A 57280-nucleotide genomic window follows, 5' to 3' on the forward strand; every position below is an offset into this window, starting at 1 on the left:
ACGGAGACCCGGACGGCGCGCTGCCTGTGGCGAACGAGACGCACGAGGTGCGGGCAGACCGCGACGGCGTGCTCACCCGCCAGGAGGCGCTGCCCTTCGGCATCGCCGCGTGGCGCCTCGGAGCTGGGCGCGCGCGCAAGCAGGATCCGGTCATCCACGCAGCCGGGATCGACCTGGTTGCGAAGCCGGGCGACACCGTCAAGAAGGGCGACGTGCTCTTCACGCTCTCTGCCGAGGACGACGCTCGTTTCCCGCGTGCGCTCGAGGCGCTCGAGGGCGCGTACGAGGTCGGGGACGCCGGGTCGGAGGTCCTCACCGGCGGCCAGCTCATCGCAGGACGCATCGGGGCCGAATAGTGCAGGCAGGCGGTGTCGAGAAGGGAAACCTTCTCCACACCGCCGCGCCGCCTCGCGCGCCGGTTGTCTCCGCCCGATAGAATCAGGGCTCTGGACGGCCGCACTTGTTGGTTCGCGGCCACATTCGAAGGGGAACACCGTGTCTGTGCAGAGCTCCGCGCCATACGACGAGGGCGATTTCACGCTACGAGACGGCACCAGCATCCGAGCGCTGCCGAAGGTGTCGCTGCATGACCACCTCGACGGTGGGCTGCGGGCGCAGACCATCATCGAGCTCGCCGACGAGATCGGTCTGGAACTCCCCGCGACGAGCGCGCCCGAACTGTCGAACTGGTTCTCCGACCAGTCCGACTCCGGCTCGCTCGTCGAGTACCTCAAGACCTTCGACGTCACCACGGCCGTCATGCAGACCACACACGGTCTGCGGCGCGTCGCTCGCGACTTCGTCAACGACCTCGGTGCCGACGGGGTCGTCTACGGCGAAGTCCGCTGGGCGCCAGAGCAGCACCTCAAGCGTGGCCTGAGCCTCGACGACGCCGTGAACGCGGTCCAGGCCGGCATCAACGAGGGCATCGACGACGTCCGATCCCACGGCAAGCGCATCCGCGTCGGCCAGCTCGTGAGCGCCATGCGCCACGCTGGCAACGGACTCGAGATCGCGAAGCTCGCCGTGCGCCACCGCGAGGCAGGTGTCGTCGGCTTCGACATCGCCGGCCCGGAAGACGGGTTCCCGCCCACGAACCTCCAGGAAGCCTTCGACTACCTCATGTCGGAACGGTTCCCCGCCACGGTCCACGCCGGAGAAGCCGCAGGCCTCGACTCCATCGAGAGCGCCCTCTTCGACGCCCACGCGCTGCGCCTCGGCCACGGCGTGCGCATCGCAGAAGACATCGACCTCGAGGGCGAAGACGACGACGGCACCTACGTGTCGCTCGGCCGGCTGGCCCAGTGGGTGCGCGACCGCCGCATCCCGCTCGAGCTCAGCCCATCCTCGAACCTGCAGACCGGCGCCATCGCCGCCTGGGGAGACAGCATTGAAGACCATCCCTTCGATCTGCTCTACCAGCTCGGCTTCACGGTGACCGTCAACACCGACAACCGCCTCATGAGCGCGACCAGCATCTCCCGAGAGCTGACGCTGCTCGCCGACGCCTTCGACTACGACCTCGCCGACCTGGAGACGTTCCAGCTGAACGCCGCCGAGGGCGCGTTCCTGCCGATCGAAGACCGGGAAGAGCTGGCTGAGATCGTGAGCGAAGGGTTCGACGAGGCAGGAGCATGAACGCGCAGGCCACACCTGAGCTTCAGTTCGACGCAAGCAGCGTGCGCCTCGCCGAGCAGGCGCTCGACTGGCGGCAGGCCGTCGGTCAAATGGGCGAGCTGCTCGCCGAGCGCGGCTACGCGAAGCGCGGCTACACCAGCAACATGGTCCGCGTCATCGAACGCTTCGGGCCGTATGTCGTCGTCGGTCCGGGCGTCGCGCTCGTGCACGCGCGTCCCGGTGAGGAGACCATCGAGAACGGTCTGGCCGTCATCACCTACCCGGAAGGCGTCGGCTTCGGCCATGCTCGCTACGACCCCGTGCGCATCGTCGTCGGCATGACGGCGACCAGCGCGTCGGAGCACCTCAAGCTCATCGCCGCGCTGGCGAAGACGTTCGACAACGACGCGGTGCTCGGCGAGCTCGTCGCCGCAGCCACGCCGGAGAAGTTCGTCGAGCTCCTCAAGCCGAGGCTCGTCGCAGCGGGGCTGCTCATCGCCTGACCGGGCTTCTCGTCTCATCGGCACGACACTGCGCAGGAGCGCGCCGCCGCTCGGTGCGCAGAAAGTGCCGCAGGGCGGGGGAACACCCCACCGTCGTGTCCGATTTCCGCGAGCTCTGGCGGGGGCAACCTGCCAGACTCGTCGCATGGCAAGCATCACCCTCACCGGCGACGAGCGGTACCGCGCGATCCTCGCCAAGGATCGACGCTTCGACGGGCAGTTCATCACCGCCGTCGGGTCGACCGGCATCTACTGCAGACCGAGCTGCCCCGCCCGCACACCCAAGCGGGAGAACGTCACGTTCTACCCGACGAGCGCCGCCGCCCACGAGGCCGGGTACCGGGCCTGCAAGCGCTGCCTGCCGGATGCGGCACCCGGTGACCCAGCCTGGAACCTCCGCGGCGACGTCGCCGGCAGGGCCATGCGGCTTATCGGCGACGGGGTCGTGGAGCGTGAAGGGGTCCCTGGCCTCGCTGCCCGACTCGGCTACTCGTCCAGGCACCTCGCGAGGGTACTCACCGCAGAACTGGGCGCGGGCCCGCTTGCGCTTGCACGCGCGCAGCGGGCACGCACGGCGGCGACGCTGCTCGGCGCCACCGACCTGCCCTTCGGCGAGGTGGCCTTCGCGGCCGGCTTCGCGAGTGTCAGAGCGTTCAACGAGACCATCCAGGAGGTCTTCCAACTGACGCCGACCCTCGTGCGCGAGCGATCGCGAAGACGAGCCGTGGCGGCCGCGTCGCGAGTCACGGACGGGGGCCTCGGGAGCTTCGGCGCTGGCCTGGCGCTGAGCACCGGAGCCGCCCCGCTGACGCTGTCGCTCGCGTACCGGGAGCCGTACGACGCCGTGGGCGTCTTCGCCTGGCTCCGGGAGCGCGCCATCGACGGGGTCGAGGTCGCGACCGACGATCGGTACGAGCGCAGTCTCCTCCTCCCGGGAGGCCCCGCATGGTTCGGCGTGGACGCTGGCGGCCCGCAGCCCGCGTCGCTGCGACTCCGCGCGCGCCTCACCGACCTCAGCGACCTGCAGGCCCTCGTCACGCGTGTGCGCCGGCTCTTCGACCTGGATGCGGACCCGGCGGCCGTCGACGGAGCGCTCTCCGTGCATCCGGCGATCGCGGAGCGGGTGCGCCTTCGCCCGGGTCGCCGCCTGCCCGGCGCCGTGGACCCCGACGAGATGCTGTTTCGCGCGATCATCGGTCAGCAGATCACCGTCTCGGCGGCACGGACGGCTCTCGGTCGCCTCGCCGCGCGGGCGGGGGCCTCGCTCGGGCAGAACGGCGACAACGAGGAACACGCGGGCGAGCTCGGCGTGAACCGCCTCTTCCCGAGCGCAGCCGCCATCGCGGAGCTCGGCGAGGCATCCTTCGCCGGCCCCAGGGCACGGTCAGCGACCATCACACGCGTCGCCGAGGCGATCGCGGACGGCCGACTGCGGCTCTCGCCGGGTGACGACATCGCCGAGCAGCACGAGGCGCTGACGGCGTTCAAGGGCATCGGCGACTGGACGGCCGGCTACGTGAGCATGCGGGTGCTTGGCAACCCAGACGTGCTGCTCACGGGAGACGTCGCCCTGCGAAGCGGAGCCAGAGCGCTCGGCCTTCCACCTGAGCCCAGAGCCCTCACGGACGTCGCGGAGCAGTTCAGGCCGTGGCGAAGCTACCTGTCCCTCCACCTCTGGGGAGCTGTCCCACCCAGGGCGCGACCCGGCACCAAGATCCGCGCCACCGCGCAGACACCGCCCACCACCACCACGGAGACACCAGCATGAGCACGCAGGCCAGCAGTGAAGCTCGGGCCGTCATCGAGACGCTCGACACCCCGGACGGGCCGTTCACGATCATCGCCCGCGACCGTGACGGGGCGGTGCTCTCCTCAGGCTGGAGCGACGACGAGCAGCGTGTCCTGGAGCGCATCACGGCGCAGTCCAGGCCGAACGCCGTCGCGCGGGGTCGCACTGCCGCCTCCGATGCCGTGCGTGCGTACTACGACGGTGATCTCCGCGCCATCGACGACGTGCTGGTCGCCCAGTTCGGCGCGACGTTCCGGATGCAGGGGTGGCTCGGTCTGCGGGCCATCGAGGCAGGGCATCCGCTCACCTACACGGAGTTCGCGACGGCTCTCGGACGGCCGACGGCCGTGCGCGCGGCAGCGAGCATCTGCGCCAGCAACGCGCCTGCGCTCTTCGTGCCCTGCCACCGGGTACTGCGCTCGGACGGCACGCTCGGCGGATTCGCGTGGGGTATCGACGTCAAGCGCTCCCTCCTGCAGCGCGAGCTCGCCCACGCCAGCTGACGAGCCGGGCGACCTCGTCTGCCATCTCGCGATGAGTTTGGCGCTTGCGGATGGCTTGCAAGCCAGCGCGAGGCGTGAAAGCCATCCCGAAGTCGGGGGTGGATCCTGAAGCGGGCGTGGATCGCGAGGCCGGGGTGGATCGCGAAGCGGGCGAGGATCGCGAGGCCGGGGTGATCGCGAAGCGGGCGAGGAAGCCATCCCGAGACAGGAACGTCTGCCGCTCGTCTGTTTCGGGGTGGGTTTGGCGCTTGCGGATGGGTTGCAAGCCATCGCGAGGCGTGCAAGCCATCCCGAAGTCGGGGGTGGATCCTGAAGCGGGCGTGGATCGCGAGGTCGGGGTGGATCGCGAAGCGGGCGAGGAAGCGATCCCGAGACAGGAACGTCTGCCGCTCGTCTGTTTCGGGGTGGGTTTGGCGCTTGCGGATGGCTTGCAAGCCAGCGCGAGGCGTGCAAGCCATCCCGAAGTCGGGGTGGATCCTGAAGCGGGCGTGGATCGCGCGGCGGGGGTGGATCCTGAAGCGGGCGTGGATCGCGAGGCCGGGGTGATCGCGAAGCGGGCGAGGAAGCCATCCCGAGACAGGAACGTCTGCCGCTCGTCTGTTTCGGGGTGGGTTTGGCGCTTGCGGATGGCTTGCAAGCCATCGCGAGGCGTGAAAGCCATCCCGAAACCTTGGCAGATCGCGAAGCCGGGGTGCAGCGCGAAGCCAGCGCGGAACGTGGTGCTGCGACGAGAGCCTCCCCTGAGCGGACGCTGGTCCGTCAGGGGAGGCTCTCGTGTGGAGTCCTTCGCCTACGCGGTGGTGAGGGTGACCCGCAGGGCCTCGCCGGCCCTGGCTGCCTTCGCCTCGGCGTCTGCCGCGCGCTCGGCTGGTGTGCCGTCCTCGCTGGATGCGTCGACGTACACCTTGATCTTCGGCTCCGTGCCCGAGGGCCGAACCATGACGCGTGTGCCGTCGGCGAGCTGGTAGCGCAGCAGGTCGATGGGCACCTCGTCGCCGGACAGGTCGCCGGTCTCGAGCACTGCGACGCCGCCGACCTCGGTGGGCGTGTGGCCGCGCAGGACCGCCATTACGCGGGGGATCTGGGCGATGTCGTCGAAGCGCACCGAGACCTGCGTCGACACGAACGTGCCGAAGCGCTCGGCGAAGGCGTCGTCGTGGTCGATGAGCGTGCGCCCCTCGGCCTGGAGCCCCATGATGAGCTCGAGGATCGCGACCGACGCGGAGATACCGTCCTTGTCGTGCACCGTCTCCGGGTTGACGAGGTAGCCGAGAGCCTCCTCGTAGCCGTAGAGGATGTTCGGCGCGCGGGAGATCCACTTGAATCCCGTGGGCGTCTCGGCGTAGTCGAGCCCGTACTCGTGGGCGATGCGCCCGAGGGCTGGGGCGGAGACGACGGAGGTCGCGAGCGTGCCGTGCACGCCGTCGGCCTTCGCCTGCTCTGCGGCGCGCCAGCCGAGGATCTTCCCGATGTCGTTGCCACCGAAGCGCCGCCAGCCGGACGCGCCCTTGACGGCGACGGCGAGTCGGTCGGCGTCGGGATCGTGCGCGATGACGAGGTCGATTCCCGCAGCATCCGCCGTCTCGTAGGCGAGGTCGAGTGCGCCCGGCTCCTCGGGGTTCGGGAAGTCGAGCGTCGGGAACGCGCCGTCCGGCTCGACCTGTTGCGCGACGACGACCGGCTCGGCGATGCCGAGCTCTGCGACGACAGCGCGGAACGTCTCCCAGCCGACACCGTGCAGGGGCGTGTAGACGAAGCGCACGTCGCCCGGCGTTCCGCGCAGGAGGGCCGCGGTCGCGGACACGTAGTCGGTGACGATGGACTCGTCGGCCGTCGCGTACTCCGCGGATCGTGGGAGCTCCGGCACCTTCCGGCCGGCCGCGACCTTGCCGATCGCCTCGGCGATCTCGGCATCGACGGGCGCGACGATCTGCGAGCCGTCGTCGGCCCCGCCGAGGTACACCTTGTAGCCGTTGTCCCACTTCGGGTTGTGCGAGGCGGTGACCATGACGCCAGCGGATGCGCCGAGTCGGCGGACGGCGAATGCGAGCACGGGCGTCGGGAGCTGCCTCGGCAGGATCGTGGCGGCGACGCCCGCGGCCTGCATGATCTCCGCAGTGTCCTGCGCGAAGCGCTGCGAGTTGTTGCGGGCGTCGTAGCCGATGACGATCGACGGGGACTCCTCGCGCGCGAGCAGGAAGTCGGCGAAGCCTCGAGCGGCTTGGGCGACGAGGACCCGGTTCATGCGGTTCGGGCCAGCGCCGAGGCGGCCGCGGAGGCCGGCGGTTCCGAACGCGAGGCGGGCGCAGAAGCGGTCCTGCAGCTCGCGCCAGGCCGCGGCGCGCTCGCTGGTGTCAGCGTCTTCGATGATGGCGAGCTCGGGCGACACGTCGCCGGCGGCGTCGAGCAGCTGCTGCAGCTCGGCGCGCGTCACCTCGTCGGGGTCCTGCTCGAGCCAGGACACCGCGTTGTGCCGGAGCGCGACCTGCAGTGACCGTGCGATGCCGCTCATCAGAGCTTGACCACGATCTGGGAGAGCAGCTCGGCGAGATCGGCTTCCGCCGCCTTGCCTGCCTCGAGGACCTCCGCGTGGCTCAGCGGGTTGGGCGAGACGCCGGCCGCCGGGTTCGTGATGAGTGACATGCCGAGCACCTCCATGCCGGCCTCGCGAGCCGCGATGGCTTCGAGCGCCGTCGACATGCCGACGATGTCGCCGCCGATCGTGCGCGCCATCCTGACCTCGGCGGGGGTCTCGTAGTGCGGGCCGCGGAACTGCACGTACACGCCTTCGTCGAGGTCGCGCACCGTCAGCGCGAGCTCGCGCAGGCGTGCCGAGTACAGGTCGGTGAGGTCGATGAAGGTCGCTCCCTCGAGGGGCGAGTCGGCCGTGAGGTTGATGTGATCCGAGATCAGCACGGGCGTGCCAGGGCCCCACTCGGGGCGCACGCCGCCGGCGCCGTTGGTGAGGATCATGACCGAGGCGCCGGCCGCCGCGGCGGTGCGCACGGAGTGCACGACGCGGCGCACACCCTTGCCCTCGTAGTAGTGCGTGCGCGCTGCGATGACCAGCGCGTGCTTGCCGTTCGCGAGGCGAATCGAGCGCAGCGTCCCGGAGTGGCCTGGGATGTCGGACTTCGCGAATCCGGGCACCTCGTCGGCTGGGATGGTCGCGATCGTCTCGCCGAGCAGCTCGGCCGTCTGCCCCCATCCGCTGCCGAGCGTGAGCGCGATGTCGTGGCGTTCGACACCCGTCTTCTCGGCGATGACCGCGGCAGCTGCCTGCGCGAACTCGAAGGGTGAGGTGGCTGGATCGTCGATCGACTCTGACTCGTGCGTTGACATGCACCCCAGCGTAGCGACCGGGGCGGGACCTGCGTGGAGCACAAGCGGATGATGTCCCGCCCCGTCTCGGAACGGCGCGGAAACCTCTCCGGTTTGGCGGGTTCATGCGGGAGGAGGACAATAGCGGGTATGGCCACGCCCTTTGATCGCAAGCACCGCATCGTCGTCGTCGGCGGGGGGCCAGGCGGGTACGAAGCCGCGCTCTCGGCCGCCCGCCTCGGCGCAGAAGTCACCCTCATCGAACGCGTCGGCGTCGGCGGCTCCGCCGTCCTCACCGACGTGGTTCCCTCCAAGACCCTCATCGCCAGCGCAGAGGCGGCGACGGCGATCCGCGAGTCCGGCGAACTCGGCGTGCAGTTCTTCGCGAAGGGCGACACGGGGAAGCCGCTGAAGCCCGAGGTCGCGGTGAATCTCTCGAAGCTGAACAAGCGGCTGCTGCGCCTCGCGCAGAACCAGTCGGACGACATGCAGCGCACGCTCGAGGCTGCCGGGGTCAACGTCATCCAGGGCGAGGGCAAGCTCGACGGCAACTCGGCCGTCACGGTCGGCACCGGCTCGGGTGGGCAGGACTTCGACCGCATCGAGTTCGACTCGGCGGTGATCTCGGTCGGTGCTCGTCCTCGCACGCTCGACTCGTGCAAGCCCGACGGGGAGCGCATCCTCACCTGGACCCAGCTCTACAACCTCAAGGAGATGCCGAGCCACCTCATCGTCGTCGGCTCTGGTGTGACCGGGGCCGAGTTCGCGTCGGCCTACTCGGCGCTCGGCTCGAAGGTCACGCTCGTCTCGAGCCGCGACCGCGTGCTCCCGAACGAGGACGCTGATGCCGCGGATGTCATCGAGGACGTCTTCAAGCGCGGCGGCATGACCGTGCTGTCGAAGTCCCGTGCGGCGACCGTGGTCCGCGACGGCAACGAGGTCGTGGCGACCCTCGACGACGGGCGCGAGGTGCGTGGCTCGCACTGCCTCATCGCGGTCGGCTCGATCCCGAACACCTCCGGCATCGGGCTCGAGGAGGCCGGTGTCGAGGTCTCGCCGTCCGGGCACATCCGCGTCAACCGCGTCGCGCGCACCTCGGTGCCGAACATCTACGCGGCCGGCGACTGCACGGAGTTCTTCCCGCTCGCATCCGTCGCCTCCACGCAGGGGCGCACGGCGGTGTTCCACGCGCTCGGCGACGAGGTGCGGCCCATCAACCTGCGCAATGTCGCTTCGAACATCTTCACGTACCCGGAGATCGCGACGGTCGGCTGGCAGCAGCGTTCCATCGAGGACGGCACCCGCGAGGGTCGCGTCTACAAGCTGCCGCTCGGCGAGAACCCGCGTGCCAAGATGCAGGGCGTGCGCGACGGCTTCGTGAAGCTCATCGCCGGCAACGACCTGGGCACCGTCATCGGCGGCGTGATCGTCGCACCTCGTGCCTCGGAGCTCGTGCTGCCGCTGTCGATCGCCATCGAGCAGCGCCTCACGGTCGACCAGGTTGCGCGTGCCTGGGCGGTCTACCCGTCGCTCGCGAGCAGCATCTCGGATGCCGCCCGTGCTATGCACATGCCGTACGAGGAGCAGACGAAGGCCTAGCTCGTGTCTGACAATGCCTCGCCGACTCCGCTCGTCCTGGTCGCGCGATCTGCTGCGTTGGAGAACTCGCGCAATGCTCCGCATTGGGCTTCGTTCTCCGCCTTGCAGCTCACACGACCAGGCCGTGCTCGCTGTGGCGATCCACTGTCAGACACTCCCTAGCTCGGCTGTCTCGGTGCTGGAACGGCGCCTGGCGGCGTTCCGCACCGTGAGGCCGATCAGGTCGCGACGTACTCGTTCCAGATGTCGATGGCGAGCTTGATGAAGAGCACGCTGACGACGATGAGGAAGACCCAGCGGATGAGCTTGCTCCCGCCGCGGATGGCGGTGCGGGCGCCGAGGTAGCCGCCGGCGACGTTGGAGACGGCGAGAACGGCGCCGAGCCCCCAGAGCACGTAGCCCTGTGGGGCGAAGAAGAGGAGCGCTCCGAGGTTGGTGCCGAGGTTCACGATCTTGGCTTTCGCGCTGGCTTGCAGGAACGAGTAGCCGAGCAGGGACACGAGGGCGATGACGAGGAAGGACCCGGTCCCCGGGCCGAGCAGGCCGTCGTAGACGCCGATCGCGAAGCCGATGAGGCCCGCGACGACGTGGTGCTTGCGTCCCTCGTACTTGAGTTTGTCGAGCTGCCCGACGCTCGGTTTGAAGGCGGTGAAGATGCCGATGCCGAGGATCGCGATGGCGATGATGGGCTTGAAGGCTGCGGCGGGGATGCTGGAGGCGAGGATCGCGCCGCCGTAGGCGCCGAAGAGCGCGATGGCGGCCATGGGCAGCGCGGTTCGCAGGTCGGGTTTGACGCGTCGGAAGTAGGTGATGGAGCTGGTCGCGGTGCCGGCGATGCTGCCGAACTTGTTGGTCGCGAGTGCTTGCACGGGCGAGACGCCCGGCAGCGTGAGCAGCATCGTGAGCTGGATCAGCCCGCCGCCGCCGACGACCGCATCCACCCAGCCGGCTGCGAAGCCGCCCACGATGACGAGCGCGAGCAGCCACCCGTTGAACCCCTCGAGCCCCGTGAACGACTCGAGCCAGCTCGCGTCGTTCGTCGTGAGCGCGGCGTCGAGGGGCGACGAGAGCAGCGTGGAGGTCAGGAGGGAGGCGTCGATCACCTACCGAGGCTACTCGGCGTCGGCGAGCTCGAGCAGCTTCGTGCCGCTCGAGACGGTCTCGCCGGCGGCACCGGAGATGGATGCGACGATGCCGTCGCGGGGAGCCTGGATGGGCTGCTCCATCTTCATGGCCTCGAGGACGACGAGGAGGTCGCCCTTGACGACCTTCTGCCCCTCCTCGACGGCGAACTTCACGATCGTCGCCTGCATGGGGGCGACGACGTCACCGCTCGAGTGGGTCTCGACGTTGGTGTGCGAGCGGCGCTTCGGGGCGTGCCCCGCCATGGTCCGACCCGCACCGCCGTGGCCGACACCGGTGGCGGCGAGCAGGCGCTCGGGGAGCGACACCTCGAGGCGCTTGTCGTTGACCTCGACGACCACGTTGCGGCGCGCGATCGGCTCGTTGACGTCGCCGGCTTCGCCACCCCACGGCTCGATCGTGTTGCTGTATTCGGTCTCGATCCAGCTCGTGTAGACCCCGAACTCGCCGTTCTCGGCGGTGAAGGCGGGGTCGCGGACGACGGAGCGATGGAAGGGCAGGACGGTCGGCATGCCGTTCAGCTCGAAGTCCTCGAGGGCGCGGCGGGAGCGCTCGAGTGCCTCCTCGCGCGTGGCGCCCGTGACGATGAGCTTCGCGAGCAGGGAGTCGAAGGCGCCGGAGACGACGTCGCCCTCGCGGACGCCGGAGTCGACGCGCACGCCGGGGCCTCCAGGAACGCGGAAGGTCGTGACGGTGCCAGGGGCTGGGAAGAATCCGCGGCCCGGGTCCTCGCCGTTGATGCGGAACTCGAACGAGTGGCCGGTGACCGTCGGGTCGTCGTAGCCGAGCGCTTCACCCTGGGCGATGCGGAACTGCTCGCGGACGAGGTCGATGCCGGTGACCTCCTCGGAGACCGGGTGCTCGACCTGGAGGCGCGTGTTGACCTCGAGGAACGCGACCGTGCCGTCGGCGGCGAGCAGGAACTCGCAGGTTCCAGCGCCGACGTAGCCGACCTCCTTGAGGATCGCCTTGGATGCGCGACGCATCTCGGCTTCCTGCTCGGCGGTGATGAAGGGCGCTGGCGCCTCCTCGACGAGCTTCTGGTGGCGTCGCTGCAGCGAGCAGTCGCGCGTGGAGACGACGACGACGTTGCCGTGGGAGTCGGCGAGGCACTGCGTCTCGACGTGGCGGGGCTTGTCGAGGTACTTCTCGACGAAGCACTCGCCGCGTCCGAACGCGGTGATGGCCTCGCGGGTCGCGGACTCGAACAGCTCGGCGACCTCTTCGCGCTCGCGTGCGACCTTGAGCCCGCGCCCGCCGCCGCCGAACGCGGCCTTGATGGCGACCGGCAGTCCGTGGATGTCGATGAAGTCGAGGACCTCGCTCGGGCCTTCGACGGGGTTGAGCGTGCCCGGGGCAAGCGGTGCGCCGACCTTCTCGGCGACGTGGCGCGCCGTGACCTTGTCGCCGAGCGCCTCGATGGCCTCGGGGGACGGGCCGATCCAGGTGAGTCCCTGGCGGATGACGGCGCGTGCGAACTCGGCGTTCTCGGCGAGGAAGCCGTATCCCGGGTGCACGGCGTCGGCGCCGGAGCGGCGGGCGATGGAGAGCAGCTTGTCGATCACGAGGTACGTCTCGGCGCTCGTGGCGCCTCGCAGCGCGTACGCCTCATCGGCGAGGCGGACGTGGGGTGCGTCACGGTCCTGGTCTGCGTACACGGCGACGGAGGTGATACCCGCGTCTCGAGCCGCTCGTGCGATGCGTACGGCGATTTCGCCACGGTTGGCGATGAGGAGCTTCGAGATTCGCGACATGGTTCCTAAGCCTATTGAGGTCGGTGCGGCCGGATTTGGCTCGATTCGACAAACTTATCGGGAGAAGGTTGTCAGATGCGCTCGGTTGGAGGTTCTCACCACGCCGAGCGTGTGGCAGTTGGGCGACATTGGCCGCGTTGCACATTCCCACGGAGTGGGAAGGGTGTTGCGTCATGTATTACGTCGTGTTTAGCTACAGGGCTGAGCTTTCGCTCAGTTCGTCCTGCCAGTCGGTCAGCAATGACTGCACGACCAGCAATGGTCCGGTGTGCCAGGTCCAGTCCGGGCCCGCCGAATTGCCGTCCACTCCGCGTCCCCAGCGACGCGCATCCACCACGCTAGCGGATGCGCAATGCGAGACGCCTCGTCGTTCCGGAGAATCGATGCTCGGTAAGCTCCTCGCCCGCTATCTCAGGAAGTACTGGCCGCTCCTCGCGGGCGTGCTGGTCTTCCAATTCCTTCAAGCGCTCGCGTCGCTGTACCTGCCGCGACTCAACGCCGACATCATCGACAAGGGCGTCGCCAACGCCGACACCGACTACATCTGGTCGACGGGCGCCGTCATGCTCGCGATCTCGCTCGGGCAGATCACGTGCTCGATCATCGCGACCGTCTTCGCCGCGCGCGCCGCCATGGCGCTCGGCCGTGACATCCGCGCCGACGTCTTCGCGCGAGTGAGCGGCTTCTCCGAGCGCGAGGTCTCGCGCTTCGGGGCGGGCTCGCTCATCACGCGCAACACGAACGACGTGCAGCAGGTGCAGATGCTCGCCATGATGGGCTCCACCATGCTCGTCTCGGCTCCCATGCTCGCGATCGGCGGCATCATCATGGCCCTGCAGCAGGATGTGGGCCTCTCCTGGATCATCGGCGTCGCGGCCCCCGTGCTGCTCCTGCTGGTCGGCATCATCATCAGCCGGATGGTGCCGCTGTTCCGCCAGTTCCAGGTGAAGCTCGACAACATCAACCGGATCCTGCGCGAGCAGCTCACCGGTGTGCGCGTCGTGCGCGCGTTCGTGCGCGAGCCGATCGAGGAGCAGCGGTTCGAGGTCGCGAACAACGACCTCTTCCTCCTCGGCAAGCGAGTCGGCGATCTCTTCGTCACGCTCTTCCCGCTCGCGATGCTCGTGCTGAACATCACCGTCGTCGGCGTCATCTGGTTCGGCGGAATCCAGGTCGACCAGGGCACGGTCGAGATCGGGACGCTCTTCGCGTTCATGGCCTACGTCATGCAGATCCTGATGGGCGTGCTCATGGCGAGCTTCATGACGATCATGATCCCGCGCGCGGCCGTCAGCGCCGACCGCATCTCCGAGGTGCTCGACACCGAGTCGACGCTCATCATGCCGGCCGACCCCGTCTCCGACTTCCCGGAGCCGGGCGTCATCGAGTTCGACGACGTCGAGTTCACGTACCCGGGTGCAGAGGAGCCGGTGCTCACGGGCATCTCCTTCCGCGCCGCCCCCGGTGAGACGGTCGCCGTCGTCGGCTCCACGGGAGCGGGCAAGACGACGCTCGTCTCGCTCATCCCTCGTCTCTTCGACGCGACGGGCGGTTCCGTGCGCGTCAACGGCGTCGACGTCCGCGAGGCCGACGCCGAGCTGCTGTGGGACGGCATCGGCCTGGTCCCGCAGCGTCCGTTCCTCTTCACCGGCACGATCGCCTCGAACCTGCGCTACGGCCGTGAGGCCGCGACCGACGACGACCTCTGGAAGGCGCTCGAGATCGCGCAGGCCACGGCCTTCGTGCAGGAGAAGGACAAGCAGCTCGAAGCGCGCATCGCGCAGGGCGGCACGAACGTCTCAGGCGGGCAGCGCCAGCGGCTCGCGATCGCGCGCGCGATCGTGCACGAACCGCAGGTGTTCGTCTTCGACGACTCCTTCTCCGCGCTCGACCTCACGACCGACGCCAGGTTGCGGCGCGCGCTGTGGGAGCAGCTGCCCGGCGTGACCAAGATCGTGGTCGCGCAGCGCATCTCGACGATCGTCGACGCCGACCGCATCGTCGTCCTCGACGACGGCCGCATGGTCGGTCTCGGAACGCACGACGAGCTGCTCGAGAGCTGCACGACGTACAAGGAGATCGTGGATTCCCAGCTCGCAGTGGAGGCGCAGTCATGAGCCGTGACGCAGACAACCAGAACCAGGACGCCAAGGGCGCCCGTCGGGGCAAGCGCAGGCCGAAGGAGGTCGTCGAGAAGGTCCTGACCGAGGAGGAGCAGCTCGAGCTGGAGCTCGCCGAGCAGGCGAGGCAGTCGTCCGGCGACTGGGACAGCGTCGCTCCCGGCAAGGCGAAGAACTTCGGGCAGAGCTTCGGCAGGCTGCTCGGCAGGCTCCGGCCCTACCGCGCCGCGCTCATCATCGTGTCGTTCCTCGGCGCCGTCGGCGTCGTGCTCTCCGTCATCGCGCCACGAGTGCTCGGGCAGGCGACCAACCTCATCTTCGAGGGCGTCGTCTCCAGCCAGCTGCCGGCGGGCGCCTCCAAGGACCAGGTCGTCGCGGGGCTCCGCGACTCCGGCCAGACGCAGTTCGCCGACATGGTCGCCGCCATGGACATCACGCCGGGCGAGGGGGTCGACTTCGAGCGCCTCGGCATGGTGCTCCTGTCGGTGCTCGCGCTCTACGTGTTCTCGGCGCTGCTCATGTGGCTGCAGGGGTACGTCATCAACATCATCATGATGAAGGCGATGTACAAGCTGCGCGAGGACGTCGAGCGCAAGATCAACGCGCTGCCGTTGAGCTACTTCGACCGCGTGCAGCGCGGCGAGCTGCTGAGCCGCGTCACGAACGACATCGACAACATCACGCAGACGATGCAGCAGTCGCTGTCGCAGGTCGTCACGAGCGTTCTGACGGTCGTCGGAGTGCTCGTCATGATGTTCTCCATCTCCTGGCAGCTCGCGCTCGTCGCGCTCGTCACTCTGCCGCTCATGGGCGTCATCTTCGGCGTCATCGGACCGAAGTCGCAGCGGAACTTCGCCGAGCAGTGGAAGAAGACGGGACGCCTCAACGCGCGCGTCGAGGAGTCGTTCTCCGGTCACGCCCTCGTTCGCGTGTTCGGCCGCGAGAAGGATGCACGCGAGCAGTTCCAGGTCGACAACGAGCAGCTCTTCCAGGCGGCCTTCAAGGCCCAGTTCTGGGCGGGCGTCATGATGCCGGCGATGATGTTCATCGGAAACCTGTCCTACGTGGGCATCGCGGTGCTCGGCGGCCTCATGGTCGCGGGCGGCAACCTGCGCCTCGGCGACGTGCAGGCGTTCATCCAGTACTCGCAGCAGTTCACGCAGCCGCTCGCCGAGCTCGGCGGGATGGCTGCCGTGCTGCAGTCGGGTACGGCCTCGGCCGAGCGCGTGTTCGAGCTGCTCGACGAGGACGAGCAGGAGCCCGACGCGAGCGACGCGCCCAAGCCGGCGAACGGTGCGGGCGAGATCGTCTTCGACGACGTCACCTTCTCGTACACGCCGGAGCAGAAGCTCATCGAGAACCTCAATTTCTCGGTCGAGCCTGGCCAGACGGTCGCGATCGTCGGGCCGACCGGTGCCGGCAAGTCGACCCTCGTGAACCTCATCATGCGCTTCTACGAGCTCGACGGCGGGCGCATCCTGCTCGACGGGCAGGACATCGCCGAGCTCAGGCGCGAGGACGTCCGCAGTCGAACCGGCATGGTGCTGCAGGATCCGTGGCTGTTCGCGGGGTCCATCCGCGAGAACATCCGCTACGGGCGTCAGGACGCGACCGACGAGGAGGTGCTCGCCGCTGCGACCGCCTGCTACGTCGACCGCTTCGTGCACTCACTGCCTGAGGGGTACGACACGGTGCTCGACGAGGACGCGTCGAACGTCTCCGCCGGCGAGCGTCAGCTCATTACGATCGCGCGCGCCTTCGTCTCCGACCCGCAGGTCCTCATCCTCGATGAGGCCACGAGCTCGGTCGACACGCGCACGGAGCTGCTCCTGCAGCAGGCGATGGCGGCACTTCGCCAGGGCCGCACGAGCTTCGTCATCGCGCACCGTCTCTCGACGATCCGCGACGCCGACCTGATCCTCGTCATGGAGCACGGCTCCATCGTCGAGCAGGGGACGCACGATGAGCTCGTGAAGCAGGGCGGCGCGTACGCGAGGCTGTACAACTCGCAGTTCGAGCAGGCCGTCAGCGACCTGGATGCCGAGCAGAGTCAGCTCACGTCCTAGGTCCGGGCCCCTGATCGGGCGCATCTCGTGATCCGGCTCGGCCGGGTGCATCCGCTGCTGTGCGGAGGCACCCGGCCGTTTCCGTTGTGTCCCGAGCAATCGCGCGCCGGCCGCGTGCGGTCTCGAGGTGGCTTCCTCGCTTCCGGATGGGTTCTTTCCCATCCCGAAGCGAGGAAGCCATCCGGAGAACACAGAGGGGTCGGCAGGGTGGTGGGGCCGACGAGGGTGGCCAAGACCCGGGTGAGGGCCGGAACCGGCGCGGACCCTACGCGAGCATCTCGTAGACGCCGGAGCCGATGAAGATCAACGCGATCACGACGAGGCCGATCCAGAAGAACTTGCGTGTGCGCGTGACGGGTTTGCTCATGGGGGAAGCCTACGCGGCGGACCAGCCTCCGTCGGAGGGGAGGATGACGCCGTTGATGTTGACGCCGTCGTCGCTGAGCAGGAACGTGATGGAGGCGGCGAGCGCGGTTCCCGTGGTCGGCGTCGGCAGCAGCGCCATCGCCTGACGGACGCGCTGCCCGCCGAGCTCGGAGTCGAAGCGGGCCTCGATGTTGGTGGCGACGGGTCCCGGGGCGACGGCGTTGATGCGGAGTCCACTCGGGCCGTACATGAACGCACTCGACTTGGTGAGCCCGGCGACGGCGTGCTTCGACGCGGTGTAGGCGGCGCCTGCGGCCGACCCGCGGAGTGCGGCCTCGGAGGCGACGTTGACGATCGCGCCCGTGCCGACGGCGAGCATCGCGGGCACGACGGCGCGCATGAGCTTCATCGTGCCGGTCACGTTGACGGCGAAGACGCGGTTCCAGACCTCATCGCTGACCTCGCCGACCGGTGTCATGTTGTCCATGATGCCGGCGATGTTCGCGAGGCCGTCGATGCGGGAGCCGGCCGCCTCGAGGATCCGAGCGACACCGGCGTCGTCGGTGATGTCGGCGGTGAGGGTGACGATGTCGGCGCCGTCGTGCTCGCTGACGAGCGCGGCGAGGCGCTCTGCGGAGACGTCGACGGCAATGACGCGCCCGCCTTCGCGCGCGATGCGCGACGCGGTCGCCTTGCCGATGCCGGAGCCGGCGCCCGTGACGATGACGGTCTTGCCGTCGAAGCGGCCGCCCGTGGTGGCTTCGACCCAGGCCGCCGCCCGCGGCGCGCGAGGGGCGTCGTGGTCGACGGCGGGGCCGAACTCACCGGGCTGTGCTGGGGTGACCTCGCCGCTGTTCGCTCGCGCGATCATCGCATCCACCATCTCCTGGGGGAACTTTCCCTGGCTCAGCTCGACGAGCTGCGCCAGGGGGAGGCCCGCGACGGGGGTGAGGGAGGAGGCGTCCTGGCCGCCCTGGGCGAGGATCTCGCGGATGACGACGCCTCCCGTCGGGTCGGTGAGCCATTCGCCGATCGTGGTGTCGCCGGTGAGGGGGTGTGCGCTCGAGGTCATGGTGGTGCCAGCTTTCTGCTCGGTCCGCCGAGCCCGCGCTCGCGGCGAGCGTGGGCTGGGGTGGCGACAGTGTCGGATCGAACGAACCGGACAACACTGTCCGGATTATGCTATCCCGGTGTCGACTCCAGCGAAAGCCAACCGAGGGCCAAGTGCTGGCCCCGAGAACCGACGTGCCCTCATCGCGGCCGCGCGGGAGGTCTTCGGCGAGGGGGGAGTGGATGCCCCGCTCAGCGCCGTCGCCAAGCGCGCTGGCGTCGGCCAGGGCAGTCTCTACCGGCATTTCCCGGATCGGGCGTCGCTTGCGCTCGCAGTGTTCGGCGACGCCATCGTCGAGCTCGAAGACCTCGCAGCCTCGCCCGAGGCTGATCTGGCAGGGCTGCTCGAGCTCATCGCCCGGCAGATGCTCGTGTCGGTCGGACTCATCCAGCTCACCCTGACCGACACCGCCGACGCGCAGGGGGCGAGTGTTCGAGACCGGATGCTCGCGGTGCTCGGCGACGTTCTCGAGCGCGAATGGGCGAGCGGTCGGGTCGACCGGGAGATCAGCGCGGGCGACCTGCTCCTGCTGCTGTCGATGCTCGCCGGCGTTCTGCCGCGCACGCCCTTCGTCGAGCGCGAGGCCGTCGTGCGGCGCGCGCTCGAGCTGTTCTGGCGGTCGTTCGCCTCCTGAGGGCTCAGCTGCCCTCGGTGAGCTGACGCAGCACTCGGCGGATGCCCTGGAACCCGATGACGAGCCCCTGCAGCTCCTCGTCGCTCAGGTGTGCGGCGAACTCGTCGGTGTCGGTCCGGAGTCCGAGGAAGCGCTCGTGGAGCCGGATGGCCTTGCGGGTCGCCGTGAGGTGGCGGATGCGGCGGTCGGGCTTCCCCTCCGTGCGGGTCACGAGCCCGTGCTCGACGAGCTTGTCGATGCTGGCGGATGCGGTCGGCACCGCGACGCCGAGGTGTTCGGCGGCCTGTGAGACGGTCGTGACCGTGCCGGTGGTCACGAGGAAGACGGTCTTCAGCTGCTGGGCGGTGATGTCGAGCTCGAGGAACGGGGCCATGTGCCTCGCGGCGAGGCCCCTGGTGAGTTCGTTCCTGACGTCATTCAGCTGGGTGAGGAGTGCTTCGCGCGATTCGCCCTGCTCCATGTGAACCCCCTGAGATCGTCGAGCTTCTCACTAATAGTGAGGATGTGTCTAAGTATAGTTCGAGGTGGGCACCAGAGCGGATGCCGGGAAAGGGACGGAGTCGACCATGACCGATCAGATCTGGTGCATCGCAGGTGGCGAGGATGGAGCAGACCGGCGGCTCGCCGACGCCCTGCTCCGTGGCGGCAGCACGGTCGCGATCGTGGGCCGCGACGTCGCGCCGTTCGCGCTGCTCGTCGACGACTACGCCGACGCGGTCATGCCCGTCGAGCTCACGGCGACGACCTCCGAGGCGCTGGCCGAGGTGCGCGAGAGCATCGAGCTGAACCTCGGCGAGGTCACGCACTTCGGGGTGCTGCTCGGCGAGATCGGCGAGGGGAGTGCCGAGCAGGTCGCGGGTCGCCTCCTCCACAAGCTCGACGGCGCGGCCGCGCGCAACCGGGCCGGTCGCGGCGACGGCGAGCCTGCAGACCGCTGGCCAGTCGGGGCGCAGCTGGTGCTCGTCCGCGGCGTGGTCGGCAGCTCGAATCAGGTCTCGATCGAGGATCGGGGCGCTCAGAACTCCGACATCGAGGCGCGCATCCGGCTCGCTGGAGCGCAGTCGGCGCGGCCCATGCCCACGGTGCGGGTTCGCGAGCTTGACGATCTCCTCCACGACGCATCCGCTGACGCGGTCCGCTGACGCGACGCGGGGACGCCTGGTCGCGCTCAGCCGCCGAAACCGGCCGCCCCGCAGAAGCCAGCTACACCTCGCTGGGCGCGGGCGCCTTCGTCACCGCCTCGAGGATCGGCGTGCCGACCTTGCCGCTGCCGAGCCCGACCGCCTCGACCGACGCGAACGACCCCGCGTTCAGCACGATGACGGGCGTGATGAGCGAGAAGCCCGCGGCCTCCACGATGTCGCGGTCGAACTCGACGAGCACCGTGTCCGGCGTGACCTTGTCGCCTGCCTTCACCTTGACGTCGAAGCCCTTGCCATCGAGCTCGACCGTGTCGATGCCGACGTGGATGAGCACCTCGAGCCCGTTGTCGAGCTGCAGGCCGAACGCGTGCCCGGTCGCCTGGGCGACGGCGACCGTGCCCGTTCCCGGAGCGTAGACGACGGTGCCGCTCGGTCTGATAGCGGCGCCCGGGCCCATGATGCCCTGGCTGAAGACGGCGTCGGGGACCTCCGACAGCGGGACGATCTCGCCCTCGAGCGGTGACAGGACCTCGACGGTGCGCGGGGCCGACTCGCGCTCTCGAGCGGCGGAGGCGGCGATCACGTCCTCCGTGCTCTCTCCCTTCTTCGCCGTCTCCAGGTCGGCGACCGGAACCCGGGCCGCCTCGAACGCCGCCTGCTGCTCGGGGCTGCGGTAGCCGGAGAAGATGACGAGGAACATCGAGACGAGGAACGCCGCACCGACCGCGCCTGCGTAGAGCGGGATGTTGTCGAACGCCGGGATGGTGAGCAGTGACGTGAAGACGAACGCGCTCGTCTTCACGCCGCCGCCGATGCCGATGATGACCCCGCCGACGAGACAGCCCACGAGCATCCGCCCGTAGATGCGCTTGAAGCGCAGGTGGATGCCGTACAGCGACGGCTCTGAGATGCCGCCGAGCAGGCCGGCCGCGAGGGCGCCCGTCGAGGTCTGGCGCATCTGCGCGTCCTTCTCGCGGATGGAGAGGTACAGCACGCCGGCGGTCGCACCGAAGCACGCGAAGTTCCATGCGCCCATCGGCCCCTGGATGTAGTCGTAACCGAGCGTCTGGATGTTGAGCAGCATGATCGCGTTGATCGGCCAGTGCAGGCCGAGCGGCACCATGAAGGGGTAGGCGAGCGGGATCACGATGGCGAAGATGAGCGGCGAGAAGTCGTTGATGCCGCGGAGCAGGTTGGCGAGGCCGGCGCCCGTGTAGACGCCGATGGGGCCGATGAGGAACGCCGTGAGCGGGATCATGATCAGCATGCTCAGGAAGGGCACGAAGATGAGGTGCAGGTCTTCGGGGATGAGCTTCTTGAGGCCCTTGTACAGGGGGCCGAGCAGCGCGGCCATCAGCAGCGGAGGGAACACCTGGGAGCTGTAGTCGAAGACCGTGAGCGGGAGGCCGAAGATCGGCACGACGGAGACCTCGGAGCCGAAGACCTCGATGGGGTCGATGCCGTCGGCGAGCTTCGTGAAGCCGGGCAGCATGACGACGCCCATGATGGCGAAGCCGATCCACGGGTCGGCCCCCACGCGCTTCGACGCGTTGTACGCGATGTACAGGGGCAGGAAGACGAAGACCGCCTGCCAGCAGAGGTTGAGGAAGCGCCACGACGGCGGGAGGTCGGTGCGCGGGTCGGCCCAGTTGGGGATGACGCCGAGCGTGCTCATGAGCGCCATGAACGTGATGAAGAGGGACGCACCCAGCAAGGCGCCGAGGATCGGCCGGAACGAGTCGGACAGGAACTCGAAGACGCTGTCGAGCCATGCGAACTTGCCGCGCGGCCCCTTCGCGCGGGCCGCGGCCTTGATCGAGGCCGCGTCTTCCGGGTCGGCGGGGGCGCCACCGCCCGACATCGAGGGGAGCGCCTGGATGTCGTTGTAGACGTTCTGCACTCCGCCGCCGATGACGACCTGGTAGCGGTCACCCGATTGCGGCACGACCCCCATGACGCCTGGGATCGCCTCGACCGCCGCCTGGTCGATACCGGATGCGTCGTGCAGCTGGAAGCGCAGCCGTGTCGCGCAGTGGGTGAGGTTCTCGATGTTCCCCGCGCCGCCGAGCTGGCTGACGATCTGGGCTGCTGGCCCCGAGTCTCCTGACGAATGTGCGGGCATGGTCGGACCTCCCTCGCGAGGCGTCCTCGTTGACGCCTGGATCGCGACGTTACGCCCGACCGTCGGCATTCACCAGATGCGAGCTGGCACCGTGTTCAATTCGTAGCCGGGGGCCGCTTCTGGCCTGCTGCTGAGGCCGCCGAGGGGCGCATCAGGCGCGGTTCCACAGCTCGGGCCACCCCACTCCGAAGCCGCGCACGAGTCGGCGCAGGGCGGGAAGCGAGAGTCCCACGACCGTCGACGGGTCGCCTTCGATGCGGTCGATGAAGGGAGCCCCGAGCGAGTCGATCGTGAACGCGCCGGCGACGTGCAGGGGCTCACCCGAGGCGACGTAGGCGTCGATCTCGGCGTCGTCGAGATCGTCGGCGAAGGTCACGCTGGCGCTCGCGGTGCTGCCGACGCCGTCCCCGGAAGCATCCGAGCCACCACGGCGGTCGACGAGCCAGTGCCCAGACCACAGCGTGCCCGTCTGGCCCCGCTGCGCGAGCCAGCGCTCGCGCGCGACGTGCGGCTCGTGGGGCTTGCCGAGCATCCGGCCGCCGATCTCGAACATCGAGTCGCCCCCGAGGACGAGGCCGTCGAGCGGCTCCCCGGTTCGCGGGTCAGGCGCATCCGCGACCGCGAGTGCCTTGGCCCGAGCGAGCAGCTGCACGTACTCGCTCGGTTCGAGAGGACCCTCGGCGAGACGCGCCTCGATCACGGCGTCCTCGTCGACGCTCGACGGGATGACGACGGGCTCGATGCCCGCCTGGCGCAGCAGCATGAGGCGGGCGGGCGACGTCGAGGCGAGGTACAGGCGCATGAGGCGAGGGTACCGGGACGGTGCCCTCGCTGCGCGGAGCAGGCCTTCCGGAGCGGTGGGGCCGCTACGGTCAGGGCGCGGTCAGCCAACGCGCGACCTCCTGCCAGAGTGCGCCAAGGCCGTTTGCATACGATCTCTCGCATGCTCATCAGGCTCCACAGTTCGGCCCAGCGCCCAGATTCCGAAGGGGAGGGCGTCGGGTGACCCGCATCGAGTCGAGGTACCGCGCGCCGAAGCAGACCAGGTTCTCCCGCTCGTCTGTGGTGTGGGATGCGCCGGGCGTCGAAGCCGTCTCGGCCCCCTCCGCACTCGCGTGGGTCGCCGAGGCGAGCGGTGACGTCGAGGCGGCGAGCGTCGTCGAGGACGCGGTCGGCGCGATCACCGCGAACTCGCGCATCTCCGCGCCGGTCTCGGCCGAGCAGGGCGAGGGCGGGGGCCCACACCTCGAGTACCTGCTCGAGACCGACCCGGTCCTGCGGACGCGGCTCGTCTCGCTGCGCCGCCCGAAGACCGGTGAGCACCTCACCGTCACCTCCAACGGCCGCGGCGACTGGCGCGTCGGCGACCGCCCAGCCCCCGAGCTCAGCGGTGCGCTCGACGTGGACATCCGGGCGACTCCCCTCACCAACACGCTTCCCATGCGCAGGCTGGGACTCGAGGTCGGCGAAGAACGCGAGATCGAGGTCGCCTACATCGACACGGAGACGTTCGCCGTGTTCCTCGACCGTCAGCGGTACCGCCGCCTGAGCCGCACCCGCTACCTCTTCCAGGCGGCCGACGGCTCGTTCGAACGCGAGATCGCGACCGACGAGCAGAGCTTCGTGCTCAGCTACCCCGGCCTCTTCACGCGGCTCTGAGCCGAGGCCGCCAGGCTCGGTGGGCGCGCACGGCTAGGCTCGAGCGCATGACCCACGACGGCACGACCCCAGACCTTTCAGCGGAGATCACTCCAGGAGACGTGATCGAGCTCGAGGTCGGCGACATCGCGCACGGCGGCATCTTCGTCGCCCGTCACCAGGGCAGAGTCGTGTTCGTCGCGGATGCCGTGCCCGGCGAGCTCGTACAGGCTCGGGTGACCGAGGTGCGGAAGTCCTTCGCGCGTGCCGTCGCCACCGACGTGCTCCGCGCATCCGACGACCGCCAGGCGCACGTGTGGCAGGAAGCCGGAATCGAGCGGACGCCGGAGGAACGCGCCGGGGGAGCCGAGCTCGGACACATCCGCCTGGCCCGACAGCGTGAGCTGAAGGCCCAGGTCCTGCGAGAATCCATGGCGCGCTTCGCTGGCCACGACTGGCAGGGTGTCGTCGAGCCCCTTCTCGGCGACGACGAGAACGGCGGAACGCGCTGGCGCACCCGCGTCACGCTCCACGTCGACAAGGAAGGGCGCGTCGGCCCGTACGCGGCACGCTCGCACCGCGTCATCGAGACCGAGACCCTGCCGCTCGCGCACGGCGACATCGAGGAGCTCGCTCCGCTCGGTCAACGCCTCGCCGGTTCCGGGCGCATCGAGCTCGTGGCACCCGCGGAGCTCGACACCCGCATGCGGACCATCCTCGACGGCGCCCACGGACGCAAGCCGGCCGTGGTCACCGAGGTCGTCAACGGGCGCGAGTACCGGGTCGACGAGGACGGGTTCTGGCAGGTGCACAGGCTCGCCGCCGAGACGCTCTCGAACGCCGTCGCCGACGCCCTCGATCCCACCCTCGTCGACGCCGAGGCCGTCAACCTCGACCTGTACGGCGGAGTCGGCCTGCTCGCGGCGGCGTTCGCGCAGGAAGCCGGACCAGGGGCCTTCATCGAGACCGTCGAGTCGAACGCGGCTGCAACCGGCCACGCCACCGCGAACCTCGCGGAGTGGCGCGGCGCGAGCGCCGTCACGGCACGCGTCGACCAGTACCTCGCGAACCTCGAGCGCGACGCGACGCACCTCGACCGCGACGGGATCCGCCGCGGAAGCGTCATCCTCGACCCGCCGCGCTCCGGCGCCGGCAAGGACGTCATCGACCGTCTCGCGGGCTTCGGGCCGGCTCAGCTCGTCTACGTCGCCTGCGACCCGGTCGCGCTCGCCCGCGACACCGGTCTCCTCCTCGGCCACGGCTACACGCTCGACTGGATGCGCGCCTACGACCTCTTCCCGAACACGCACCACTTCGAGACGGTCGCCCGCTTCGTGCGCGCCTGACCGGAACGACCGCCTCGGACGCGACGAACGCCGGGCACTCGCAGGAGCGAGGGGCCCGGCGTTCGTCGCACGGTCTCCGTCGAGCAGAGAGACCAGGGCGTCCTAGCGAGCGGCGCCGGCGAGGCTGCCCGTCGTCTGCGCAGCATCGTCGATGATGATGCACTGGATGAGACGGTCATCGGCGCCATCCCAGCTCTGCTGGGTGGGAGTGAGGTAGCTGAAATTCAGCGAGCTCTCCTCGTAGGAAAGCCCGACGAAGGTCGCGAACTGCGCCGTGCAGTCGGTGTCCGCCTGCGCGCTGATGGCTTCGTCTCCGGGGTACTCGCCCGCGGCCATCTCGACCTCGAAGTACACCTCGTAGTCGTGTGGGTCGGAGCACGGCACGACCGGGATCTCGCTGACCGTGGTGCTGCCGGCGTCGTTGAAGCAGTCACCCACGGCGAGCTTGAAGACGTCGAGGTCACCCGACTCGGTGACCTCCTGTGTCTCGCCGTCGCGGACCTCGCTCTCGCCGCCGGACATCTCGCCCTCGACCGATTCCGCGATCTCCTGGGCCGCGGAGCAGCCGGTGAGGCCGAACCCGAGGAGCACGAGGGCTCCGATCGCGAACGCTGATGTGACGGTGGTCTTCGCCATGATCTCTCCTGGAAGTTCGGTGGTTTTCGCTCACTGTAGCGACAAAGTGGGCGATTCAGGACCGCTTCTCGAGCAGCAGCGCGACGGCGCGCTCCTTGCGATCGACCGGGCAGTCTGCGAAATACGCTGAGCTGGCGATGAGCGCCTGCGTGTAGCACTCAGCATGCCCCTCGACCGCGGGGACCGCGTTGCCGTCCCAGCCGGAGAACTGCCCGTAGCCCTCCTCTTCCAGCACGCGGACCATCTCGTCCGGGTTCGGGAAGACGTAGGCCTGCTGCGCGTGGCCCAGCTCGTGGATCAGGACCGACGCGCCCGCATCGGTGATCGTCGGGAACAGCGTCGCATCATCCGCCCGCAGATGGATGCTGGCGGTCGGCGGCTCGACCGGGCAACCGCCGCCCTCGCACCAGGACTGCTTCGTGCAGGCCTGCGCGTCCTCCGGGCAGGCCGTCTGGCCGTCGGCAGCCCAGGTCGCAGGAACACCGGATGCCGCGATGAAGGCGTCGATGCCAGCCTCTCCCTCTGGCCACGGGCCGATGGGGGCCGTGACGAGTGGCGGGTAGCTCAGCGAGGCGCTCTGCGCATCCTCCGGCGGGACGACGACCGGCTCGAAACGGCTCTGCGTGCCGAAGACGTTGACCTCGAACCACTCGCGGACGCCGTCAGCGCTCCACGGCTCTGCCGCAGGCGCGCCACCCTCGTCGTTCGAGGGCACACCAGCGGGGGTCGCGAACACCAGCGCCACTGCAAGCAGGGCGACGAGGGCGAACATGAACCCGCCAGAGGATCGCTCGGTTCGCATGCGGCTGCGATCAGCTCCGGTAGGAGCCGCCGAACGGATCGCTCGCGGAGCCGCCGCCGCGCATGCTGCGCTGCGAGAGCTGCCACGCCGTGCGGCGCTTGACGATGTCGCGGGGCCGGTCGAGGTCCTGTGCTGACTCGATCATCGAGGCGAGCACAAGCGTGGCCGCCGCGAGCTCGTCCTCGGTGGGGTTGCCGCTGACGGTGCGCACGATGTGCTCGAGGCCGACGTGCGAGGGGATCTGGTCCTGGCTCACAGTGGGATGTTCCCGTGCTTCTTGGGGGGCAGCGATGCGCGCTTCGTGCGCAGCGTGCGCAGCGCCTTCGCGACGATGACTCGGGTCGACGCGGGCTCGATGACCGAGTCGAGCTCGCCGCGCTCGGCAGCCAGGAAGGGAGACGCGACGTTGTACGTGTACTCGTTCGCGAGGCGCGTGCGCACGGCGGCGACGTCCTCGCCCGCCTCCTCGGCGCGCTTGATCTCACCCCGGTACAGGATGTTCACGGCACCCTGGCCGCCCATGACGGCGATCTCGGCGGTCGGCCACGCGAAGTTCAGGTCGGCGCCGAGCTGCTTCGAGCCCATGACGATGTACGCGCCGCCGTACGCCTTGCGCAGGATGACGGTCACGAGCGGCACTGTCGCCTCCGCGTACGCGTACAGCAGCTTCGCGCCGCGGCGGATGACCCCGGACCACTCCTGGTCGGTGCCGGGCAGGTAGCCAGGCACGTCCACGAGCGTGAGGATCGGGATCGAGAACGCGTCGCAGAAGCGCACGAAGCGGGACGCCTTCTCGCCGGCCTCGATGTTCAACGTGCCCGCCATCGCGCTCGGCTGGTTCGCGACGATGCCGACGGAGGTGCCGTCGACGCGCGCGAAGCCGATGATGATGTTGGGGGCGAAGAGCGGCTGGACCTCGAGGAAGTCGCCGTCGTCGACGATGAGCTCGATGACCTGCTTCACGTCGTACGGCTGGTTCGGGGAGTCGGGGATGACCGTGTTGAGCTTCTTGTCGAGATCCGTGATCTCGAGCTCCGTCTCGATGTCGTAGCTCGGCAGCTCGGCCTGGTTGTTGTCCGGCAGGAACGAGAGGAGCTGGCGCGCGTAGTCGAGGGCATCGTCCTCATCCGCGGCCAGGTAGTGGGAGACGCCAGAGGTGCGGTTGTGCGCGAGCGCGCCGCCGAGCTCCTCGAAGCCCACCTCCTCGCCGGTGACCGTCTTGATGACGTCAGGTCCCGTCACGAACATGTGGCTCGTCTTGTCGACCATGATGACGAAGTCGGTGAGCGCAGGGGAGTACACGGCGCCGCCGGCTGCGGGGCCCATGACGATGGAGATCTGCGGGATCACACCGGAGGCCTGCGTGTTGCGCCGGAAGATCTCGCCGTACTTCCCGAGCGCGACGACACCCTCCTGGATGCGCGCGCCGCCCGAGTCGAGCATGCCGATGATCGGCACCCCAACCTTCATGGCGTGGTCCATGATCTTGATGATCTTCTCGCCCGCGACCTCGCCGAGCGAGCCGCCGAACGTCGTGAAGTCCTGCGAGTAGACGGCGACACCGCGGCCGTGGATCGTGCCCGTTCCCGTGATGACCGCGTCGCCGTACGGGCGGCGGGCATCCATGCCGAACGCCGTCGTCCGGTGCCGGACGTACTCGTCGAGCTCCACGAAGGAGCCCGGGTCGAGCAGCTCGAGGATGCGCTCCCGTGCGGTCTTCTTGCCCTTCGCGTGCTGCTTCTTCGCAGAGACCTCCTCCGCCTGCGTCACTGCTTCCGCATGGCGGGCCCTGAGGTCGGCGATCTTGTCAGCCGTGCTCGTAGGGGTCGGACCGGACGCTGAGGAGTCAAGTGGTGCGGAGTTCACCCGCGTCACTTTACCGGGCGGCGGCTCATATTCGGCCGCACGGGTTAGCCTGATTCCCCGGTGAAGTGCAAGAGAGACGCACGACGCACGACATTTGAGAGGTTGGCGGCATGACTCAGGGGACTGGCGCACCGAACGGGGCCGCGCCCAGGGCAGGCGCCGAGGTCGTACCGCTGGCACCGGATGCCCAGGCGCAGCAGTGCCTGCTGCCGTCGAGCGCGCCCATGGCGCCGTACGACGCGAGCATCCGAGGCGAGGCGGGCACCCCGCCCGAGCTCTCGCGACGGAGCCTCTGGGGCAGGTGGGCGCTCGGCGTCGCCGCGCTCGTCCTCGTCCTCGCGTTCATCCCGGTTCCCGTGCTCAACATCGCGCTCGCGCTCTCCATCGCGGCCGTCGCCTTCGTGCTCGCGATCGTCGCGCTCTGGCAGAAGCGTCGCTCGAAGGTGCTCGCGATCATCGCCCTCGTCACCCTCTTCGTCGCCGTCCTCGCCTCGGTCGTGATGACCTTCGTGTACCTGTCGTTCATCGGCTCGGCGATCGCGGGCGCCCAGTGAGCACCCCTGCCATCACCCAGCTCCTCCTCGGAGGGCGAGCCGCTGGCACCGAGCTGCGCCTCATCTCCGTCCCGGAGGCGACCTCGACCAACGACGTGCTCGCCGACATCTGGGAGCGCACCGGGGGAGAGGCCAGCCAGAACCCGGCCCTCAGCACCCTCGTCACCTACGCCCAGACCGCCGGCGTCGGCCGCCACGGCCGTGAATGGATCTCCCCGCGCGGAAAATGCCTCGCAGCCTCGACCCTCGTGCGCCTCGCCGACGACGAGGCAGCCCCCCGCATCCTGGGCTGGCTGCCCCTCATCGCGGGACTCGCACTCCGCAGTGCCATCCTCGAGCTGTCACCACCGGCCCCCGGCTTCCGACCGGACGAGCACTCCGGTCGCGTCGAGATCAAGTGGCCGAACGATGTCCAGATCGACGGACGCAAGGTCGCCGGCATCCTGGGGCGTGTCCTCGGAACGCGCGACGGTGAGCTGTCCTGCGTCGTCGGCACCGGCGTCAACATCACCCTGCAGGCAGAAGAGCTGCCCACACCTCACGCCACCTCGCTCGCGCTGGCGGGAATGCTCCCGCCGCACCCGGCGGAGCTCCTCCCCGCGTACCTCTCCGAGTTCGTGGCGAGGCTCGAAGCGCTGCGCGAGACTCGCGGCGATGCCATCGCGAGCGGAGCCCACGGCGAGCTGAGCGACGTCTGCTCGACCCTCCGCGCCCGCGTCGCAGCCACGCTGCCGTCCGGCGAGATCCTGCACGGCTTCGCGACCGAGCTCACGCCGGAAGGGCACCTCGTGATCAGAGGCGATGACGGCGAGACCAGGTCCGTCGCGGCCGGGGACGTCGAGCGGGTCCGCCCAGAGAACGGGGCCTGATGCGCGGCCGCCCACCGCATCCGAGCGAGCAGTCCTGGGACCAGATCTTCGGCGCTCCCGACGCGCAGCAGTCCGGTGCGCAGCAGTACGGCGCACCGCCCCAGGGTGCGCAGCATGCCGTCAACCACGCGCCACGACAGCAGGCGGCACCGCCGCACCACGAGTACGCGCAGGTCCAGCAGCGAGCCGCGCCAGACCGGCACCGCTACCACTCCGGACGGCAGTACGGTCAGCAGTTCCCCGCTCAGCCGGAAAGCCCCCAGCAGCGGCACTACGAGCCGCTCGGCATGCGGCTGCCCGAGCGGACGATCATGCGAGTGCGCAGGCACGGACGCCGTCTGCTGCTGCCGTCGATCGTCCTCATCATCGGCTTCGCGGCCGCCGGCTACAACCTCGGTGCCCTGCAGGAGACGACGATCGGGGCCCGCCACGCGTGGCTGCTCATCTCGCTCGCCGCGATCGTCCTCCTCGGCATCGTGCCCATCGTGGTCTGGCTCCAGGCACGCAACAGGATCACCACGCACCGCATCGTGCTCTCGCAGGGCACCCTGACGAGCGAGACCCGCGAGATCTACATGAACGCGATCGTCGACGTCACGGTCCGGCGCAACCTCTGGCAGGCGATGTTCCGCTCGGGGACGATCGTCATCACCTCGGTCTCCGGCCACCGCCTCAGACTCATCGACGTGCCGAGCGCCAACACCGTTGCCGCGTGCATCCGGGAGCTCAGCGGGCCGTAGCCGCCCGAGCGCCGGGACCCGTCGCTCCTCCCCGACACGGGCTCGCAGAGGGCCGCAGACGCGAAGAGCCGCGGGCAGGAGTGCCCGCGGCTCTTGGCAGCCCGCCGATCGCTCGGCAGACGAGGTCAGCTGGCCTCTACTGCGGTGCCGTCCTTCTGCTGCATCTCCGCGACGCGCTTGGGGGAGAACACCCAGAAGCGGTACAGGATGAAGCGGAAGATCGCGCCGAGGCCGATTCCGACGAGGTTCGCGATGTTGTAGGCGATCCACGAGTGGTTGTCGAGCACGGCATTCGTGAACCAGATCGGGAGCAGGCCGATGCCGAGCCCCACGAGGCTCACGCCGAAGAACTCGATCGCCTCCCGGAAGTTGTCCTGGCGCTTGTGCTGGCGGAACGTCCAGATGCGGTTGCCGATCCAGTTCGTCACGATCGCCGCGCACGTCGAGATGACCTTCGCCCACAGCGCGCCATGCGCGACCTCGGTGGGGTTGAGCACCGTCAGCATGAGGATGTTGAACAGGCCGGTGTCGACGACGAAGCCGACCCCGCCGACGAGGCCGAAGTTGATGAGCTGCGCCATCATGCCCTTCGACGCCGCGATGCGTCGGAACACGTTGACGATGCGGCCCCAGAGGCTCCGCGAGGTCCGCTGCGCAGGCAGATCGAACTCGGCAGTCTCCGCGGCGACGAAGCCGACGAAATCCTCAGGCTCAGAGTGATGCGGCTCTGCGTGCTTGCGGGAGCGATTGGTCAAGCGCTCGACCTCCATCGTGGGGCACTTGCGTGGATGATGCCGCCGCAAGCAGGATAAACTGTTGGGGAGTTGTGACCCTCGTCGGAGTATAGACACGTCAGAGCAAAAGGCACGTCACTGCCACTGCAACGCAGGCGGGGAGAACTCCCCGGCCGTCGAATTCGATGCGAGCGCACAGACTCCCTCACGGCAGGACTGCCAGCAGCACTCTCGAACGGAGCGAACCATGGGTCAGGTCGTCGGCGTCATCGGAGCCGGGCAGCTCGCACGAATGATGCTCCCACCCGCCATCGAGCTCGACGTCGACCTGCGGGTCTTCGCGGCAGGCCGCGGCGAGAGCGCAGACCGCGCCGTCACCGCCGTCGGCGACATGCACGTCCTCGCTGAGGTGCTCGACTTCGCGCGCGGAGTGGATGTGGTCACCTTCGACCACGAGCACGTTCCGCAGGACGTGCTCAGGGGCCTCGTCGACGCCGGCGTCGCCGTGCGCCCAGGGCCGCACGCGCTGCAGTACGCCCAGGACAAGCTCCTCATGCGCCGCCGCCTCGCGGAGCTCGGCATCCCGATTCCCAACTGGGCCGAAGTGCGCGACGAGGCGGAGCTGCAGGCGTTCATCGACGCCAACGGCGGCGTCGCCGTGCTCAAGACGCCACGAGGCGGCTACGACGGCAAGGGCGTCCGCATCGTCCGCGACGGCGCCGACGGCGCCGACTGGTTCGCTGCGGGGGAGCCCCTGCTCGTCGAGGAACGCGTCGACTTCCGCCGCGAGCTCGCGCAGCTCGTCGCTCGTCGCCCCTCCGGTGAGATCGCCCTCTGGCCGATCGTCGAGACCGTGCAGCGCGACGGCGTCTGCGCCGAGGTGCTCGCCCCCGCCCCCGGTGCCGAAGGAGCGGACGACCGCCTCGGCTACGTCGCCGCCACCATCGCCCAGTCGGTCGCCCTCGGGCTCGACGTCACCGGCGTGCTGGCCGTCGAGCTCTTCGAGACGACCGATCAGCGCATCCTCGTCAACGAGCTCGCGATGCGCCCGCACAACTCCGGGCACTGGACCATCGACGGCTCCACCACGAGCCAGTTCGAGCAGCACCTCCGCGCCGTCCTCGACCTCCCCCTCGGCGACACCGGCATGACGGCACCCCACGCCGTCATGGTCAATGTGCTCGGCGGCCCGCAGGAGGGCAGCTACGGCGACCGGTACGAGAAGGCCATGCACGCGCATCCCGACGCGAAGATCCACAGCTACGGCAAGTCCGCGCGCCCCGGGCGGAAGGTGGGGCACGTGACCGTCGCCGGTCCAGAGCTCGACGAGGTCGCCTACCGGGCCAGGGCTGCGGCAGCCGCGTTCGACGACGACGCCGCATCCTGACGCGAGGCCGTAAGGCTGCGCTGGGCCTGAGGCGAGCCGTCACCGGCCAGCCTCAGCGGAGCCGCGCGCACCCGCGTCTACGCTTGCACGCATGAGCGACCACCCCACCGCATCGTCCGCGCCCGCAGACGACACCCCGCAGCAGGCTCCCCTCGTCGGCATCATCATGGGAAGCGACAGCGACTGGCGTGTCATGCACGAAGCTCGCGACGTGCTCGCCGAGTTCGGCATCCCCACCGAGGTCGAGGTCGTCTCCGCCCACCGCACCCCCGAGAAGCTCGTCAGCTACAGCCGCGGAGCGAGCGAACGCGGCATCCGCGTCATCATCGCCGGAGCGGGAGGCGCGGCCCACCTCCCCGGCATGGTCGCCTCGCTCACGACGCTCCCCGTCGTCGGCGTGCCGGTCCCGCTCAAGTACCTCGACGGCATGGACTCCCTGCTCTCGATCGTGCAGATGCCTGCAGGCATCCCCGTCGCGACGGTCTCCATCGGCGGAGCCAAGAACGCCGGAATCCTCGCCGCCCGCATCCTCGGCACAGCTGACGAAGCGCTGGCAGCCAGACTCGCCGACTACAGTGACGGACTGCGCGACGCCGTAGAAGCCAAGAACGACGCCCTCAAGCAGTCGCTCTAGCCCACCCCTTCGGCCGCCGTCGCTGCCCCTTGCTCCTCGACCGCAGGACCACATGACACTCACCCTCCCGCTCCGGTACCCGGACGCCAGCTCGCCGCAGCTCATGACCAGGCGCGCCTGGTGGCTGCTCCTCGCGAACTTCTTCCTCCCGGGAACCGCGCAGATCCTTGCCGGGAATCGGAAGTTCGGGCGCTTCATGCTCTCGATCTGGCTCGGCGGCATCGCGGCCGTGCTCGTGGTCCTGCTCATGGCGCTCGTGCTGCGCGGGCCACTGCTGTTCGTGTTCTCCACCACGCTCGGCATCACCGCGGTGCACCTCGTGCTCATGCTCTACGTGGCCATGTGGGTCGTGAGCGGACTGGATGCGCTCCGCCTCGTGCGCATCATCAAGCTCGAGCAGGTCGCTCGGCCGCTCATCGCCATCGTCGGCGTCGTCCTCGTCACCGTGCCGCTCGTCTTCGCCGCCGTCACGTCGCAGGTCGCGAACCAGGGGAAGTCCGCCATCGAGGGGCTCTTCGGCGGCGCGTCGAACGGCCTGCAGCTGCCGGCCGACGGCCAGATCAACATCATGATGCTCGGCGGCGACCGCGGCGCCGACCGCGAAGGCCTCCGCCCCGACTCGATCAGCGTCATGAGCTTCAACGCCTTCACCGGCAAGCTCACCACGATCGGTCTCCCGCGGGCGATGGAGAGCTTCCCCTTCTCCGAGGGGCACATGCACGACCTGTACCCGGACCTCTACGAGGGCTGCGCGGTCGACGTCTGCTACCTCAACTCCGTCTACACCGAGGCGACGATCGCCGAGGACGGCGGCTACGCCGACGCCGCCGAGCATGGCTCGGAGCCCGGCATCGAGGCGATGCGGGACGCGGTCGAGGGCATCACGGGGCTGAGCATCCAGTACTACGTGCTCGTCGACATGGCCGGCTTCACGGAGCTCATCGACGCCCTCGGCGGCGTCGACATCAACGTCACCGAGCGCGTGGGCATCGGCATCAACGACGACGGGTCACCAGGCTGGGCGCCCGCTACCGAGTTCATCGAGGTCGGGCAGCAGCACATGGACGGCTCGACGGCCCTCTGGTACGCCCGCTCCCGCTACGAGACGACCGACTTCGCCCGCATGGAGCGCCAGCGGCAGCTCCAGGAGGCGATGGTGGCGACGATGACACCCACCAACCTGCTCGGCAAGATCGGGCCGGTGACGGATGCGCTCGAGAAGGTCGTGCAGACCGACATCCCGGAGGGCATGATCGGCTACGTGGGCGATCTTCTCCTGAAGTCGCGCAGCGGCAACAGCGTGCGACTCGACATCGTGCCGCCCAACTTCGACCAGGGCAACCCCGACATCCCCGCGATCCACGCCGCCGTCCAGGACGCGATCGCCTCGGATCCGCCCGAGGCGACGCCTCCACCCGAGGAGAACGCACCCACCGAGTAGCGCCGGCCTGCTCGGCCTCGTGCTCGCGCTTGCCTTCGCCGCGCTCTCGGGATGGCTTTCGCGCTTGCGGATGGTGTGCATTCCATCCCGAAGTGCGCGTCCCATCTGGAGTCCGTGGGTGTTCTGCGGGCGCCGTGTGGTTGCTTCGGGATGGCTTTCGCGCTTGCGGATGGTGTGCATTCCATCCCGAAGTGCGCGTCCCATCTGGAGTCCGTGGGTGTTCTGCGGGCGCCGTGTGGTTGCTTCGGGATGGCTTTCGCGCTTGCGGATGGCGTGCATTCCATCCCGAAGTGCGCGTCCCATCTGGAGTCCGTGGGTGTTCTGCGGGCGCCGTGTGGTTGTTTCGGGATGGCTTTCGCGCTTGCGGATGGCGTGCATCCCATCCGGAAGCGCGAAGGCCATCTGGAGTCGACGCTGGGAACGACTCAACGGGATGCAGCGAGATCGATCGTGGTGCCCCTCGAGCGTGTGCCGCGACGGAGCGCCGCGCGCAGCTGCGACAAGAAAGCCGTCGGAGTCGCGAGATCCCGATTCGTGACCCGGATCACGACCCACCCGGCTTCCTGGAGGCGGTTGATCCTGCGCAGGTCGTTCATCGCCTGCTTCTTCTCCCAGTGGTACTCGCCGTCGTACTCGACGGCGACCTTCGCGTCTGGATAGGCAAGATCGACGCGCCCCACGAAGGTTCCCCTGCTGAGCACTCGGTGCCCCACGAGCGGTTCGTCGAACCCTGCATCGAGCAGCAAGAGCCGGGTGACGGACTCCATAGGGGATTCGACGCCGGGGCGGATCACGGCGAGGGCGGCGCGCATCCGCGTTGCGCCTACTGTGCGCCCCCAGGAATCCGTGAGGGCTTGGAGCTCTGACAGCTCCGCGAGTGCGGGAACAGGAGCACGGGGATCCTCGGAGACCGATGGATCGGATGGGCGGTTGATCCCACGGTAGCTCCGGGAGGTCGTGACGAGAGCATCGCCAAGAGTGATCAGCTCTCTGGACGTCAGGACGCGTGCGGCGAGTGCCCAGGTGAGGGTGGGTGTCGCGAGGGAGACGCCGAACTCCAGCGTTCGCGTCCAGTTCGACAGCTGGATGCTCCTCGCCCGGATACCCGATCCCCGTGGCTTGTTTCTGCCAGACGGGACGACGATGTGCACGGTCTTCTCGGAATCGAATCGCCGGGGAACCGGAAGGCCCCAGAAGCGGGCCGCGGTGAGGTCTCCCAGGGCGTGCCAGTCGCGCATCCTCGGCGCGAAGGCACGAGCGTAGTCGACTGGGGTTTCGACCGGATGCGTCGTGAACACGCCTCGGTGTGGCCGACCATAATCGCCGCCGTACAGTTCGCGAGCACTGATGCCCTCGAGCTGAGCTTGACGTGTGGAGAAGGCACGGGCGGGGCTTTCGAAGAACTGCGATTCCATGTTCGCGAGAGTAGGGTCCCGTCGCGTTTCGCTTTCCGTCTCTCCACAGGCCGGGACCTCGGGGCGATGTCGCCCGACCGCTCCCTGCCGGCGGCGATCGCATCGCGCGCGCGATCGCCGGTCGTCGCCGCTGCAGACTCGGGATGGGTTTGACGCCTCCCGATGGCTTGCAAGCCATCCGCGGGCGTGAAACCCATCCCGAGACGTTGCTGTGCCGAGATGTTGGCGCGCGCGATCGCCGGTGGTCGCCGCTGCAGACTCGGGATGGGTTTCACGCCTCCCGATGGCTTGCAAGCCATCCGCGGGCGTGAAACCCATCCCGAGACGTTGTCATCCGGAGACGTTGCTGTGCCGAGGGGTGCTGGCGCGAGAGACTACCCTGCCGACGTGGCGGCGTCGCGCCTAGAGGTCGGCGTGGAAGTTCCAGACCTGGTCGGCGGCGATCTCCCACGAGAACATCCCGCCGCGGTCCTTGCCGGCGAGGCGGAGTCGTCGTTCGAGGTCGCTGTCGCCGAGCACTCCCGCGATGGCACCGGCGAGGCGCTCGGGGTAGCCGCTGTCGGCGAGTCCGTCGCCGCGTTCCACGACGAGGGTGGCGTCGAGGCCGACCTCGACGAGTGCTGGGTCGTCGGAGGTGATGACGGGGGTGCCAAACTTGAAGGCCTCGATGATGGGCAGTCCGAACCCTGCGCTGAGACTGGGCACGACCAGGGCGCTGGCGCGCTGGAGGGCGACGGCGAGCTGCTCGTCGCTGATGACGCCGACGGAGACGACGCGCTCGCGGGCGACGCCGGAGGCGCTGACGAGGCCGTCGAGCGTGACCTCTCCGCGCTCTGTCGGACCGACGACGACAAGCGTGACGCCGGCGAGTTCCTTGTCGTCCAGGGCCTTGATGAGCTGGGCGAGGCCGTGGCGCTTGTGCAGCGATGCCAGGGTCAGCACGTACTCGTCCGGCAATCCGAGCGTGTCGGCGATCGCGTCCCCAGCTCCCTCGGACTCGGGGAGGCGGATGCTCGCAGCTGCGGCCGGGCTCATGACGCGCACGCGGTCACCGAAATCGAAGTGCTCGATGACCTGGTCGGCGACGGCGTTCGTCGGCACGACGATGCCGCTGGCGTAGCGGAACGCACGACGCAGGAGCGCCTTGTGGTGCTTCACGGTGTGCGAGCTGATGAGCTCCGGATGGGTGAACGCGGTCATGTCGTGCCAGGTGACGACCGTCTGGTCGATGCCCTGGCTGAGCGAGATGTCGCGCATGGGCGCGAGGGGAGTGAAGCTGTGGATGAAGCCGCCGCCGACGGTGTTCGTCAGGAGCCCGCGTGACCAGGAGGACTCGAGGCGTTCCGGGCGCAGAGGGGCCTGGACGACGCTCGTCAGGCCGGGGACCCGCTCCTCGAGGAGCGCGACCTCGTCGCGGGTGCGCCGGGGAATGATCGCCTCGACGTCGCAGCCGCGGGGCGCACGCGTGATGAGCTGGCGTCCGAGCTCTTCGCTGTAGCGGCGGGTGCCGCCTGGACGCTCATCGGCGGCGCGGTCGAGGAGAACACGAAGGGTAACCATCAGGCTCTGAGGACTCCTTGCGCGGCAGCGTCCTCGAGCGCGTCGAGCCAGGGCCGCATGGGTGGAACTCCCGCGTTCGCCCAGGCGTCATGGCCGAGGACGGAGTACGCGGGGCGAGGGGCGGGACGGACGAACGCACTGCTGTCCGTCTCCTTGACGTTCTCGGGGTCGAAGCCCGCGAGGCGGAAGATCTCCTTCGCGAAGTCGTACCAGGAGGCGATGCCGGCGTTTGTCCCGTGGTAGGTGCCGGCAGGAGCGCCCGAGTCGACGAGCGCGACAATCTGCGCCGCGAGGTCCGCCGAGTACGTGGGCTGTCCGAGCTGGTCGGAGACGACGGAGACCTCGGGCTTGGTCGCCGCGAGGCGGGCCATCGTCTTCGCGAAGTTCGGGCCGTCGGCCCCGTAGAGCCAGGCCGTGCGCACGATGTAGGAGGCGTCCGGCAGTGCGTCGCGGACGGCCTTCTCGCCGGCGGCCTTGGTGCGACCGTAGGCGGAGATCGGGTCGTGTTCGGCGCCTTCCGCATACGGGGACGCGGCGTCGCCGCGGAAGACGTAGTCGGTGGAGACGTGCACGAGTCGCGCGCCGTGCTTCGCGGCGGCAGCCGCGAGCACACCGGGGCCCGTCGCGTTGACCGCGAAGGCGGTCGCCTCGTCGGTCTCCGCTCCGTCCACGTTCGTGTAGGCGGCGGCGTTGATGACGACGTCATGCCCCGCCACAGCGGCCTCGACCGCTGCGGGGTCGGTGATGTCGAGCGCGGCGCGATCCAGAGCCGTGACCTCGCGGCCCGCGAGGGCGCGCTGGAGGTCACGGCCGAGCATCCCGGATGCACCCGTGATCAGGAACCGTGCGGCAACCGCAGGTGCGGATGCCGTGGCGGGGACAGACGTCGAATCGGTCACAGGGCAGCGCGCTCCTTCAGCGGCTCCCACCAGGTGCGGTTGTCGCGGTACCACTGCACCACGTCAGCCAGGCCCTGCTCGAACGGAACCTTGGGCTCGTAACCCAGCTCGCGCTGGATCTTGGAGATGTCGACCGAGTAGCGCAGGTCGTGGCCGAGGCGGTCCTGCACGCGGTCCACGTAGGACCAGTCCTTGCCGGTCGCGTCGAGGAGGAGCTGCGTGAGCTCCTTGTTGGTGAGCTCGGTGCCGCCGCCGATGTTGTAGATCTCGCCGGCCTTTCCGCCGACGAGCACCATCGCGATACCGCGGCAGTGGTCGTCCACGTGCAGCCAGTCGCGGATGTTGTTGCCCTCGCCGTAGAGCGGAACGTGCTTGTCGTCGATGAGGTTCGTGACGAAGAGCGGGATGACCTTCTCGGGGAAGTGGTACGGGCCGTAGTTGTTCGAGCACCGCGTGATCGACACGTTCAGGCCGTGCGTGCGGTGGTACGAGCGCGCGATGAGGTCGGAGGACGCCTTGGATGCCGAGTAGGGCGAGTTGGGTTCGAGCGGGAACGTCTCGCTCCAGCTTCCTTCTTCGATGGAGCCGTAGACCTCGTCGGTGGAGACGTGCACGAAGCGGGGCAGCTCGTGGCGCAGGGCCGCGTCGAGCAGCTTCTGCGTGCCGACGACGTTGGTCTCGATGAACACGGAGGCGTCGCGCACGGAGCGGTCGACGTGCGACTCTGCGGCGAAGTGGACAACCGCATCCACCTTCGGGATCCACTCGTCGAGCACGACGTCGTCGGTGATGTCGCCCTCGACGAACGTGAACCGCTCGGAGTCGGAGACGGGTGCGAGATTCTCGAGGTTGCCGGAGTAGGTCAGCTTGTCCAGCACGACGACCTCGACACCCTCCAGACCCTCGTACTGGTCCTGCAGCGCGCGGCGCACGAAGTTCGAGCCGATGAAGCCGGCCCCGCCGGTCACGAGAAGTTTCATACCTGTCCTGTTCAATCGTCGGCCGGGCTGTGCCGATGGAAATTTGCCGATGGTTGTGCGGTTCGACTGGCGCAGTGCGACCCGCGCGCAATCGGAGCTACTCTAGCGCGGCCCTTCGTCGAGCTACCACAGTCCCGTCGTGATGAGGGTGGCGAGTGCCGCGCGGTCCCGTGGCCGGCGTCGCAGCTGCCGCCAGCGTCGCACGAGCCGCAGCGCGTCCCGATACGTGAACTCGGCGAGGATCTCGTGCAGCCACTGCAGTCTCGGCAGCTCCTCGGGGGAGGCGACGTGGATGCACGCCTCGACCGTCAGCTGCACCTGCCCGCGGTGCCAGCGGTTCGAGGTGAGCCTCAGGCGCTTCCACGCCTGCGAGAGGCCGGTGTTGGCGCCGACCGCGTTGGCGACGTGCTGGCGGTAGTCGACGGTCGACTCGCCGTCGATGATCCAGCGGAGCCCGGCCGATCGGGCGAGCGCGTAGATGAGCCAGTCGTGGGCGAAGGCCGTGCGCGCTGGGGAGTCCGCGTTGTCGAGCTGGTCTGCGACGAGCCGCGCGAATCGCTCGGTGAGGAGGAACGTCGATCCGGGGCCGGGCGTCTCGAAGAGGTGGTCCGCGAGACGCTGCGGGTAGTCCTTCTTGATGAGGATGCGCGTGCCGTCCTCGGTGAACGCGGTGACGTTGGAGGAGATGCCGTCCGCGCGGCCCTCGCCGAGGAGCCGGATGTGCCGCTCGAGCTTGGCGGGCATCCACACGTCGTCCTGGTCCGCGAAGCCGACGTAGTCGTACTCCTCGATGGGGATCGTGGTGAGCAGGCGGAAGAAGTTGGGTGCGGGGGCGCCGAAGGTCTCGGGGGAGAGGATCGTGATGCGGGGGTCGGCGGCGGCGCGCTCGGCGAGGAGCTCGAGGGTGCCGTCCGTCGATCCGTCGTCGGACACGTACACGTGGAGGTCGGCGCCGGCCTGGTCGAGGATCGAGTCGAGCTGCTCGTCGAGGTAGGGCTTCCCCATGTGCGTCGCGAGGAGGACGGCGACGCGCGGCGGCGTGCGCGGCTCGGCGTTGGTGTGCATCCCGTATTCCTCTTCTCTATACGCGTTCTACCGCGGCGGTTCTCCAGCGTTCAAGTATGGCCGAGTGGGTCGGCGAGCATTCGCATTCCGTGCCGCACTAGACTCCTCGGCATGGAGATTCGCGAACTCAGCATCCCAGACAGCTACGAGATCACGCCGAAGCAGTTCGGCGACGACCGCGGCGTGTTCCTGGAGTGGTACCGCTTCGACAAGCTCGCAGAGGCTGTCGGGCACTCGATCGACCTCAAGCAGGCGAACACCTCGGTGTCGACGCGGGGTGTGGTCCGTGGCATCCACTTCGCGGACATTCCGCCGAGCCAGTCCAAGTACGTGACGTGCACGCGCGGAGCGGTGCTCGACTTCGTCATCGACATCCGCACGGGCTCGCCGAAGTTCGGCGAGTGGGACTCGGTGCGTCTCGACGACGTTGACCGCAAGGCCATCTACCTGTCCGAGGGTCTCGGCCACGCGTTCGTGGCACTCACGGATGACGCGACGGTCAGCTACCTCGTCACCGACACCTACCACGCGGAGCGCGAGCACGGCATCAACCCGCTCGACAAGGACGTCGACCTCCGCTTCCCGGAGGAGGCCGGCGAACTGCTGCTCTCCCCGAAGGACACGGATGCCCCCTCGCTTGCCGAGGCGGCCGCGTCCGGTCTCCTCCCCAGCTGGGAAGAGGCCCGCGCCTACTACGCGGAGCTCAGCGCGAAGGCGGGTGCGTAGCCATGAAGGGAATCATCCTGGCCGGCGGCTCCGGCACGCGTCTGTGGCCGATCACCAAGGGCATCTCGAAGCAGCTCATGCCCATCTACGACAAGCCGATGATCTACTACCCGCTGTCGACGCTCATGATGGCGGACATCCGCGAGGTGCTGATCATCACGACGCCCGAGTACAACGAGCAGTTCCGCGCCCTGCTGGGTGACGGCTCGCAGCTCGGGATGCGCATCGAGTACGCCGTGCAGCCGTCGCCGGATGGGCTCGCGCAGGCGTTCATCATCGGCGAGGAGTTCATCGGCGACGACTCGGTCGCGCTGGTGCTCGGCGACAACATCTTCCACGGCTCTGGGCTCGGCTCGTCGCTGCGCGGCAACAACGTGCTCGACGGCGGCTTGATCTTCGCCTATCACGTGTCGAACCCGGTCGCGTATGGCGTCGTCGAGTTCGATGAGCACAACAAGGCCGTGTCGATCGAGGAGAAGCCGGAGGTGCCGAAGTCGAACTACGCGGTGCCCGGCCTCTACTTCTACGACAACGACGTGGTCGAGATCGCGAAGAACGTGGAGCCTTCCGCGCGGGGCGAGCTCGAGATCTCGAGCGTCAACTCGGCGTACCTGGATGCGGGCAAGCTGCAGGTGCAGGTGCTCGACCGTGGCACGGCGTGGCTGGACACCGGCACGTTCGAGTCGATGATGCAGGCGAGCGAGTACGTTCGCGTGATCGAGGACCGTCAGGGCTTCAAGATCGGCTGCATCGAGGAGATCGCGTGGCGCGCCGGGTGGATCGACGACGCGGAGTTCGCGGAGCTCGCGAAGCCGCTGCAGAAGAGCGGATACGGACGCTACATGCAGGGGCTCCTCGCGTAGCGAGCCCCGCTTGCCGGTGAAGGCCGTGGCCCCTCGGGGTCACGGCCTTCGTCGTTGGCGCCACGCTCGGCATTCGCGCGACGCTCGCGGTCAGCGCTCGTCGCGCTCCCGCAACGACTGGAAGAGGTCGCGGGCGATGTCGTAGCTCCCGCGCGAGTAGTTCGCGTAGCGACCCCGCAGGGTCCACCTGAGGACGCGGGGGAGCCGACGGATGCGCAAGGCCGGCAGCTCGAGCCGCTGTCGTTCGTGCGCGACCTTGCGCCGCACGTGCGCCTCCTGCTCCGGGGTGCCGCCGAGCTCGCTGACGCGACGCAGGAGCGCCACGGCGCGGCGGTAGCGGCGCAGCTGGTCGGCGGAGCCGTCCTTGGTGGCCTGCGCGATCTTCACCCGCAGGGTGGGTGCGGTCTGCCCGATCTGGTTGCCGGTGTGCTGCCGGTAGTCGATGAGGGGCTCTCGCACGACGCGGAGTCCGTTCACGAGGGCCGCCGTCGTCGCGAGCCACTCGTCATGGATCCACGGCTCTGGCGCGTTGCCGGCTCGGAAGACGAGGGAAGCGCGCAGCATCATGGTGGCGCCGGTCACGAAGTTGCGGGCGGTGAGCGCCTCGAGCTGCCGCCCGTTCTCGTAGTCGCGCCATTCGGCGTCGGAGATCTCCAGCGATTCGAGGAGAGTGCCGCCGATGGGCTCGCCGTCCTCGTCGACGAGGAGTGCGTCGGAGTGCGCGAGCAGGGCCTGGTCGTCGCCGACGAGGGCGGCGAGGAGGTGCTCGACCTTCTTGGGGTGCCACACGTCGTCCTGGTCGCTGGTGGCGAGGTACTCGGTGCGGGCCTCGCCGAGCGCGAATGCGAAGTTCGCACTCACCCGTAGCGGCTCGTCGCGGGTGTAGATGCGGAATGCGCGGTCGGAGGCTTCCAGCACGCGGCGCGCGAGCTCGAGCGTTCCGTCGCTCGAGGCGTCGTCGGAGACGATGACCTCGGCGACGGGGTGGCTCTGCGAGAGGATGCTCTGCAGCTGCTGCTCGAGGAACTGCTCGCCGTTGTGGGTGCACACGACCGCGGTGACGGGGGCGTCTCCGAGTCGCTGCTCGCGGGCATCCTCCTGGCGGCGTTCGGCGACGAGTCGCGAAGCTGGCATCTGCTCTCCTCTGTCTCGGTGCGCTGTGGTGCTAGCTTGGCACGAGTCTGCACGCGCTCAGGGGAGGAGTCGGCCGCAGCGGCCGCCCGAGACTATGAATCGACTTGTCATCTACCTGCTCTTCGACCGGGCTGGTCTCGCCGACGCCGGTGTGCTCCGGGCGCTGCAGGGCCTGCGCGGGCACGCCAGCGAGCTCTTCGTCGTCGTGAACGGCTCGGTGACCGACGCTTCGCGCGAGTCGCTGGCCTCCGTCGCCGACAGGGTCTTCGAGCGGCCGAACGAGGGCTTCGATGTCGGCGGCTATCGCGCTGCGCTCGAGGAGATCGGTCCGGAGCGGCTCGCGGCGTTCGACGAGGTCGTGCTCGCGAACTACACCTTCTTCGGGCCCGTCGTCGACTTCGCCGAGACGTTCGCGTGGGCGGATGCCGCGGGGCACGACGTGTGGGGTGTGACGGAGCATGGGGAGCTCACCCCGGACCCGTACACGCGACGCGGCACCCTGCCATCGCACCTGCAGTCCCATTGGCTCGCCGTGCGGAGGGATGTCGTGGTGAGCGACGCGTGGGCCGAGTACTGGGCGTCGATGCCCGAGATCCGGTCGTACGACGACTCGGTGCGGCACCACGAGGCGCGCTTCTCCCCGTTCTTCGCGGAGCGCGGCTTCTCGGTCGGCGCGCAGTTCCCGGCAGGCAACTTCCGGGTGGACGGGACACCCGTCGCCAACGCCAGCCTCGAGACCCCGCTGCTGCTGCTCGAGGCGGGGGCGCCCCTCGTGAAGCGCCGCGTGTTCTTCCACGACCCCGTCGAGCTCGACCACCGCGGGGTCTCGGCTCGGGACGTCGCCCTCGATCTCGAGCGACGGGGCTTCCCCGTCGACGTGCTCGTCGAGGGGACGGCGCGGTTCGCGCCGAGTCGGGTGCTCGCCGGCGGCGTCGGGGCTGGCCCTCGGGTGCTGCGGCGCGCATCCACTGCGCTCACGCACGAGTGGCTTCGAGACGCGGCGAGCGGCGACGAGTCGGCGACGATCTCGGGTCTGCACGTGCGCATCGTCCGCGGCGACTTCTGGCGCAGGCTCGCCGGCGGCGACGAGCGGCTGCTGGACGCCGACCTGCTGCTGGTGGAGTCGGCGGCCGCGGACTCGGTGCGCTCGGCTCCGGCGAGCGCCTCGATGCTGGCCCGCCAGCGGGGCAGGAGGGTCGTCTTCGAGCGAGCGGAACCGCTCGCGTGGGAGTTCGCCGACCATGCCAGCCTGGGGATGGTGGTGCCGGTGGCGCCGCCCATCGGGACCGGACTGCTCGGTGACGGCTGGCGCGGCACCCGCACGAGGGCCGCTCTGCTCGCCGCGACGCTCGGTGCGGATGCACCGCTCGATCCGAACGCTCCGATCGCTCCGTACGCGGGGTTCGCGGCGTATCGGGTGGATGCGCTCCGACCGCTCGCGGGAGCCCTCGGCTCGCTCGGCTACGCGCCGCTCGAGGCGCGCTTCCCGGAGGGGGAGCTCGCGACGCTCCTCGACCTGGTCGCGAGCCGGCTCGTGTTCGACGCCGGGTTCGCGGTCTCCGAGGCGGAGACCGCCGATGGCCTCGCGAGCGACTACGCGCTGCTCGCCGCGAAGTACGAGGATCTCGTGGCCGAGTTCGGCTCGGACGTGCGAGCACCGCACCGTCTTGCGCGCGCTCGCCGGCCCGGCGGCAGCGGCCTCACGCGGGTCGCCGCAGCCGTGTTCCGTCGTCTGCCCGCGCTCGAGGAGCCGCTCCGACGCCTCGCCGCTGACGCCAAGGGTCTGCTGGCGCGCCTGCGCTGACCGCGCCCCGCGGCGCGGCATCAGGAGGCCCCGGCCTCCGGCGGGGTACCGTGTCTGCGACTGGAGGTGGCAGATGAGCAACGGCGAGACGCCGCTCGGCGGGCAGTACGACCCTGACGAGCTCGAAGAGCTGGAGAGCCAGGCCGAGCGCCGTGGCACCGGGCGAGGGCTGATCATCGGCCTCCTCATCGCGGCGGCCGTGGCGATCGCCGCGATCGTGTTCGTGCTCATGAACCCGCTCGGGCAGCAGGCCCCACCAGACAACACTGCCCCCGTCACGACGTTGCCCCAGGCGACCGAGGTGGCGGTCCCGGAGACGCTCATCGTCACGGCCACCCCTGGCCCGACGGTCACGGTGACCGAGACCGCGGCCCCAGACCCGGACGCCGAGGCGTCCGCGGTTCAGGTGTCGCTGAGTCGTGCCTACTGGGTCCCGGACCAGCGCGTGATCTCAGCTGCAGCGCTCGTGTCCGCCACGGAACCGGGCGGGACCTGCACGCTCGTCTTGAAGAACGGGCCGGTGACGTTCGTCGCGACGGCGTCGGCGGCCGCTCCGACCTCGGCCGGCACCGATGCCTCGAGCTGCATCGTGAACCTCCGCGACGAGTCGATCACCCCCGGTGATTGGGAAGCGGTCATGCAGTACGAGGGTCCAGCTGGGAGTGGCGTGAGCGCTCCGATGACGGTCACCGTCACCTGACCCCGAGCTCGTGGTGCGGCGGGCTCCCGGTCGGCCATCGGATCGGCGAGCTGCAGCTAATCTGATCGGTGGCCGCTACCAAAGGGGAATGCTCATGACAGCTCGCGTCACCGTCGCCACCCGCACGAGGAACCGTCCGCTCCTGCTGCGTCGGGCCCTCGACAGCGTGCTCTCGCAGACGTTCGCTGACTTCGAGCTCGTCGTCGTCAACGATGCCGGCGATGCCGAGGCGCTCGATGCGCTGCTCGAGCCGTTCCTGGAGCGCGCGGCGGGACGTCTTCGCGTGGTCACCAACGTCGTCTCGAACGGTCGCGAGGCGGCCATGAACGACGGATTCCGGGACTCGGATGCCGACTACCTGGTGCTGCACGACGACGACGACAGCTGGGCTCCCGACTTCCTGCAGAAGACGGTGGACTACCTCGACGCGCACGCCGAGGACGCCGGAGTCGCGACGCGCACTGAGGTCGTCTTCGAGCGTGTCGAGGGCGACACGGTCATCGAGGAGTCGCGCGAGGTGCTCGCCGACGACGCTCACGCAGTCACGCTCATCGGCACCATGCGACGCAGCACGGTGCCGCCGATCTCGTTCCTGTTCCGGAGGAGCGCCTACCTCGAGGTCGGCGAGTTCGACGGTTCGCTGCCCGTGCTCGCGGACTGGGATTTCCTGCTCAGGCTCCTGACCAGGCACACCGTCGGCTTCATCAGCGGCGAGCCGCTCGCGTTCTGGCATCAGCGGCTCGCGTCGCTCGGCCCTGACGGGAACAGCGTCGTCATCGCTGCCGACGAGCACTCCGACTACGGCACGATCATCCGAGACCGCTACCTGCGCAAGGCGCTCGACGGGGGCGGGGGGATCGGCCCTTCGCTGCTCGTGACGAGCCTCTTCGAGGACATGGAGCGCTCGTCTGCAGAGTCGAGGCGACAGGCGAGCGAGTTCTCGCAGGTCTCTCAGCTCAAGCAGGCCGAGGCACTGGAGGTGACGAAGGTCGCTCTCCTCCTCGAGATCGCGAAGCTCGAGCAGCAGCAGCGGGACGTGCTCCAGTCGCTCGACGTGCTGCACACGGTCGCCGAGGTCGCGCTGCCCGTCGTCAATGGTGCGCGGCGAGCAGCGCGCCCAGTCGCCAAGACCGTCCGCGCCGGGAAGAAGGTCGCCTCGGGCATCGGCTCCCTCGTGAGGGCCGGCGCAAGGGTCGCGCTCAAGAGCCGTCGGGGCGCAGGCGCAGGCGCCGGGGACGGGGCAGCCGTGCACGAGGCTGGGGTTGTCAGCATTCGTCCGGAGATCGTGAACACGCCCATGCCGCTCGTCGCCGCCGGTCGGCCTCGCGAAGATGCGCGGCTGCAGGGCAAGACGCCGAGGCGCGTGGCGTTCTACCTCTTCTTCGACCCGGAGGGGCAGGTCGATGACTACGTCCTCCACAAGCTGACGGCGCTTCGTGAGCACGTCGAGCACATCTTCGTCGTCTCGAACTCGCCCATCTCGGATGAGGGCAAGGCGCGGCTCGCCACGGTCGCGGACACGGTTCTCGAGCGTGAGAACAAGGGCTTCGACGTGTGGGGGTACAAGGAGGCGCAGGAGCACTTCGGATGGGATCGACTCGCGGAGTACGACGAGCTCATCCTCCTCAACTACACGTTCTTCGGGCCCATCTTCCCGTTCGGTGAGATGTTCGACCGAATGGATGCCCAGGACGTCGACTTCTGGGGTATCACGAGCCACGAGGCCGTGACCCCCCACCCGCACCACGGCGTCGGCAGCATGGCCGGGCACATCCAGTCGCACTGGATCGCCGTGCGACGAGACATGTTCCTGTCGGACGAGTACCGCGAGTACTGGGCGGACATGCCGATGATCACGTCGTACTTCGACTCCATCGACCGTCACGAGGGCCGGTTCACGAGCTATTTCGCGAGCCTGGGCTTCGTCTACGAGCTGGCCTTCCCCTCGGAGGACTACCCGTCGCAGCACCCGATCTTCGACAACATCTCGCTCATGCTCGACGACCGTCTGCCGATCCTGAAGCGACGCATCTTCTTCCACGACCCGGACTACCTGGACAGGCAGGCGATCATCGGTCGCGACGTCACGGATCGTCTGGAGCGCGCGGGCTTCCCGATGGACCTCATCTGGTCGAACGTGGTGCGCAGCGCGAAGCCGCGCGTGCTGCACACGAACTTCTCCCTGCTTGAGATCCTCCCCGATCTGGAGGAGCGCGACGCCACGGGGCGGGAGCTCCTCGAGCGCACGCAGCTCGGGCGGACCGCCGTGGTCGCGCACCTCTACTACGACGAGCTCATCGACGAGATCGTCGATCACGCCGCTCGTGTGCCCGGGGAGGTCGATCTGTACGTGACGACCACGGACGAGACGAAGCGGGCCGCCATCCGCGAGGCCGTCGCGCGTCGCGGCTGGGGGGACCGGAGCGACGTCCGCCTCGTCGAGTCGAACCGGGGCCGCGACATCTCGGCGTTCTTCGTCGGCTGCGCGGATGTGCTGCGCGACGAGCGGTACGAGTTCATCGTCAAGATCCACGGCAAGAAGAGCGTCCAGGACGGATGGAATGCCGGGCAGTGGTTCAAGCGCCACCTGCTGGAGAACCTCCTTCCGAGCGAGGGCTACGCTGCGAACCTCTTCGCGCTGTTCCAGAAGCACGGCACGCTCGGAATGGTCTTCCCTCCGGTCATCCACATGGGCTATCCGACGCTCGGACACGCCTGGTTCCTCAACAAGGGCCCCGCCGGGAAGCTGCTCAGGCAGTTGGGCGTCTCGACGCCGCTCGACGACTCCACCCCCGTCTCGCCGTACGGCTCGATGTTCATCGCGCGCCGAGAAGCACTGCGGCCCATCGTGGACGCGGGCTTCACCTGGGATGACTTCCCCGGTGAGAGCGGGTACCAGGACGGCACCCTCGCGCATGTGCTCGAGCGCATCGTGAGCTACGCCGCGCACGGTGAGGGCTTCCACACGCGGACCGTCATGAACACCAGGATGGCGGCCATCAGCCACACGTTCCTCGAGTACAAGCTGCAGGAGCTCGCGTCGTTCGTGCCGTACGGTCACGCGATCGAGCAGGTCCCGTATCTTTCCGACGTGCTCGGTGGCGGTCCAGGTGTCGCGCCCTCTCCGCTCGGCGCGTTGAAGCGATACGTGGCTGAGCAGAACCCGGCTTCGGCGCGAGCGCTGCGCCCTGCGTACGCTGTGGCCCGGAAGGTGTACGCGCAGGTGCGCTCGGCGGGCGGTGGACGCCCCTCCTGATGCGGTGCTGGTTGGTGCCGTCCAGAATGCGGGCCAGCTACTATCAATGTCATCATCCGTAGCACCCGTCCTGGGATCTGACCTCGAAAGCACTTATGCCGCTCACGCTTCAACAGGCGTTCGACCCGCGCGCGAACAGCATCGGCTTCCTCCGTTGGTTCCTGGCCTTCGCCGTCATCTTCGCTCACGCTGGTCCCCTGGGGGGCTTCTACGGTGGTCACGACCTCGGGTCCCAGCTCTCCACAGAGCAGTCGCTGGGTGGCGTGGCTGTCGCGGGTTTCTTCTTCTTCTCCGGATTCCTGATCACGAAGAGCCGTCAGGGCAAGTCGACGATCTTCCGCTTCTTCTGGCGCCGCGTCTTGCGCATCTTCCCCGCCTTCTGGCTCGCACTGCTGACGACGGCGTTCATTCTCGCCCCGATCGCGTGGCACCGGGAGACCGGGAGCATGGCCGGCTTCTGGGACGCATCGACGGAGTCGCCGTTCACGTACTTCATCAACAACATGTGGTTGAACCTCGGTCAGCGCAACATCGCGGAAATGGGTGGAAGCCTGCCGTTCGCGACGCTCGGGGGCTACGACTGGAACGGGTCGGCGTGGACCCTCATGTACGAATTCCGGGCGTACATCATGATCGGCTTCCTCGGCCTGTTCGGGGTCCTGTCGAACCGCATCGTCGGCGGGCTGATCGCCCTGGCCCTCATCCTCGTGAACGCGCTGACCTGGAGCGGGTGGGTCGACATGCTGTCGATCAGCCCGTTCATGACGAACCCCTTCAACGCGATGTTCTTCGCGCCGTTCGCCTTCGGGATGCTGTTCGCCTTCTTCGGCGACAAGATCGTGATCGACGATCGGCTCGCGGTCTTCGCGATCGGAGTCGCGTTCTTCGCCTACAACTACGGCGGGTGGAACATGTGGGGCCAGTACTTCCTCATGTACTTCCTCATGTGGTTCGCGATCCGCACCCCGAAGCTCAACAACTGGGAGAAGCACGGCGACTTCTCGTACGGGATCTACATCTTCGCCTGGCCGCTCATGCAGTTCGGCGCCTACTTCGGCCTGCAGAATGCGGGCTGGCTCGTCTATCACCTCGTCATCGCGATCGGCGCCCACGTCTGCGCCTACATCTCCTGGCACGTCATCGAGAGCCCGGCGATGAGCCTCAAGAACTGGACTCCTCGCTGGCTCACGTGGGTCATGGATCGTTGCAGGCCCCCGCTCGACCGGGTCAAGGCGCGACTCGTGAACGTCGACTACTCGTCGAGCAACTTCGCCAAGCGCGTGCGCGCTGAGCGCGCAGAGCAGATCAGGAGCGAAGCATGACGAGCACGGGGCCTGGGAGTCTGAGGCCGGAGAGCGGCTTCGAGGAGCCGCCGTCGAAGCAGGGGCGCGTCACCTGGGCCCAGCGGTGGCACAGGGTTCGGCTGATTCCCTTCATCCTCCTCCTCGTCTGCGCGTTGATCGCCGTCATCAGCGGACGCATCACCCAGCAGTCGCTTGCTGCGGCGGATGCCCTGCCGCCCGAGCAGGGGCCGGCGTCGGCCGCGTTCGCGCTGCCCCAGGAGACCTGCGCGCCCACCCTGGCGAACCCCGTCACGGGGAATCCATGGTCTGCGGAGAACGCGGATGCGAGCGAGGCGGCATTCGAAGAGAACATGGGCGCCCTGCCGGCCGGCGGTCACTCCTATGTCGAGGGCAACGACGATTGGGTGTTCTGGGGAGACGAGCAGGCCAACAACTTCTCCCAGGCTCTCGGGCGCAGCTACCTGGGGCAGGAGGAGGCCGAGGAGTGGGCGAGCTACTTCCGGACCGTGCAGGCTCAGCTGGCCCAGCAGGGAACGGACCTCATCATCCAGGTCGTGCCAGCTGACTGGGCCGTCCTGCCGGAGGAGCTGCCGGGCTGGGCGCAGGAGCTGCGCGGCCCGACGAACCTCGACCACCTGCATGACGCCTACCCCGATCTGCCGATCATGGACACGCGTCAGCCGCTGCGGGACGCGGCCGTCGATGGAGACGTCTACGCGAAGCGCAACAGCCACTGGACCCCGTTCGGCGGCGCCGTCGGGTGGGCGACGCTCGCCGACTGCCTCGGCTCCGTGGACGCCAAGTACGAGCCGCTTGCGCCTCTCGACTTCTCCGAGCTCGAGCCAGTGGTCGTCTCGAGCGAATTCGAGGCGTTCGGTCTTCCCTCGCTCGACGTGCCGACGATGATCCCGTCGCTCGAGGCCTCTGCCTCTCCCATGAGCGTGTCGTTCGCCGATGGCTCGACCGAGGAGATGACGACGAATGTGGGGCTCGACATGCTCCTGCTTCCGGCCACCACGGTGACGGAGAGTCCGCAGAGCGATCTGAAGGCCCTCGTGCTCAGGGACAGTCAGGGGAGCAACATCGCTGCCGGCTGGCAGGCGGGGTTCGCGAGCACGAAGCAGATCCGCCATTCCTTCGACGACCCGAACGCGAGAGTCGACGTGCTCGGCGAGGCGGCTGAGTTCCAACCCGACGTGGTCATCTACGAGATCACGGAGCGGCACCTGAACTTCGTTCCCGTGCTTCCCGAGTAGGCGGTCCGCTCAGGGCGGGGCGCGGCCCTGTCGTTATCCTTGGTCCCGGACTGCGGCCAGCTAGGCTGGCGCTTCAGCGACAGAAAGAGACGTGAAAATGGGCACTTGCCTGGTCACGGGAGGTGCAGGCTTCATCGGCACGGCGCTCTCGGCGCTCCTGCCGGCGCACTTCGAGCGCGTGATCGCGGTCGACAGCCTCCACCCGCAGGTGCATCCGCACCCGACTCGTCCCGCCGCACTCGACGAACGGGTCGAGTTCGTGCACGGGGATGTCACGGACGCCGCGATGTGGGATGCGCTCCTCGCAGACGCGGCACCCGACGTGGTCATCCACCTCGCCGCCGAGACCGGCACGGGCCAGTCCCTCACCGAGGCGACAAGGCACGCGGCGACCAACGTCGTCGGCACCACGGAGATGCTCGACGCGTTCGTTCGCGCTGACAAGCTCCCCGAGCGAATCGTCCTCACCTCCAGTCGCGCCGTGTACGGAGAAGGCGCGTGGAGCGACGCGGCAGGTGAGATCTCCTACCCCGGGCAGCGCAGCGACGCGATGCTCGCCGCCGGTCAGTGGGACTTCCCGGGGCTCACGCCGCTTCCGTTCGTCTCGTCTCGGGTGATGCCGAACCCGACCAGCGTCTATGGGGCGACAAAGCTGGTGCAGGAGCACATCCTGACCTCGTGGTGCCTTGCCATGGGGGTCGCTCCGGTGCTCTTCCGCCTGCAGAACGTCTACGGTCCGGGGCAGTCGCTCATCAACCCGTACACCGGTATCGTCTCGTTCTTCGCGCAGCGCGCGAAGGCGCACGAGGTGATCCCCGTGTATGAGGACGGTGAGATCGTCAGGGACTTCGTGTTCATCGACGACGTGGCGAGCGCGCTCGTGCGTGGCGTCCTCGTGCCCGCCGAGCAGGCGAGCGCCTCGGCTTCGGCGCCGTACGACATCGGGTCGGGGGAGGGCACGTCGATCCTGCGCCTCGCCGAGCTCATCGCAGCGCACTACGGAGCCCCCTCTCCTGTCATCAACGGCAGGTACCGGAACGGGGACGTGCGGCACGCGTCGTGCGAGATCGACTCGGCGAAGGCCGCCCTCGACTGGGCGCCGTCGACCATGGTGGATGCTGGAGTTGTCGAGTTATGTCAGTGGATCGATCAAGAGGTGCAGAAATAGCAGAGACCCAGCTCAGAGAGCGACCGAACCTGGTCGCTCGCTTCGGCGCAAGGTACCCCACTATGGGGCTGCTGCTGAACCTCACCCTGCGCGAGATCCGCTCGCAGTACAACCGGACGGCGCTCGGGCGCATCTGGTCGCTGGTGAACCCGCTCGCGCAGATCGCGATCTTCTCTGTCGTGTTCGGGTTGCTCTTCGTCGCCGAGCCGCACGTCGGGACCAACTCCGGCCTGCAGAACTACGCGCTCTGGGTGGCCTGCGGCATCATCCCGTGGACCTTCATCTCGGGCGGCATCATGGGCGCGATGAGCGCGCTCATGGCCAACATCGGGCTGCTCACCAAGGTCTACTTCCCGCGGCACGTGCTCGTCACCTCGAGCGTGCTCTCGCTCACGACGACGTTCGCGATCGAACTCCTGGTGCTTGCACTGCTGATGGGCATCGCGGGTGGCCCGAAGCTGCTCATCGTCGTGCTCCTGCTCATCCCCATCGTGGCGCTCACGGCCATGTTCGTCCTGGGCATCGGCCTGATGCTGTCCGTCGCGGTCGTCTACTTCCGCGACGTGCAGTACCTCTGGACGATCTTCAACCAGGTGTGGTTCTACGCAAGCGGTGTCGTCTTCCCGGCGTCGCTGGTCCAGCAGGCGCAGGACAAGCTCACGACAGATGGCTGGAACATCTTCGGGCAGCCGGTCCCGCTCATGGCGGTCTTCGAGCTCAACCCGGCCCACCAGTTCCTCGAGGCGTATCGCTCCGTGCTGTACGACTTCGCGGTGCCGTCTGTCGGCACATGGCTGACCATCACCGCATGGGCGGCGATCATGCTGCTCGCGGGCATCTTCGTCTTCCGGGCGAAGCAGAACCGAATCGTGGAGGAGCTCTGATGACCGGACTTCCGGCAGTGCGCGTCGACAACGTCTCGAAGACGTTCCGCGTGCATCACGACCGCAACCAGTCGCTCAAGGCCACCGTGCTGCAGGGCTACCGTTCCAAGTACGAGGACTTCTGGGCTCTGCGCGATGTCTCACTCGAGATTCCCGAAGGCAAGACCTTCGGGCTGCTCGGGAACAACGGCTCAGGCAAGTCGACGCTGCTGAAGTGCATCGCCAAGATCCTCGCGCCGAACCAGGGCAAGATCGAGACGCGCGGGCGTCTCGCTGCGATGCTCGAGGTGGGGTCTGGATTCCACCCGGAGCTCTCCGGACGCGAGAACGTGTATCTCAACGGGTCGATCCTCGGCATGAACAAGCAGGAGATCGATCGGAAGTTCGATTCCATCGTCGACTTCTCCGGGGTCGAGCAGTTCATCGATCAGCCGGTGAAAAACTACTCCTCCGGCATGTACGTACGTCTCGGCTTCGCCGTCTCGATCCACGTCGAGCCGGATGTGCTGCTCGTGGACGAGGTGCTCGCCGTCGGCGACATGCAGTTCCAGGAGAAGTGCATGGAGAAGTTCGCGGAGCTCAAGCGCGAGGGACGCACGGTTGTCGTCGTCTCGCACGGGCTCGAGCAGATGCGCACGTTCTGTGACGAGGCCGCCTGGCTGAGCCATGGCGAGTTGCAGGCGGTCGGGGTCGCGCGCGACATCATCGACGAGTACTCGAACCGCGAGCACGGGGCCGTCGACGTCGAGCAGGGCGGCACTCGCTTCGGGACGGGTGAGGCGCAGATCACGAAGATGGAGATGCTGTCGGACGATCGGGGTGACACTCGGAGCTTCCGCACGGGTGACCGGGCGGTGATCCGCCTCCACTACAAGGCCGAGGAGCGCATCCCCCGGCCAGTGTTCGGAGCTTCCATCGACCACGTCGAGGGCGTCTTCGTCTGGGGCAACCACGGCCTCGACGGCGGCTTCGTGCCTGACTCGATCGGGCCTGGCACCGGGTCGATCGATATCGAGATCCCACGCATCACGATGAGGCCGGGCGCCTTTCAGCTGAGTGCATCTATTCAGGACTACGACTGCGTGCAGACCTTCGACGCGTGGCAGCGTGCGGTCACGTTCAACGTCGGGCCCGGGACTCCGTTCGAATCCGGTGGGCTGATGACGCTCGACTCGAAGTTCGGCGCGCATGTGGTCGACTCCGGCGAGGTCTCCGGACCCCCCGAAACGCTCGCCGCGCATCGTGTGGCGGACGACCGAACGTAGGTCGAAGCCCGGGTGCTCGGACGCGGCCCCGCTTGCTCGGATTCATCCGGGGGAGCGGGGCCGCGTCTCGCTGTTCGGTCCTGTCGGCCTTCGCGGAAGGCCGCCATAGTGCATGTTGCAGAAATTGCCCGGATTTCTTGCTCGGCGTGTCGCCGCGGGCGTGGCGACCTCGTGCGCGGCGAGTTCCGCGGATTGCCGGGCTTCGCGTCCTGTTTTCCTGGGTCAGGTGTGACATATGTGACTCATGTGAAAGGAGCGACGGCTGTGGTCTTTTGTGGCCCATGTGTGCATACTTGGAAACTGCTGAGCGTGTCGTCTCACTACGACCCGACCGGCTCCTCGGTTTTCGACGCGTAGGGAACTCATGTTTCGCAGAACAATTGCCATTGTGGCCACGGCGGCAGCAGCCGCTGCGGGCCTGCTTGCCTTCCAAGCGGTAGCACCTCAGGAGTTCGGCGCTGAGACGGCGTCCGCCGCTGGGTCGTCGTTCGACCCCGGCAACATCATCAGCGATGAGAACTTCTACGACGGTTCCGCGATGACCGCAGCCGAGGTGCAGCAGTTCCTCGTCTCGAAGAACGGCTCGAGTTCCTCGACCGCCCTGCGCAACTACACGCAGTCGACGCCGTCGATGCCAGCCACCTCCTACTGCAGCGCGTACCCGGGTGCCCCCGGGGGAGAGTCGGCGGCGAACATCATCGCCAAGGTCGGCCAGGCGTGCAACTTCAGCGCCAAGGCCATGCTCGTCCTCCTGGAGAAGGAGCAGAGCCTGGTCTCGATGTCGAGCCCGACGCTGGGGCGCCTCGCGGCGGCCACCGGCTTCGGCTGCCCGGACACGGCGCCGTGCGACGCGAGCTACGGCGGATTCTTCTACCAGGTCTACAACGCGGCACGACAGTTCCAGTACTACAAGGCGAACCCGTACAGCTTCAACCACATCCCGTTCGCAACGAACAATGTGCTCTACAACCCCAACTTCGCGTGTGGCTCGTCCGCCGTCTACATCTCCAACTACGCGACGGCCGGCCTCTACAACTACACGCCGTACCAGCCGAACCAGGCAGCGCTCTCGAACATGTACGGCGAGGGCGATGGATGCTCCGCGTACGGCAACCGCAACTTCTGGCGCATGTACACCGACTGGTTCGGAGACGCCCAGGGCACCGCAGAGCGGCCATCGCTGATCCAGGCTGAGGGGACGAGCGACGTCTACTTCCTCTCCGACGGAACCCGGTACCACCTGACGGCCGATCGTGTGGCGGGCTTCACCGAGGCGCTCGGCGCAGTCGAGACGATTCCTGCCCAGGAGATGTCCTGGATCCCGTGGGGAACCTGGGTCGGCGAGATCCTCGAGGGCCCAGACGGCCCGGTCTACATCAGTGACGGCAAGTGGTGGAAGCTCCGCGGCTGGGCGACCGCTGCCAGCTACGGCTTCCAGCAGGGCCAGGTTGCCAAGATCACCAAGGAGCAGCTCGAGAAGTTCGAGGGCGGCTGGACGCTCGAGTCGTTCGTGAAGACCGACAACGGCCAGGTGTTCCTCGTGCAGAACCAGACCAAGCGAGAGGTCTCGAGCCTCACAGCGCTGCGCGACTTCGGTCTGTACACCGCCGTGACCAACCTCAAGGACGGCGCGCTCGACTTCCTCCCCACCGGTGAGCCGGTCCTCTCCCGTGGCGCCGTCGTGACGCCGCTTGACGGGTCGCAGACCATGCTCCTCGGCGACGAGGGCCGCGGCTACGCGGTGTCGTCTGAGCTCCGCAAGCTCAGCGAATTCAACGTCACGGGCAAGCTCGGCGACGCCTTCGCGCAGGTGACGAACTCGGGTTCCCTCGACTCGTCGCTCGTCTCGGACGGCAGCAAGTCTTACCTGATCACGGACGCTGGCCTCTTGCAGGTCGCGACGTCGGCCTACGGCGTCGGTCGATTCACGCCGGTCCCAGCGGATGCCCTCTCCGGTCTCAGCAAGCTCGGCTCGACGCCGGGGGCGCACCTGGTCAAGGAAGTCGACGGATCCAAGGTCAACCTGGTCGTCGGCGGCGAGCGCGTCGAGTTCGGCAGCGAGGACGACGCGAAGAAGGAAGCCGCGAGGCGTGGAAGCGACGAGGTCGTCTACACCGTCGCGAACGGGACCCTCTCGGACATCCCGACCGGGAACGGCATCACCAACGGCGCACTGCTCAAGACGCCGAGCAGTGACGACCTCTACGTGCTCGACGGCGCTCACCTGGTCAAGATCGCGAATGCGCAGCTCGCTGAGGCCTATGGCTTCGGTGGCACCGCGCAGGTCATGACGCAGGCGTCGTTCGACGGCATCCCCAAGCGCGACTACACCATCGACAGCGCCCAGTTCGTCTGCAACGACCAGACGCTGCTCGCCGCCGAGGGACAGGCGCACCCCTACCGCAGCGCTGAGCTCCAGGCCGCCTATGGTCTCGAGAGCGAGACCTTGAGCCCGCAGCTGTGCGGTGTCATCCCGGTCTCGCAGCAGCCTGCAACCGAGTTCATCACGACGGCCAAGGGTGCCTGGTACGCCATCATCAACGGCGAGAAGCGCCTCATCGGCT

47 protein-coding genes and 2 pseudogenes (2 of these 49 cut by a window edge) are annotated in these 57280 nt (G+C 68.5%); 30 read left to right on the forward strand and 19 right to left on the reverse strand.

All coding sequences use genetic code 11. The annotated features are described in order from the left end of the window. From C5E06_RS03685 to C5E06_RS03705, 5 genes are all read left to right on the forward strand, one after another. Positions 1–356, forward strand: partial view of a thymidine phosphorylase gene (locus tag C5E06_RS03685; RefSeq protein ID WP_104306027.1) — the 3' end only. 967 nt of this gene lie to the left of the window's left edge; only the last 356 of its 1323 coding nucleotides appear in the window; its start codon lies off the left edge, out of view; its stop codon occupies positions 354–356. Between the two features lie 139 nt (positions 357–495). Beyond that, positions 496–1638, forward strand: a complete 1143-nt coding sequence (locus tag C5E06_RS03690; RefSeq protein WP_258063370.1) for an adenosine deaminase — start codon at positions 496–498, stop codon at positions 1636–1638. Further along, a complete protein-coding gene (locus C5E06_RS03695; RefSeq protein WP_104243038.1) occupies positions 1635–2120 on the forward strand; it encodes a PTS sugar transporter subunit IIA in 486 nt (161 codons plus the stop codon). The genes C5E06_RS03690 and C5E06_RS03695 overlap by 4 nt, the downstream gene beginning before the upstream one ends. Before the next feature lie 145 nt (positions 2121–2265). After that, complete coding sequence (locus C5E06_RS03700; protein ID WP_104306028.1) at positions 2266–3888, forward strand: DNA-3-methyladenine glycosylase 2 family protein; 1623 nt, start codon at positions 2266–2268, stop codon at positions 3886–3888. Then, complete coding sequence (locus tag C5E06_RS03705; RefSeq protein ID WP_104306029.1) at positions 3885–4412, forward strand: methylated-DNA--[protein]-cysteine S-methyltransferase; 528 nt, start codon at positions 3885–3887, stop codon at positions 4410–4412. The genes C5E06_RS03700 and C5E06_RS03705 overlap by 4 nt, the downstream gene beginning before the upstream one ends. Before the next feature lie 790 nt (positions 4413–5202). Here C5E06_RS03705 and C5E06_RS03710 read toward each other — a convergent pair. Both C5E06_RS03710 and C5E06_RS03715 read right to left on the reverse strand, forming a co-directional pair. Beyond that, positions 5203–6924 (reverse strand): phospho-sugar mutase, encoded by a 1722-nt coding sequence (locus C5E06_RS03710; RefSeq protein ID WP_104306030.1) that lies wholly within the window; start codon positions 6922–6924, stop codon positions 5203–5205. Next, a complete protein-coding gene (locus tag C5E06_RS03715) occupies positions 6924–7754 on the reverse strand; it encodes a purine-nucleoside phosphorylase (protein WP_104243030.1) in 831 nt (276 codons plus the stop codon). Before C5E06_RS03715 ends, C5E06_RS03710 begins: the two co-directional genes overlap by 1 nt. Positions 7755–7883: 129 nt before the next feature. On the opposite strand from C5E06_RS03715, the gene C5E06_RS03720 reads away from it, so the two are divergent. Next, positions 7884–9332: an NAD(P)H-quinone dehydrogenase gene (locus C5E06_RS03720; protein ID WP_104243028.1), complete on the forward strand. Its 1449-nt coding sequence runs from the start codon at positions 7884–7886 to the stop codon at positions 9330–9332. Between the two features lie 218 nt (positions 9333–9550). Here the strand turns inward: C5E06_RS03720 and C5E06_RS03725 are convergent, their stop codons facing one another. Both C5E06_RS03725 and C5E06_RS03730 read right to left on the reverse strand, forming a co-directional pair. After that, positions 9551–10315: a TSUP family transporter gene (locus C5E06_RS03725; RefSeq protein WP_104243377.1), complete on the reverse strand. Its 765-nt coding sequence runs from the start codon at positions 10313–10315 to the stop codon at positions 9551–9553. Between the two features lie 129 nt (positions 10316–10444). Continuing rightward, entirely contained in the window at positions 10445–12229 is a 1785-nt protein-coding gene (locus tag C5E06_RS03730; RefSeq protein WP_104299673.1) for a biotin carboxylase N-terminal domain-containing protein, read from the reverse strand. Positions 12230–12612: 383 nt separating this feature from the next. Between C5E06_RS03730 and C5E06_RS03735 the strand changes: the two genes are divergently transcribed. After that, positions 12613–14346 carry an ABC transporter ATP-binding protein gene (locus C5E06_RS03735; protein WP_104243025.1) on the forward strand — a complete coding sequence of 578 codons (1734 nt, stop codon included), beginning with the start codon at positions 12613–12615 and terminating at the stop codon, positions 14344–14346. Next, positions 14343–16415, forward strand: a complete 2073-nt coding sequence (locus tag C5E06_RS03740; protein WP_104306031.1) for an ABC transporter ATP-binding protein — start codon at positions 14343–14345, stop codon at positions 16413–16415. The genes C5E06_RS03735 and C5E06_RS03740 overlap by 4 nt, the downstream gene beginning before the upstream one ends. 376 nt (positions 16416–16791) lie before the next feature. Here C5E06_RS03740 and C5E06_RS03745 read toward each other — a convergent pair whose 3' ends face one another. Next, the gene (locus C5E06_RS03745; protein WP_104306032.1) at positions 16792–17853 is read right to left on the reverse strand and encodes an SDR family NAD(P)-dependent oxidoreductase; all 1062 of its coding nucleotides are present in this window, start codon (positions 17851–17853) and stop codon (positions 16792–16794) included. A gap of 118 nt (positions 17854–17971) precedes the next feature. Between C5E06_RS03745 and C5E06_RS03750 the strand changes: the two genes are divergently transcribed. Then, positions 17972–18526: a TetR/AcrR family transcriptional regulator gene (locus C5E06_RS03750; RefSeq protein WP_181059502.1), complete on the forward strand. Its 555-nt coding sequence runs from the start codon at positions 17972–17974 to the stop codon at positions 18524–18526. A 4-nt stretch (positions 18527–18530) separates the two neighbouring features. Here C5E06_RS03750 and C5E06_RS03755 read toward each other — a convergent pair whose 3' ends face one another. After that, complete coding sequence (locus C5E06_RS03755; RefSeq protein WP_104243019.1) at positions 18531–18986, reverse strand: MarR family winged helix-turn-helix transcriptional regulator; 456 nt, start codon at positions 18984–18986, stop codon at positions 18531–18533. Positions 18987–19092: 106 nt separating this feature from the next. On the opposite strand from C5E06_RS03755, the gene C5E06_RS03760 reads away from it, so the two are divergent. Next, positions 19093–19668: a hypothetical protein gene (locus tag C5E06_RS03760; RefSeq protein ID WP_104306033.1), complete on the forward strand. Its 576-nt coding sequence runs from the start codon at positions 19093–19095 to the stop codon at positions 19666–19668. 61 nt (positions 19669–19729) lie between these two features. On the opposite strand, the gene C5E06_RS03765 is transcribed toward C5E06_RS03760, so the two are convergent. Together C5E06_RS03765 and C5E06_RS03770 are read right to left on the reverse strand one after the other, a co-directional pair. After that, positions 19730–21790 (reverse strand): glucose PTS transporter subunit IIA, encoded by a 2061-nt coding sequence (locus tag C5E06_RS03765; protein WP_104306034.1) that lies wholly within the window; start codon positions 21788–21790, stop codon positions 19730–19732. A 151-nt stretch (positions 21791–21941) separates the two neighbouring features. After that, a complete protein-coding gene (locus C5E06_RS03770; RefSeq protein ID WP_104306035.1) occupies positions 21942–22592 on the reverse strand; it encodes a nucleoside triphosphate pyrophosphatase in 651 nt (216 codons plus the stop codon). 263 nt (positions 22593–22855) lie between these two features. On the opposite strand from C5E06_RS03770, the gene C5E06_RS03775 reads away from it, so the two are divergent. The 3 genes and pseudogenes from C5E06_RS03775 (at position 22856) to C5E06_RS19745 (ending at position 24774) form a co-directional block, all read left to right on the forward strand. After that, entirely contained in the window at positions 22856–23449 is a 594-nt protein-coding gene (locus tag C5E06_RS03775) for a putative glycolipid-binding domain-containing protein (RefSeq protein ID WP_104299866.1), read from the forward strand. Further along, a pseudogene (locus C5E06_RS19740) lies at positions 23437–23691 on the forward strand (TRAM domain-containing protein); the annotation flags it as partial. The gene C5E06_RS03775 and the pseudogene C5E06_RS19740, both read left to right, overlap by 13 nt. Positions 23692–23859: 168 nt before the next feature. Next, a complete protein-coding gene (locus C5E06_RS19745) occupies positions 23860–24774 on the forward strand; it encodes a class I SAM-dependent RNA methyltransferase (RefSeq protein WP_374953221.1) in 915 nt (304 codons plus the stop codon). A gap of 102 nt (positions 24775–24876) precedes the next feature. Here the strand turns inward: C5E06_RS19745 and C5E06_RS03785 are convergent, their stop codons facing one another. Genes C5E06_RS03785 through C5E06_RS03800 form a run of 4 tightly spaced genes read right to left on the reverse strand, consistent with a single transcriptional unit; the run spans position 24877 to position 28078 of the window. Then, positions 24877–25410, reverse strand: a complete 534-nt coding sequence (locus C5E06_RS03785; protein WP_104306036.1) for a septum formation family protein — start codon at positions 25408–25410, stop codon at positions 24877–24879. A 55-nt stretch (positions 25411–25465) separates the two neighbouring features. Next, on the reverse strand, positions 25466–26212 hold the full coding sequence (locus C5E06_RS03790) for a hypothetical protein (RefSeq protein WP_104306037.1): 747 nt from the start codon (positions 26210–26212) through the stop codon (positions 25466–25468). Between the two features lie 10 nt (positions 26213–26222). Beyond that, complete coding sequence (locus tag C5E06_RS03795) at positions 26223–26468, reverse strand: acyl-CoA carboxylase subunit epsilon (protein WP_258067477.1); 246 nt, start codon at positions 26466–26468, stop codon at positions 26223–26225. After that, positions 26465–28078: an acyl-CoA carboxylase subunit beta gene (locus C5E06_RS03800; RefSeq protein WP_104243005.1), complete on the reverse strand. Its 1614-nt coding sequence runs from the start codon at positions 28076–28078 to the stop codon at positions 26465–26467. Before C5E06_RS03800 ends, C5E06_RS03795 begins: the two co-directional genes overlap by 4 nt. 110 nt (positions 28079–28188) lie before the next feature. On the opposite strand from C5E06_RS03800, the gene C5E06_RS19175 reads away from it, so the two are divergent. From C5E06_RS19175 to C5E06_RS03810, 3 genes are read left to right on the forward strand one after another with little or no spacing between them, the layout of a single operon-like run. Then, complete coding sequence (locus tag C5E06_RS19175; protein WP_181062880.1) at positions 28189–28632, forward strand: hypothetical protein; 444 nt, start codon at positions 28189–28191, stop codon at positions 28630–28632. Beyond that, positions 28629–29501 carry a biotin--[acetyl-CoA-carboxylase] ligase gene (locus C5E06_RS03805; RefSeq protein ID WP_181062881.1) on the forward strand — a complete coding sequence of 291 codons (873 nt, stop codon included), beginning with the start codon at positions 28629–28631 and terminating at the stop codon, positions 29499–29501. Before C5E06_RS19175 ends, C5E06_RS03805 begins: the two co-directional genes overlap by 4 nt. After that, on the forward strand, positions 29501–30241 hold the full coding sequence (locus C5E06_RS03810) for a PH domain-containing protein (protein ID WP_104306039.1): 741 nt from the start codon (positions 29501–29503) through the stop codon (positions 30239–30241). Before C5E06_RS03805 ends, C5E06_RS03810 begins: the two co-directional genes overlap by 1 nt. 125 nt (positions 30242–30366) lie before the next feature. Here the strand turns inward: C5E06_RS03810 and C5E06_RS03815 are convergent, their stop codons facing one another. Next, positions 30367–30996: a GtrA family protein gene (locus tag C5E06_RS03815; protein WP_181057997.1), complete on the reverse strand. Its 630-nt coding sequence runs from the start codon at positions 30994–30996 to the stop codon at positions 30367–30369. A 172-nt stretch (positions 30997–31168) separates the two neighbouring features. Between C5E06_RS03815 and C5E06_RS03820 the strand changes: the two are divergent. The 3 genes and pseudogenes from C5E06_RS03820 to C5E06_RS03830 all read left to right on the forward strand — a co-directional run. After that, a pseudogene (locus tag C5E06_RS03820) lies at positions 31169–32362 on the forward strand (5-(carboxyamino)imidazole ribonucleotide synthase); the annotation flags it as partial. A gap of 91 nt (positions 32363–32453) precedes the next feature. Continuing rightward, entirely contained in the window at positions 32454–32996 is a 543-nt protein-coding gene (purE, locus tag C5E06_RS03825; RefSeq protein WP_104242995.1) for a 5-(carboxyamino)imidazole ribonucleotide mutase, read from the forward strand. A 52-nt stretch (positions 32997–33048) separates the two neighbouring features. Then, a complete protein-coding gene (locus tag C5E06_RS03830; protein WP_104299658.1) occupies positions 33049–34437 on the forward strand; it encodes an LCP family protein in 1389 nt (462 codons plus the stop codon). A gap of 425 nt (positions 34438–34862) precedes the next feature. Here C5E06_RS03830 and C5E06_RS03835 read toward each other — a convergent pair whose 3' ends face one another. From C5E06_RS03835 to C5E06_RS03855, 5 genes are all read right to left on the reverse strand, one after another. Beyond that, positions 34863–35852 carry a DUF559 domain-containing protein gene (locus C5E06_RS03835; protein ID WP_181062882.1) on the reverse strand — a complete coding sequence of 330 codons (990 nt, stop codon included), beginning with the start codon at positions 35850–35852 and terminating at the stop codon, positions 34863–34865. Positions 35853–36254: 402 nt separating this feature from the next. Continuing rightward, a complete protein-coding gene (locus tag C5E06_RS03840) occupies positions 36255–37412 on the reverse strand; it encodes a glycosyltransferase family 1 protein (RefSeq protein ID WP_104306042.1) in 1158 nt (385 codons plus the stop codon). Next, positions 37412–38311 (reverse strand): dTDP-4-dehydrorhamnose reductase, encoded by a 900-nt coding sequence (gene rfbD / locus C5E06_RS03845; RefSeq protein WP_258063366.1) that lies wholly within the window; start codon positions 38309–38311, stop codon positions 37412–37414. The genes C5E06_RS03840 and rfbD overlap by 1 nt, the downstream gene beginning before the upstream one ends. Next, positions 38308–39291, reverse strand: coding sequence for a dTDP-glucose 4,6-dehydratase (gene rfbB / locus C5E06_RS03850; RefSeq protein WP_068484209.1), 984 nt, complete (start codon positions 39289–39291; stop codon positions 38308–38310). The genes rfbD and rfbB overlap by 4 nt, the downstream gene beginning before the upstream one ends. A gap of 123 nt (positions 39292–39414) precedes the next feature. Continuing rightward, positions 39415–40356: a glycosyltransferase gene (locus tag C5E06_RS03855; protein WP_104299654.1), complete on the reverse strand. Its 942-nt coding sequence runs from the start codon at positions 40354–40356 to the stop codon at positions 39415–39417. Between the two features lie 111 nt (positions 40357–40467). Between C5E06_RS03855 and C5E06_RS03860 the strand changes: the two genes are divergently transcribed. Both C5E06_RS03860 and rfbA read left to right on the forward strand, forming a co-directional pair. Further along, positions 40468–41082, forward strand: coding sequence for a dTDP-4-dehydrorhamnose 3,5-epimerase family protein (locus C5E06_RS03860; RefSeq protein ID WP_068479667.1), 615 nt, complete (start codon positions 40468–40470; stop codon positions 41080–41082). Positions 41083–41084: 2 nt separating this feature from the next. Continuing rightward, positions 41085–41945 carry a glucose-1-phosphate thymidylyltransferase RfbA gene (gene rfbA, locus C5E06_RS03865; protein ID WP_104242985.1) on the forward strand — a complete coding sequence of 287 codons (861 nt, stop codon included), beginning with the start codon at positions 41085–41087 and terminating at the stop codon, positions 41943–41945. Between the two features lie 90 nt (positions 41946–42035). Here the strand turns inward: rfbA and C5E06_RS03870 are convergent, their stop codons facing one another. Beyond that, the gene (locus C5E06_RS03870) at positions 42036–43079 is read right to left on the reverse strand and encodes a glycosyltransferase (protein ID WP_104306043.1); all 1044 of its coding nucleotides are present in this window, start codon (positions 43077–43079) and stop codon (positions 42036–42038) included. 94 nt (positions 43080–43173) lie between these two features. Here C5E06_RS03870 and C5E06_RS03875 point away from each other — a divergent pair, with 94 nt between their 5' ends. The 9 genes from C5E06_RS03875 to C5E06_RS03915 form a co-directional block, all read left to right on the forward strand. Continuing rightward, positions 43174–44883: a rhamnan synthesis F family protein gene (locus C5E06_RS03875; protein ID WP_181062883.1), complete on the forward strand. Its 1710-nt coding sequence runs from the start codon at positions 43174–43176 to the stop codon at positions 44881–44883. Positions 44884–44956: 73 nt separating this feature from the next. Then, positions 44957–45583 (forward strand): hypothetical protein, encoded by a 627-nt coding sequence (locus C5E06_RS03880; protein WP_104242981.1) that lies wholly within the window; start codon positions 44957–44959, stop codon positions 45581–45583. Positions 45584–45677: 94 nt separating this feature from the next. Next, positions 45678–48839: a rhamnan synthesis F family protein gene (locus C5E06_RS03885; protein ID WP_181062884.1), complete on the forward strand. Its 3162-nt coding sequence runs from the start codon at positions 45678–45680 to the stop codon at positions 48837–48839. Between the two features lie 95 nt (positions 48840–48934). Then, positions 48935–50161, forward strand: coding sequence for an acyltransferase (locus C5E06_RS03890; protein WP_104242977.1), 1227 nt, complete (start codon positions 48935–48937; stop codon positions 50159–50161). After that, complete coding sequence (locus C5E06_RS03895; protein ID WP_104306045.1) at positions 50158–51399, forward strand: hypothetical protein; 1242 nt, start codon at positions 50158–50160, stop codon at positions 51397–51399. The genes C5E06_RS03890 and C5E06_RS03895 overlap by 4 nt, the downstream gene beginning before the upstream one ends. 97 nt (positions 51400–51496) lie before the next feature. After that, positions 51497–52567, forward strand: coding sequence for an NAD(P)-dependent oxidoreductase (locus C5E06_RS03900; RefSeq protein WP_104306046.1), 1071 nt, complete (start codon positions 51497–51499; stop codon positions 52565–52567). A gap of 62 nt (positions 52568–52629) precedes the next feature. Next, a complete protein-coding gene (locus tag C5E06_RS03905; protein WP_104242971.1) occupies positions 52630–53451 on the forward strand; it encodes an ABC transporter permease in 822 nt (273 codons plus the stop codon). Beyond that, positions 53451–54716 carry an ABC transporter ATP-binding protein gene (locus C5E06_RS03910; RefSeq protein ID WP_104242969.1) on the forward strand — a complete coding sequence of 422 codons (1266 nt, stop codon included), beginning with the start codon at positions 53451–53453 and terminating at the stop codon, positions 54714–54716. The genes C5E06_RS03905 and C5E06_RS03910 overlap by 1 nt, the downstream gene beginning before the upstream one ends. A 388-nt stretch (positions 54717–55104) precedes the next feature. Beyond that, positions 55105–57280: the 5' portion of a hypothetical protein gene (locus C5E06_RS03915; RefSeq protein ID WP_104306047.1), read on the forward strand. The gene runs 1109 nt beyond the window's last position; 2176 of the gene's 3285 nt are visible here — the first part of the coding sequence; the start codon lies at positions 55105–55107; the stop codon falls past the right edge of the window.

This window comes from Pseudoclavibacter sp. RFBI5 (assembly GCF_002931395.1).
GTDB lineage: Bacteria > Actinomycetota > Actinomycetes > Actinomycetales > Microbacteriaceae > Pseudoclavibacter.

Bases quoted from the DNA above. Each gene is read 5' to 3' on its own strand.
- C5E06_RS03695 (WP_104243038.1), top strand. From the start codon at position 1,635: ATGAACGCGCAGGCCACACCTGAGCTTCAGTTCGACGCAAGCAGCGTG.
- C5E06_RS03700 (WP_104306028.1), top strand. From the start codon at position 2,266: ATGGCAAGCATCACCCTCACCGGCGACGAGCGGTACCGCGCGATCCTC.
- C5E06_RS03705 (WP_104306029.1), top strand. From the start codon at position 3,885: ATGAGCACGCAGGCCAGCAGTGAAGCTCGGGCCGTCATCGAGACGCTC.
- C5E06_RS03710 (WP_104306030.1), bottom strand. From the start codon at position 6,924: ATGAGCGGCATCGCACGGTCACTGCAGGTCGCGCTCCGGCACAACGCG.
- C5E06_RS03715 (WP_104243030.1), bottom strand. From the start codon at position 7,754: ATGTCAACGCACGAGTCAGAGTCGATCGACGATCCAGCCACCTCACCC.
- C5E06_RS03720 (WP_104243028.1), top strand. From the start codon at position 7,884: ATGGCCACGCCCTTTGATCGCAAGCACCGCATCGTCGTCGTCGGCGGG.
- C5E06_RS03730 (WP_104299673.1), bottom strand. From the start codon at position 12,229: ATGTCGCGAATCTCGAAGCTCCTCATCGCCAACCGTGGCGAAATCGCC.
- C5E06_RS03735 (WP_104243025.1), top strand. From the start codon at position 12,613: ATGCTCGGTAAGCTCCTCGCCCGCTATCTCAGGAAGTACTGGCCGCTC.
- C5E06_RS03740 (WP_104306031.1), top strand. From the start codon at position 14,343: ATGAGCCGTGACGCAGACAACCAGAACCAGGACGCCAAGGGCGCCCGT.
- C5E06_RS03745 (WP_104306032.1), bottom strand. From the start codon at position 17,853: ATGACCTCGAGCGCACACCCCCTCACCGGCGACACCACGATCGGCGAA.
- C5E06_RS03755 (WP_104243019.1), bottom strand. From the start codon at position 18,986: ATGGAGCAGGGCGAATCGCGCGAAGCACTCCTCACCCAGCTGAATGAC.
- C5E06_RS03760 (WP_104306033.1), top strand. From the start codon at position 19,093: ATGACCGATCAGATCTGGTGCATCGCAGGTGGCGAGGATGGAGCAGAC.
- C5E06_RS03765 (WP_104306034.1), bottom strand. From the start codon at position 21,790: ATGCCCGCACATTCGTCAGGAGACTCGGGGCCAGCAGCCCAGATCGTC.
- C5E06_RS03770 (WP_104306035.1), bottom strand. From the start codon at position 22,592: ATGCGCCTGTACCTCGCCTCGACGTCGCCCGCCCGCCTCATGCTGCTG.
- C5E06_RS19745 (WP_374953221.1), top strand. From the start codon at position 23,860: ATGGCGCGCTTCGCTGGCCACGACTGGCAGGGTGTCGTCGAGCCCCTT.
- C5E06_RS03785 (WP_104306036.1), bottom strand. From the start codon at position 25,410: ATGGCGAAGACCACCGTCACATCAGCGTTCGCGATCGGAGCCCTCGTG.
- C5E06_RS03790 (WP_104306037.1), bottom strand. From the start codon at position 26,212: ATGCGAACCGAGCGATCCTCTGGCGGGTTCATGTTCGCCCTCGTCGCC.
- C5E06_RS19175 (WP_181062880.1), top strand. From the start codon at position 28,189: ATGACTCAGGGGACTGGCGCACCGAACGGGGCCGCGCCCAGGGCAGGC.
- C5E06_RS03810 (WP_104306039.1), top strand. From the start codon at position 29,501: ATGCGCGGCCGCCCACCGCATCCGAGCGAGCAGTCCTGGGACCAGATC.
- purE (WP_104242995.1), top strand. From the start codon at position 32,454: ATGAGCGACCACCCCACCGCATCGTCCGCGCCCGCAGACGACACCCCG.
- C5E06_RS03830 (WP_104299658.1), top strand. From the start codon at position 33,049: ATGACACTCACCCTCCCGCTCCGGTACCCGGACGCCAGCTCGCCGCAG.
- C5E06_RS03835 (WP_181062882.1), bottom strand. From the start codon at position 35,852: ATGGAATCGCAGTTCTTCGAAAGCCCCGCCCGTGCCTTCTCCACACGT.
- C5E06_RS03840 (WP_104306042.1), bottom strand. From the start codon at position 37,412: ATGGTTACCCTTCGTGTTCTCCTCGACCGCGCCGCCGATGAGCGTCCA.
- rfbB (WP_068484209.1), bottom strand. From the start codon at position 39,291: ATGAAACTTCTCGTGACCGGCGGGGCCGGCTTCATCGGCTCGAACTTC.
- C5E06_RS03855 (WP_104299654.1), bottom strand. From the start codon at position 40,356: ATGCACACCAACGCCGAGCCGCGCACGCCGCCGCGCGTCGCCGTCCTC.
- C5E06_RS03860 (WP_068479667.1), top strand. From the start codon at position 40,468: ATGGAGATTCGCGAACTCAGCATCCCAGACAGCTACGAGATCACGCCG.
- rfbA (WP_104242985.1), top strand. From the start codon at position 41,085: ATGAAGGGAATCATCCTGGCCGGCGGCTCCGGCACGCGTCTGTGGCCG.
- C5E06_RS03870 (WP_104306043.1), bottom strand. From the start codon at position 43,079: ATGCCAGCTTCGCGACTCGTCGCCGAACGCCGCCAGGAGGATGCCCGC.
- C5E06_RS03875 (WP_181062883.1), top strand. From the start codon at position 43,174: ATGAATCGACTTGTCATCTACCTGCTCTTCGACCGGGCTGGTCTCGCC.
- C5E06_RS03880 (WP_104242981.1), top strand. From the start codon at position 44,957: ATGAGCAACGGCGAGACGCCGCTCGGCGGGCAGTACGACCCTGACGAG.
- C5E06_RS03885 (WP_181062884.1), top strand. From the start codon at position 45,678: ATGACAGCTCGCGTCACCGTCGCCACCCGCACGAGGAACCGTCCGCTC.
- C5E06_RS03890 (WP_104242977.1), top strand. From the start codon at position 48,935: ATGCCGCTCACGCTTCAACAGGCGTTCGACCCGCGCGCGAACAGCATC.
- C5E06_RS03895 (WP_104306045.1), top strand. From the start codon at position 50,158: ATGACGAGCACGGGGCCTGGGAGTCTGAGGCCGGAGAGCGGCTTCGAG.
- C5E06_RS03900 (WP_104306046.1), top strand. From the start codon at position 51,497: ATGGGCACTTGCCTGGTCACGGGAGGTGCAGGCTTCATCGGCACGGCG.
- C5E06_RS03905 (WP_104242971.1), top strand. From the start codon at position 52,630: ATGGGGCTGCTGCTGAACCTCACCCTGCGCGAGATCCGCTCGCAGTAC.
- C5E06_RS03910 (WP_104242969.1), top strand. From the start codon at position 53,451: ATGACCGGACTTCCGGCAGTGCGCGTCGACAACGTCTCGAAGACGTTC.